53 protein-coding genes and 2 pseudogenes (1 of these 55 only partly in view) are annotated in these 56,313 nt (G+C 72.8%); 24 read left to right on the top strand and 31 right to left on the bottom strand.

The genetic code is table 11. The features are described 5' to 3' along the window. The 4 genes from ACFWVE_RS15190 to ACFWVE_RS15175 all read right to left on the bottom strand — a co-directional run. Positions 1-782 carry the 5' portion of an NHLP bacteriocin export ABC transporter permease/ATPase subunit gene (locus tag ACFWVE_RS15190; protein WP_384013338.1) on the bottom strand. It extends 2,047 nt beyond the left edge of the window, so only the first 782 of its 2,829 coding nucleotides appear in the window; its start codon is at positions 780-782; its stop codon lies off the left edge, out of view. Between the two features lies 1 nt (position 783). Then, positions 784-3,006 carry an NHLP family bacteriocin export ABC transporter peptidase/permease/ATPase subunit gene (locus ACFWVE_RS15185; RefSeq protein ID WP_384013335.1) on the bottom strand — a complete coding sequence of 741 codons (2,223 nt, stop codon included), beginning with the start codon at positions 3,004-3,006 and terminating at the stop codon, positions 784-786. Next, the gene (locus ACFWVE_RS15180; RefSeq protein WP_384013332.1) at positions 3,003-3,809 is read right to left on the bottom strand and encodes an HlyD family efflux transporter periplasmic adaptor subunit; all 807 of its coding nucleotides are present in this window, start codon (positions 3,807-3,809) and stop codon (positions 3,003-3,005) included. The genes ACFWVE_RS15185 and ACFWVE_RS15180 overlap by 4 nt, the downstream gene beginning before the upstream one ends. 151 nt (positions 3,810-3,960) lie before the next feature. Beyond that, entirely contained in the window at positions 3,961-4,176 is a 216-nt protein-coding gene (locus ACFWVE_RS15175; RefSeq protein WP_055595335.1) for a hypothetical protein, read from the bottom strand. A 636-nt stretch (positions 4,177-4,812) separates the two neighbouring features. Between ACFWVE_RS15175 and ACFWVE_RS15170 the strand changes: the two genes are divergently transcribed. The 5 genes from ACFWVE_RS15170 (at position 4,813) to ACFWVE_RS15150 (ending at position 12,266) form a co-directional block, all read left to right on the top strand. Continuing rightward, a complete protein-coding gene (locus tag ACFWVE_RS15170) occupies positions 4,813-6,126 on the top strand; it encodes a S1 family peptidase (RefSeq protein WP_384013329.1) in 1,314 nt (437 codons plus the stop codon). A gap of 410 nt (positions 6,127-6,536) precedes the next feature. Next, on the top strand, positions 6,537-8,990 hold the full coding sequence (locus ACFWVE_RS15165) for a SpoIIE family protein phosphatase (RefSeq protein ID WP_384013326.1): 2,454 nt from the start codon (positions 6,537-6,539) through the stop codon (positions 8,988-8,990). Between the two features lie 356 nt (positions 8,991-9,346). Continuing rightward, a complete protein-coding gene (locus tag ACFWVE_RS15160; protein WP_384013325.1) occupies positions 9,347-10,414 on the top strand; it encodes a glucose-1-phosphate thymidylyltransferase in 1,068 nt (355 codons plus the stop codon). Beyond that, positions 10,411-11,406: an NAD-dependent epimerase/dehydratase family protein gene (locus tag ACFWVE_RS15155; RefSeq protein WP_384013322.1), complete on the top strand. Its 996-nt coding sequence runs from the start codon at positions 10,411-10,413 to the stop codon at positions 11,404-11,406. Before ACFWVE_RS15160 ends, ACFWVE_RS15155 begins: the two co-directional genes overlap by 4 nt. 56 nt (positions 11,407-11,462) lie before the next feature. Continuing rightward, the gene (locus ACFWVE_RS15150) at positions 11,463-12,266 is read left to right on the top strand and encodes a class I SAM-dependent methyltransferase (protein ID WP_384013319.1); all 804 of its coding nucleotides are present in this window, start codon (positions 11,463-11,465) and stop codon (positions 12,264-12,266) included. Here ACFWVE_RS15150 and rfbC read toward each other — a convergent pair. The 9 genes and pseudogenes from rfbC to ACFWVE_RS15105 form a co-directional block, all read right to left on the bottom strand. Beyond that, on the bottom strand, positions 12,256-12,864 hold the full coding sequence (gene rfbC / locus ACFWVE_RS15145; protein ID WP_384013316.1) for a dTDP-4-dehydrorhamnose 3,5-epimerase: 609 nt from the start codon (positions 12,862-12,864) through the stop codon (positions 12,256-12,258). The two genes, ACFWVE_RS15150 and rfbC, sit on opposite strands and share 11 nt — an antisense overlap. 3 nt (positions 12,865-12,867) lie before the next feature. Continuing rightward, positions 12,868-14,805 carry a glycosyltransferase family 2 protein gene (locus ACFWVE_RS15140; protein WP_384013313.1) on the bottom strand — a complete coding sequence of 646 codons (1,938 nt, stop codon included), beginning with the start codon at positions 14,803-14,805 and terminating at the stop codon, positions 12,868-12,870. A gap of 368 nt (positions 14,806-15,173) precedes the next feature. Then, entirely contained in the window at positions 15,174-15,533 is a 360-nt protein-coding gene (locus ACFWVE_RS15135; protein ID WP_384013310.1) for a hypothetical protein, read from the bottom strand. A gap of 115 nt (positions 15,534-15,648) precedes the next feature. After that, on the bottom strand, positions 15,649-15,777 hold the full coding sequence (locus ACFWVE_RS15130) for a hypothetical protein (protein ID WP_384013307.1): 129 nt from the start codon (positions 15,775-15,777) through the stop codon (positions 15,649-15,651). Positions 15,778-15,819: 42 nt separating this feature from the next. After that, on the bottom strand, positions 15,820-16,929 hold the full coding sequence (locus ACFWVE_RS15125) for an XdhC family protein (RefSeq protein WP_384013304.1): 1,110 nt from the start codon (positions 16,927-16,929) through the stop codon (positions 15,820-15,822). Next, positions 16,922-17,512: a hypothetical protein gene (locus ACFWVE_RS15120; RefSeq protein WP_384013301.1), complete on the bottom strand. Its 591-nt coding sequence runs from the start codon at positions 17,510-17,512 to the stop codon at positions 16,922-16,924. Before ACFWVE_RS15120 ends, ACFWVE_RS15125 begins: the two co-directional genes overlap by 8 nt. After that, a pseudogene (locus ACFWVE_RS15115) lies at positions 17,494-17,820 on the bottom strand ((2Fe-2S)-binding protein); the annotation flags it as partial. The gene ACFWVE_RS15120 and the pseudogene ACFWVE_RS15115, both read right to left, overlap by 19 nt. A gap of 237 nt (positions 17,821-18,057) precedes the next feature. Beyond that, positions 18,058-18,423, bottom strand: a complete 366-nt coding sequence (locus ACFWVE_RS15110) for a nuclear transport factor 2 family protein (protein ID WP_384013298.1) — start codon at positions 18,421-18,423, stop codon at positions 18,058-18,060. 150 nt (positions 18,424-18,573) lie between these two features. Next, on the bottom strand, positions 18,574-20,340 hold the full coding sequence (locus ACFWVE_RS15105) for an ABC transporter ATP-binding protein (RefSeq protein ID WP_384013295.1): 1,767 nt from the start codon (positions 20,338-20,340) through the stop codon (positions 18,574-18,576). Positions 20,341-20,550: 210 nt separating this feature from the next. On the opposite strand from ACFWVE_RS15105, the gene ACFWVE_RS15100 reads away from it, so the two are divergent. The 4 genes from ACFWVE_RS15100 (at position 20,551) to ACFWVE_RS15085 (ending at position 23,744) form a co-directional block, all read left to right on the top strand. Next, on the top strand, positions 20,551-21,636 hold the full coding sequence (locus tag ACFWVE_RS15100) for an S-(hydroxymethyl)mycothiol dehydrogenase (RefSeq protein ID WP_384013292.1): 1,086 nt from the start codon (positions 20,551-20,553) through the stop codon (positions 21,634-21,636). Further along, entirely contained in the window at positions 21,636-22,265 is a 630-nt protein-coding gene (locus ACFWVE_RS15095; RefSeq protein WP_384013289.1) for an MBL fold metallo-hydrolase, read from the top strand. The genes ACFWVE_RS15100 and ACFWVE_RS15095 overlap by 1 nt, the downstream gene beginning before the upstream one ends. A 148-nt stretch (positions 22,266-22,413) precedes the next feature. Further along, positions 22,414-23,379 (top strand): SDR family oxidoreductase, encoded by a 966-nt coding sequence (locus ACFWVE_RS15090; protein WP_384013286.1) that lies wholly within the window; start codon positions 22,414-22,416, stop codon positions 23,377-23,379. A gap of 179 nt (positions 23,380-23,558) precedes the next feature. Beyond that, positions 23,559-23,744, top strand: a complete 186-nt coding sequence (locus ACFWVE_RS15085; RefSeq protein ID WP_266075646.1) for a hypothetical protein — start codon at positions 23,559-23,561, stop codon at positions 23,742-23,744. 162 nt (positions 23,745-23,906) lie between these two features. Here the strand turns inward: ACFWVE_RS15085 and ACFWVE_RS15080 are convergent, their stop codons facing one another. Next, positions 23,907-25,271, bottom strand: coding sequence for a S1 family peptidase (locus ACFWVE_RS15080; RefSeq protein ID WP_384013283.1), 1,365 nt, complete (start codon positions 25,269-25,271; stop codon positions 23,907-23,909). Positions 25,272-25,455: 184 nt separating this feature from the next. On the opposite strand from ACFWVE_RS15080, the gene ACFWVE_RS15075 reads away from it, so the two are divergent. Further along, complete coding sequence (locus ACFWVE_RS15075; RefSeq protein ID WP_384013282.1) at positions 25,456-25,842, top strand: PPOX class F420-dependent oxidoreductase; 387 nt, start codon at positions 25,456-25,458, stop codon at positions 25,840-25,842. A gap of 33 nt (positions 25,843-25,875) precedes the next feature. Here ACFWVE_RS15075 and ACFWVE_RS15070 read toward each other — a convergent pair whose 3' ends face one another. Further along, positions 25,876-26,295: a Zn-ribbon domain-containing OB-fold protein gene (locus tag ACFWVE_RS15070; protein WP_384013279.1), complete on the bottom strand. Its 420-nt coding sequence runs from the start codon at positions 26,293-26,295 to the stop codon at positions 25,876-25,878. Positions 26,296-26,523: 228 nt separating this feature from the next. Here ACFWVE_RS15070 and ACFWVE_RS15065 point away from each other — a divergent pair, with 228 nt between their 5' ends. Then, the gene (locus tag ACFWVE_RS15065) at positions 26,524-27,363 is read left to right on the top strand and encodes a hypothetical protein (RefSeq protein WP_384013276.1); all 840 of its coding nucleotides are present in this window, start codon (positions 26,524-26,526) and stop codon (positions 27,361-27,363) included. 73 nt (positions 27,364-27,436) lie between these two features. Further along, entirely contained in the window at positions 27,437-28,213 is a 777-nt protein-coding gene (locus ACFWVE_RS15060; protein ID WP_384013273.1) for a peptidoglycan-binding protein, read from the top strand. Positions 28,214-28,238: 25 nt separating this feature from the next. Here the strand turns inward: ACFWVE_RS15060 and ACFWVE_RS15055 are convergent, their stop codons facing one another. From ACFWVE_RS15055 to ACFWVE_RS15045, 3 genes are all read right to left on the bottom strand, one after another. Further along, positions 28,239-28,613: a hypothetical protein gene (locus ACFWVE_RS15055; protein WP_384013270.1), complete on the bottom strand. Its 375-nt coding sequence runs from the start codon at positions 28,611-28,613 to the stop codon at positions 28,239-28,241. Positions 28,614-28,829: 216 nt separating this feature from the next. Continuing rightward, positions 28,830-29,747 (bottom strand): MurR/RpiR family transcriptional regulator, encoded by a 918-nt coding sequence (locus ACFWVE_RS15050; RefSeq protein WP_384013267.1) that lies wholly within the window; start codon positions 29,745-29,747, stop codon positions 28,830-28,832. A 43-nt stretch (positions 29,748-29,790) separates the two neighbouring features. Then, positions 29,791-30,444: a nucleoside/nucleotide kinase family protein gene (locus tag ACFWVE_RS15045; protein WP_384013374.1), complete on the bottom strand. Its 654-nt coding sequence runs from the start codon at positions 30,442-30,444 to the stop codon at positions 29,791-29,793. Positions 30,445-30,523: 79 nt separating this feature from the next. On the opposite strand from ACFWVE_RS15045, the gene ACFWVE_RS15040 reads away from it, so the two are divergent. Next, positions 30,524-31,270: an HAD family hydrolase gene (locus tag ACFWVE_RS15040; protein WP_384013265.1), complete on the top strand. Its 747-nt coding sequence runs from the start codon at positions 30,524-30,526 to the stop codon at positions 31,268-31,270. A 107-nt stretch (positions 31,271-31,377) separates the two neighbouring features. Then, entirely contained in the window at positions 31,378-32,898 is a 1,521-nt protein-coding gene (locus ACFWVE_RS15035) for a hypothetical protein (RefSeq protein WP_384013263.1), read from the top strand. Between the two features lie 60 nt (positions 32,899-32,958). On the opposite strand, the gene ACFWVE_RS15030 is transcribed toward ACFWVE_RS15035, so the two are convergent. The 8 genes and pseudogenes from ACFWVE_RS15030 to ACFWVE_RS14995 form a co-directional block, all read right to left on the bottom strand. Next, positions 32,959-33,165, bottom strand: coding sequence for a hypothetical protein (locus tag ACFWVE_RS15030; RefSeq protein WP_384013261.1), 207 nt, complete (start codon positions 33,163-33,165; stop codon positions 32,959-32,961). Between the two features lie 267 nt (positions 33,166-33,432). Next, the gene (locus ACFWVE_RS15025; RefSeq protein WP_384013258.1) at positions 33,433-34,638 is read right to left on the bottom strand and encodes a glycoside hydrolase family 64 protein; all 1,206 of its coding nucleotides are present in this window, start codon (positions 34,636-34,638) and stop codon (positions 33,433-33,435) included. A gap of 321 nt (positions 34,639-34,959) precedes the next feature. Beyond that, a complete protein-coding gene (locus ACFWVE_RS15020) occupies positions 34,960-35,850 on the bottom strand; it encodes a Gfo/Idh/MocA family protein (RefSeq protein ID WP_384013255.1) in 891 nt (296 codons plus the stop codon). Positions 35,851-35,981: 131 nt separating this feature from the next. Beyond that, positions 35,982-36,400: pseudogene (locus ACFWVE_RS15015) on the bottom strand (VOC family protein). Between the two features lie 110 nt (positions 36,401-36,510). Next, a complete protein-coding gene (locus ACFWVE_RS15010) occupies positions 36,511-39,861 on the bottom strand; it encodes an SAV_2336 N-terminal domain-related protein (protein WP_384013253.1) in 3,351 nt (1,116 codons plus the stop codon). A gap of 2 nt (positions 39,862-39,863) precedes the next feature. Beyond that, positions 39,864-40,814, bottom strand: a complete 951-nt coding sequence (locus tag ACFWVE_RS15005; protein ID WP_384013250.1) for an AAA family ATPase — start codon at positions 40,812-40,814, stop codon at positions 39,864-39,866. Beyond that, complete coding sequence (locus ACFWVE_RS15000) at positions 40,811-42,955, bottom strand: trypsin-like peptidase domain-containing protein (RefSeq protein WP_384013247.1); 2,145 nt, start codon at positions 42,953-42,955, stop codon at positions 40,811-40,813. Before ACFWVE_RS15000 ends, ACFWVE_RS15005 begins: the two co-directional genes overlap by 4 nt. Before the next feature lie 3 nt (positions 42,956-42,958). Next, on the bottom strand, positions 42,959-43,387 hold the full coding sequence (locus ACFWVE_RS14995) for a CU044_2847 family protein (RefSeq protein WP_384013244.1): 429 nt from the start codon (positions 43,385-43,387) through the stop codon (positions 42,959-42,961). Between the two features lie 449 nt (positions 43,388-43,836). Between ACFWVE_RS14995 and ACFWVE_RS14990 the strand changes: the two genes are divergently transcribed. From ACFWVE_RS14990 to ACFWVE_RS14980, 3 genes are all read left to right on the top strand, one after another. After that, on the top strand, positions 43,837-44,694 hold the full coding sequence (locus ACFWVE_RS14990) for an aldo/keto reductase (RefSeq protein WP_384013371.1): 858 nt from the start codon (positions 43,837-43,839) through the stop codon (positions 44,692-44,694). A 153-nt stretch (positions 44,695-44,847) separates the two neighbouring features. After that, complete coding sequence (locus ACFWVE_RS14985) at positions 44,848-46,617, top strand: ABC transporter ATP-binding protein (RefSeq protein WP_384013242.1); 1,770 nt, start codon at positions 44,848-44,850, stop codon at positions 46,615-46,617. A gap of 95 nt (positions 46,618-46,712) precedes the next feature. Next, the gene (locus ACFWVE_RS14980) at positions 46,713-46,937 is read left to right on the top strand and encodes a DUF5133 domain-containing protein (RefSeq protein ID WP_384013239.1); all 225 of its coding nucleotides are present in this window, start codon (positions 46,713-46,715) and stop codon (positions 46,935-46,937) included. A 19-nt stretch (positions 46,938-46,956) separates the two neighbouring features. Here ACFWVE_RS14980 and ACFWVE_RS14975 read toward each other — a convergent pair whose 3' ends face one another. After that, complete coding sequence (locus tag ACFWVE_RS14975; protein ID WP_384013236.1) at positions 46,957-47,928, bottom strand: GlxA family transcriptional regulator; 972 nt, start codon at positions 47,926-47,928, stop codon at positions 46,957-46,959. Positions 47,929-48,125: 197 nt separating this feature from the next. Between ACFWVE_RS14975 and ACFWVE_RS14970 the strand changes: the two genes are divergently transcribed. Both ACFWVE_RS14970 and ACFWVE_RS14965 read left to right on the top strand, forming a co-directional pair. Then, a complete protein-coding gene (locus tag ACFWVE_RS14970) occupies positions 48,126-48,599 on the top strand; it encodes a DUF2269 family protein (protein WP_384013233.1) in 474 nt (157 codons plus the stop codon). A 176-nt stretch (positions 48,600-48,775) separates the two neighbouring features. Further along, positions 48,776-48,997: a hypothetical protein gene (locus ACFWVE_RS14965; RefSeq protein WP_384013230.1), complete on the top strand. Its 222-nt coding sequence runs from the start codon at positions 48,776-48,778 to the stop codon at positions 48,995-48,997. Positions 48,998-49,058: 61 nt separating this feature from the next. Here ACFWVE_RS14965 and tgmB read toward each other — a convergent pair whose 3' ends face one another. The 3 genes from tgmB to ACFWVE_RS14950 form a co-directional block, all read right to left on the bottom strand. Next, entirely contained in the window at positions 49,059-50,042 is a 984-nt protein-coding gene (gene tgmB / locus ACFWVE_RS14960) for an ATP-grasp ribosomal peptide maturase (protein WP_384013227.1), read from the bottom strand. A 16-nt stretch (positions 50,043-50,058) separates the two neighbouring features. Beyond that, a complete protein-coding gene (gene tgmA, locus ACFWVE_RS14955; protein ID WP_384013224.1) occupies positions 50,059-50,250 on the bottom strand; it encodes a putative ATP-grasp-modified RiPP in 192 nt (63 codons plus the stop codon). 120 nt (positions 50,251-50,370) lie between these two features. Further along, entirely contained in the window at positions 50,371-50,697 is a 327-nt protein-coding gene (locus tag ACFWVE_RS14950) for a YkvA family protein (RefSeq protein WP_384013221.1), read from the bottom strand. Positions 50,698-51,092: 395 nt separating this feature from the next. On the opposite strand from ACFWVE_RS14950, the gene ACFWVE_RS14945 reads away from it, so the two are divergent. Next, positions 51,093-52,238 carry a hypothetical protein gene (locus tag ACFWVE_RS14945; protein ID WP_384013219.1) on the top strand — a complete coding sequence of 382 codons (1,146 nt, stop codon included), beginning with the start codon at positions 51,093-51,095 and terminating at the stop codon, positions 52,236-52,238. A gap of 94 nt (positions 52,239-52,332) precedes the next feature. On the opposite strand, the gene ACFWVE_RS14940 is transcribed toward ACFWVE_RS14945, so the two are convergent. After that, the gene (locus ACFWVE_RS14940) at positions 52,333-53,535 is read right to left on the bottom strand and encodes a hypothetical protein (RefSeq protein WP_384013214.1); all 1,203 of its coding nucleotides are present in this window, start codon (positions 53,533-53,535) and stop codon (positions 52,333-52,335) included. A 536-nt stretch (positions 53,536-54,071) separates the two neighbouring features. On the opposite strand from ACFWVE_RS14940, the gene ACFWVE_RS14935 reads away from it, so the two are divergent. From ACFWVE_RS14935 to ACFWVE_RS14920, 4 genes are all read left to right on the top strand, one after another. Further along, on the top strand, positions 54,072-54,476 hold the full coding sequence (locus tag ACFWVE_RS14935; RefSeq protein WP_384013211.1) for a hypothetical protein: 405 nt from the start codon (positions 54,072-54,074) through the stop codon (positions 54,474-54,476). Continuing rightward, the gene (locus ACFWVE_RS14930) at positions 54,473-55,252 is read left to right on the top strand and encodes a hypothetical protein (RefSeq protein ID WP_384013208.1); all 780 of its coding nucleotides are present in this window, start codon (positions 54,473-54,475) and stop codon (positions 55,250-55,252) included. The genes ACFWVE_RS14935 and ACFWVE_RS14930 overlap by 4 nt, the downstream gene beginning before the upstream one ends. Before the next feature lie 38 nt (positions 55,253-55,290). Beyond that, complete coding sequence (locus tag ACFWVE_RS14925; RefSeq protein ID WP_384013205.1) at positions 55,291-55,803, top strand: roadblock/LC7 domain-containing protein; 513 nt, start codon at positions 55,291-55,293, stop codon at positions 55,801-55,803. An 84-nt stretch (positions 55,804-55,887) separates the two neighbouring features. Continuing rightward, a complete protein-coding gene (locus ACFWVE_RS14920) occupies positions 55,888-56,262 on the top strand; it encodes a hypothetical protein (RefSeq protein ID WP_384013203.1) in 375 nt (124 codons plus the stop codon). The last annotated feature ends 51 nt before the right edge of the window (positions 56,263-56,313 follow it).

Raw genomic sequence — 56,313 nt, 5'->3', positions numbered from 1 at the left:
GTGGCGTCCGTGTCGGCCGCGGTCGCCGACTTCGACGACCGTTTGCCGATCGACGCGAGCAGCGTCCGGTCGGCCTGGGCGCGGACCGCCTCACCGGCCCTGATGCCCTCCGCGGTCCGCGTCTCGTGGGTGTGGTCCAGCTGCTCGATCCAGCGGTCCAGCGTGGTCATCAGCCGGTACTGCTGCTCGACCAGGCTCTGCCACACCGCGGAGTCCATCAGCAGGTCGGCCGCCGCCTCGGCTCCGTACAGCGAGCCGTACTGCACACTGCCCGGCGGCACCTGCATCCAGAACACGTCGTCGTCGCTGGGCGCGGCGGCCCGCTCGGCGGCCATCGGCGCCTGGAACAGTACCGACAGACTCCGGCCGACACCGAGGGCGAGGGCGTACTCGAGCGGGCTCGTCGTCGGCGGGACGTACTGCGGGGTCCCGTACTCGTCGTACGACCAGGTCTGGGTGCCCGCGCCCTGGTACAGCCCGCGCAGGCCGATCCGGTGCACCACGCAGTCCCGCAGCGGCCGGGCCACGAGCGTGTGCCGCGGCCCCGCACCCGGGCCGAGCAGCAGCGAGCCCGCCTCCAGCCGGCCCAGATGGTGCCAGTGGCCCTGCTCCTCGGCGTCGACCGCGAACAGGTCCACCGCGCCCGACACGATCAGCCACAGTGTCTGCGGCCCCGCCAGGTCCAGCCGGCCGAACCCGGCGCAGTCCACCCGCGTGCCCAGCGACCCGAGCGCCCCCAGCACGAGGTCGTCCCCGTGTCCCTCCCGCACGGTCGTCGTCATCTCAGCGCTCCCCGACCAGCGCGGCGTACGCGCCACCGCGTGCCACCAGCTCCTCGTGCCGCCCGCGTTCCACGACCGTGCCGTGGTCGAGGACGACGATCTCGTCGCTGTCCCGGACCGTGCTCAGCCGGTGCGCGATCACCACACAGGCACAGCCGCGGCGGCGCAGGTTGTCCATCACCACCAGCTCGGTCTCGGCGTCGAGGGCACTGGTCACCTCGTCCAGGACCAGGATGCTCGGCCGCCGCACCAGCGCCCGCGCGATCTCCAGCCGCTGGCGCTGCCCGCCGGAGAAGTTCCGGCCGTCCTGCTCGACCCGGCTCCGTATGCCGCCCGGACGACGGGCGATCACGTCGTACAGGGCCGCGTCCCTGAGCGCCTCCACCACCGCCTCGTCCGGGATCGACGGGTCCCACAGCGCCACGTTGTCGCGGACGGTGCCCTCGAAGAGGAACACGTCCTGGTCGACGAAGGACACGGAGGCGGCCAGCGCCCCGCGCGCAATGTCCTCGATCCGCCGGTCGTCGATCCGGATCACCCCCTCCCAGGGCGCGTACAGCCCCGAGATCAGGCGCGACACCGTCGACTTGCCGCTGCCGGAGCCGCCGACCAGCGCCACCTGCCGGCCGGGGCCGACCGTCAGGTCGAAACCGGTCAGCAGCGGCTTGTCCAGCGGGTTGTAGCCGAAGGTGATGTTCTGCAGCTCCACATGCCCGTGCAGCCGGCGCGTCGAGCCACCGGCTCCGGGACGGTCGTGGAGCGGGTCGGCCCGGAAGTTCTCCACGTCCTTCAGCCGGGCCACGTCGGCCGCGAAGTCCTGGATACGGCCCGCGACCCCGTTCAGCCGGGTCAGCGGCGCCGTGAACCGGACGACCAGCGCCTGGAAGGCGACCAGCAGACCGACCGTGATGTGCCCCTCGACCGCCCGCATGCCGCCGATCCACAGGATCAGCGCGCTGTTCAGGGTGGCGAGCGTCGGCGCGACCACGCCGAGCCAGGCGGTCGGCACACCGAGCCGCTGCTGTTCCTCCAGCGTGGTGGCGTGCTGCCCGGCCCACTTGCGGAAGTAGCCGTCCTCACCGCCGGTCGCCTTCATCGTCTCGATCAACTGCAGACCGGTGTACGCCGTGTTGGTGAGCCGCGCGGTGTCCGCGCGCAGTTTCGCCGTACGGGTCGCGCGCAGCCGGATGACGATCCGCATCGCCAGGATGTTCAGCAGCGCCACCCCGACCCCGACGAAGGTCAGCTGCGGGTCGTACGTGTACAGCAGCGCCGCGTACAGCACGACCACCACGACGTCCACGCCGGCCGCCGAGAGGTCGCGGGACAGCGTCTCGGCCACGGCGTCGTTGGACTGCAGCCGCTGCACCAGGTCCGCCGGACTGCGCTGGCCGAAGAACGTCACCGGCAGCCGCATGAGGTGCCCCAGGAAGCGGGCGCTGGACAGCGTGGAGGAGATGATCCGGCCGCGCAGCAGATTGGCCTGCTGGAGCCAGGTCAGCACCAGGGTGAGCAGGACGCAGGCACCCATCGACGTGAACAGCACACCCAGCATCGACGTCTGTCCGCCGATCAGGAACTCGTCGATGAAGGTGCGGCTGAGCCCGGGAACCGCCGCGCCGACCGCCACCAGCAGCAGGCTCGACAGCACCACCGCGGGCATCGTCCCCGCCGTGCCGCGCAGCCGGGCCGGCATCGCGCCCAGGACGCCCGGCCTGCGGCCGCCCCGGGTGAAGTCCGGCCCGGGTTCCATGACCAGGACGACACCGGTGAAACTGCCGTCGAACTCCTCCAGCGGCACGAAGCGCCGGCCCTTGCCGGGGTCGTTGACGAACACCCCGCGCCGGCCGAACCGGCGGCCCATGCCGTCGTAGACGACGTAGTGGTTGAACTCCCAGAACAGGACGGCCGGCGCCGCCACCTCGGCGAGCGCGGCCAGATCCATCTGCATGCCCTTGGCGGTCAGCCCGTAACCACGGGCCGCCTTCAGCAGGTTGCCGGCGCGTGAGCCGTCCCGGGAGACTCCGCAGGCGATCCGCAGCTCCTCCAGCGGGACATGGCGGCCATAGTGGCCGAGCACCATCGCCAGCGACGCGGCCCCGCACTCCACGGCCTCCATCTGGAGCACCGTGGGCGTACGGACGGTCCGTGCACGCGCCTTGGGCACCTTGCGCCGGGCGGGGACGGCCCGGCGGTCGCGGGTCTCCCGGGTGGTCGTCGTCATGGCAGCAGCCAGTCGACGGGGCGTTCGTCGGACAGCCGGACGGAGCCCGAGGCCAGGGTCATCGAGGTCAGGGGGAACGGCGGACCGGCCGCCGAGGACCACGCGTAACCGCTCCTGGTGGCGGACGACTTCTCCAGCGCGACCGTGACGGCCACCGGCCTGCCCTCCTTCGTGAACTGCTCGCCCAACTGGCTGTCCCCGAGGAAGGCGGCGATCTGCCGGGCGGACTGCCCGGAGCGGTCCACCGACTTCACCCTGCCGCGCAGCACGCCGTACTCCTGGCTCGGCACCGACTGCACGGTGAGATCGACGGCCGCGCGCGCGGGAATGCCCGCGGCGCTCTCGGCGGGGACGTACACCGTCGCGTACAGCGGGTCCTCGGAGCCGGAGACCTTCTCCACGGCGGCGACGTCCGCGCCCGTCCGGATGATCTGCCCGACGTCGGCGGCGAGCGTGGTGACCCGGCCCGCGTCGAGGGTACGGACGACCGTGTCGCCCCGCCCGGTACGGACCTCGAGGACGGGGGAGTCCGCGGGCAGCCGCTCGCCCTGCTTCGCGAGGACGGCGGTGACCTGGCCGGCGACCGGGCTCTGCAGTACGTAACTGCCCTGCCCGTGCGTCAGGACGGCGGGCGCGGTCACGGTGGAGGTCACCGATCCGGTCACCGCCCACACCGAGGCGGCGGCCATGGCGACCACGGTCACGGCGAGTACCAGCCAGCCCTGCGGGCGGGCGAAGCGCACCGGGAGGTCGAGCTCCTCGGGTGACTGGAGCTTGGCGAGGGCCTGTTGGCGGAACTGCACGGTTCTTCCCTCACCTGCGTGGACTCCGCGAAGGACGAGACGGACTCGGGCGGACCGGGACGGGCCGCCGAGGACGGCGGGGCGTTACGGAAGCAACGCTGAGCCCCGGAGCCGGGGGACGGCTCCAGGGCTCAGCGGCACAACGGCGCGATCAGAGACCGGCGACCAGGTTCGTGACCGGAGCGGTGTTCAGGCCGGTCACACCCTCGACGGTGCCCACGGCCGTGTCGACCAGGCCGGAGACCGGGGCGATGCCGTCCACCGCGCCCGTGAGGGTGTTCACGGCGTTCACGGACAGACCGCCGGAGACGTTGTCGAGCTCGGCGTCGGAGATCTCGACGGTCTCGACCTGGGGGGTGGAGTTCATGGTGGAACTTCCCTTCGTATGGATATGTCACAAGGGGGAGCGGCCTTCCGGGGACAGGGCGAAGGCCGCGGCCGTGGGCCCCGGACCCCCGTCACCAGGTGTCCGAAAAGGCCCTGCGGTGCGATGGATCAAAGCACGCCCCGGGTCCGGCCCTCCACTTGAACAAACCTCTCACCAGGCAACTCGCGGCCGTGTCGCGCCCAAGCGTGCAGAGAAGGCGACGGCCCGGTGGCGGCTTCTTCACAGGGGTCACCGCATCGCCCCCTCCCACCGCTTGCGCACCTCGAGAGGGAATCCGACACATCGGCCCCAAAGGGCACGAGGGGGACGGTCGGCCTGTGGACGACTTCCGGTCGCGGTGACCGGGTTGGGCATTCGATGTGCAGATTCACCGAAGCCGGGATTCCGGACCATGAGGGTGACGGAGTGTGCGCACCCGCTCGCTGTACGTCCCTCCGGGCGGAGGTGTCCGGGCACCGGGCGGGCACGCCGGCCGACCGATTCCGTGTCGCAGACCCACTGACCGCAAACGGATTTGAACGCCCCGTCGGGCCCGTGCGTACCAACAGCCATCCAGGCGCCCCGACAGCCGCCGAACGGCGGCACGACTCCGGTCCCCCCAGGAGGTCGAGAAGTTTGAGTCACAAGCGAATTCCGAAGCGCAAGGCCGCGATAGCGGTGGGCGGTGTGGTGGCCCTCGGCGCCGCAGCGATCCTGCTCCCCAGCGCCAACGCGTCGCAGGACGGTGCGTCGAACGACGCGGCGGCCGCGCCGAGGACCCTCAAGGCGACGGATGCCTCGGACCTCGCCTCACAGCTCGCCGGGCTCCTCGGCGACGCGTTCGCCGGCTCCTACTACGACGGGGACAAGCGGCAGCTCGTCGTCAACGTCGTACCCGGCGACGACGACAACGTGATCGTGCAGGCGAAGGAGGCGGGCGCGACGGTCCGCGAGGTCGACAACAGCATGACCGAACTGGCCGCGGGCGAGCGGACGCTGAAGACCGAGGCCACCATCCCCGGCACCTCGTGGGCCGTCGACCCGCGCACCAACAGGATCCTGGTCACCGCCGACTCCACGGTGACCGGCGACAACTGGGACAGACTGGAGTCCACCGTGCAGGGCCTCGGCTCCGGCATGGCGACCATCAGGAAGTCCGCGGGCACGTTCAAGACCTTCGCCTCGGGCGGCGACGCCATCTTCTCCGGCGGGGCACGCTGCTCGCTCGGCTTCAACGTCACCGCGGACGACGGCGCGCCCGCCTTCCTGACCGCCGGTCACTGCGCGGTCGCGGCCGATCAGTGGTCGGACGCGCAGAACGGCCGGCCGGTCGCCACCGTCGACCAGGCGGTCTTCCCCGGTGAGGGCGACTTCGCACTCGTCCGGTACGACGACCCGGCCACCGACGCGCCGAGCGACGTCGACGTGGGCGGCCAGACGGTCCAGATCACCGAGGCCGCGGAGGCCACCGTCGGCCAGGAGGTGTTCCGGATGGGCAGCACCACCGGGCTCGCCGACGGCCAGGTCCTCGGACTCGACGCCACGGTGAACTACCCCGAGGGCACGGTCACCGGTCTCATCCAGACCGACGTCTGCGCGGAACCCGGCGACAGCGGCGGCTCGATGTTCACCCAGGACGGCCTCGCGATCGGCCTCACCTCGGGCGGCAGCGGCGACTGCACGGTCGGCGGCGAGACCTTCTTCCAGCCGGTCACCACCGCCCTGGCGGCGGTCGGCGCGACCCTCGGCGACGGTGACGGCGACGGCGGCGCGGGCGCCGGGGCCGGTGACCGGGCGGGCGGAGAAGAGGCCGGCGACGTCGGCGGCGAGGACGCCGGTGCGGGCGGCCAGGCCGGCGAGGTCGCCGGCGAGGAAGCGGGCCGGAACGACGGTGCCGATCAGGGCGCAGAGGACGGCGCGGCCGACGACGGCCTGACCGAGACCCACTGACCGAGACCCACTGACCGTCACTGAGCCCCCGGTCCGCCACGACACACCGTGGCGGACCGGGGGCGCCGGCACGCCGGCAGCGGGGGCCCGCACGCGTCCAGCCCGCCCGGGGGCCGAGGCCGGCTCAGCCCGCGGGCCGTGCCCGCAGCAGAAGCGGCACGTGTCGTCCAGCCTGTCCGCCCCCTCGCACGTCCCGTGCCCGGGCCGCCGGCTGTCCGTCTCCGCGCCGTTCCCCGACGGCGTGCCCGTCCGGTCCTGCGGAGCCCGTGTTCCGCCCTGTCGTGTGCTGTCCGCCCCTGTCCCGTTCACGGGTGCCGTGCCCCTGCCATGTTCCGGTCCCCCTGTCCCGGCCCCCGCCGGAGAGCGCCGGAGTGCCGCAGGGGCTGCGCAGGTGTCGTATAAGCGCTGTAATGGCCAACGTGGTCGGTGAGGGCGCTGCGGGACGCAGCACGAGAACGCTGCGCGCGGAAGGTGCCCTCACGACGATCGCCACCGAGCCGAAGTCGCCGGACCGGGTGCGCCGGGTCCTGGAGCAGGCACTGGTCTTCGCCGGCGCCGCCCTCGTCGCGGTGTACACGCCCAGCGGGGACGGCGAGCAGCTGCGTCTGGTGGAGTCGGCCGGGATCCCGCGGACCCTGTGCGGAGTGCGGGACAGCTATTCCGTCGCCGGGCACTCCCCGGCCGCCGACGCGGTACGCGGCGGGCGGCCGGTGTGGCTCGGCCCCGAGGAGCTCGCCGCCCAGGCCCAGGCACGGCGCGTCCCGGCCCGCGACTTCTTCCTCGCCGCGCTGCCCGTGCGCCACGGCTTCGGCGGCTGCCTGCTCGCCGTCAGCGAGCGCCCCGGCGGCTTCGACACCGACGACCGCGTCTGCCTCGGACTCGTCGCCGAAGCGGTCGCCCTTCCCGGGCGGCAGCCCGCGGCCGACGGTGGTGCAGACCCCGCACCGGATGCCTTCGTCCTCGCCATGGACACCGGACGGGTCCGGGTGGGCGACGACATCCTGGACCTTTTCGGCCTCGGCCCGGACGACTTCGACGGACGCGTCGAGACCCTCGTGGGCCTGACCGTGCCGGAGGACCTGCCCTCTGTGATGTCGGTCGTCGAGTCCGACCACATGACCACCGGCGAGCGCGAACTGGAGTTCCGGGTCGTGCAGCCCGCCGGCCCGCCGAGGTGGCTCAGACTGCGCGGCCGGCTGCTGCCGGGCGGGGAGGGGCGCCCGGCCCGCCTGGTGGGTTCCGTCGCCGACGCCTCCACCCTGCGCGCCGACGTCACCGACGTGGCCCGGGTGCAGCGCCTGGCCACCGCACTCACCACCGCGGTCACCGTCCGCGATGTCGGCAAGGCCGTGGTCGCGGCCCTGCGCGGGCCGCTCGGAGCCGACCGGATCGCGATCGCCGAACTGGAGAGCGACCGGCTCGTCGTCACCGTCCTCGACCCGCCACAACCGGACGCCTGGCCGGACCTGTGGCGCGCCGAGTGGCGTACCGAGTGGCCCGAGGCGCCCGTGCGCACCATGCCCACGCTCGCCGCCGTCCTGCGCGAGGGCCGGGTCCGGTTCTGGCCCGCGGGCAGCGCACTGGAGACCTCCCTCGCCGAGGTCGGACCGGGCGGCCTCGCCATGCTGCCGCTGTCCGCGGGCAACCGGACGGCCGGTGCCTGCCTCATCGGCTGGGACACCCCGCACGACTTCGGCGCCGACGAGCGCGCCCTGCTCACCGCCGCCGCCGGTCTCGCCGGACAGGCCCTCATGCGGGCGCGCGCCTTCGACGCCGAGCACGAACTGGTCGGCATGCTCCAGCGCCAGCTGCTGCCGCGCCGCCTGCCCCACCTGCCCGGCGCGGTCGCCGTCGCCCGCTACCTGCCCAGCACCGCCGGCCTCGAGCTCGGCGGCGACTGGTACGACGTGATACCACTGCCCGACAACCACGTCGCCCTGGTCATCGGCGACGTCCAGGGCCACAGCGCCGGCGCCGCCACCCTCATGGGGCAGATGCGCACCGCGCTGCGCGCCTACGCCGTCGAGGGGCACACGCCCGACGTGGTCGTGTCGCACGCCAACCGGCTGCTCGCGGACATGGAGAGCGACCTCTTCGCGACCTGCTGCTACGTCGAGGTCGACCTGGAACAGGGCTCCGCCTGGTGCGTACGCGCCGGGCATCTGCCGCCGGTGCTGCGCCATCCGGACGGCAGTACCGAGATCGCGGAGGCGGAGGGCGGTCCGCCGCTCGGCGTCATGGCGCAGGCCGACTTCCCCATGAGCCCGCTGAGGCTGCGGCCCGGCACGGTGATCGCCCTCACCACGGACGGCCTGGTCGAGACCGTCGAGGCCGACATCGACGAGGGCATGGACCACCTCGCCCGCCGGCTGGCGGCCGCCGACCCGGCCGACCTGGGACTGGTCGCCGACGGCCTGCTCGGCAGGGCCCCGCGCAGCGACGACGTCGCCCTGCTGCTGATGCGCTACGAGGGCATGACCCTGCGCCCGCTGCGGGAGACCTGGACGGTGTGGCGGGTGCCGCAGGCCGTCGGTCACGCCCGCCGCTTCACCCGGCGCACCCTGCGCTCCTGGGGCGTGGCCGAGGACCTCGACACCGCCCTGCTCGTCGTCTCCGAACTGGTCACCAACGCGCTCGTGCACACCGAGGGGCAGGTCCGCCTCGACCTCACCCTCGTCGGCGACCGGCTGCGCCTCGCGGTCGCCGACGCCTCGCCCCGCAGTCCCGCCAAGCCGAACAGCATCGGCTGGGAGGCCACCGGCGGCCGCGGCATCCTGCTCGTCGAGGCCCTGTCGGCGGCCTGGGGGACCCTGCCGGTCAGCGGCGGCAAACAGGTGTGGGCGGAACTCGGCGCGCACCGGTGAGCGGGCGCCGTCCCGGCCGTCGGCAACACTCCCGGCACCGGCCGGTGTCATCCCTTCGGGGGACAGGCCGCCAGGGCCGCGACCCGGTCCCGCCTCGGCCGTCACCGGCCCGGACCGCCTCCGCACCCGACCTGCCCGGACCACACCGCGGGAACCTCCAGCCCGCGTACGGACGTTGACGCACCGGGCCGGAACGGGCCGACGTGCCCGGCAGGCGGGTCCGACGTCCCCGCCCGGCGCGAGTCAGCGGCCGTCGGCCGGAAGCGCGGCGACTGGACGGATCTCGTCGGGGATTTCGTAATGAACCGTTAAAGCAAGTGATGTTCCGTGCGCCGCGCACCACTATGGTGAGGCAGATGAAGGCTCTCGTGCTGTCAGGCGGCGCCGGCACCCGGCTGAGGCCGATCACCCACACCTCGGCGAAACAGTTGGTCCCCGTGGCCAACAAGCCCGTGCTCTTCTACGGGCTGGAATCGATCGCGGACGCCGGCATCACCGACGTCGGAATGATCGTCGGCGACACGGCCGAGGAGATCGAGAACGCGGTGGGCGACGGATCGAAGTTCGGCCTGCGCATCACCTACATCCCCCAGGAACGGCCCCTCGGGCTGGCACACGCCGTGCTGATCGCCCGCGACTGGCTCGGCGACGACGACTTCGTGATGTACCTCGGCGACAACTTCATCGTCGGCGGCATCACCGGACTCGTCGACGAGTTCCGCCGGCACCGGCCCGACGCCCAGATCCTGCTCACCCACGTCGCCGACCCCCGCTCCTTCGGCGTCGCCGAACTCGACGCGGGCGGACAGGTGATCGGCCTCGAGGAGAAACCCGAGCGTCCCAAGAGCGACCTCGCCCTCGTCGGCGTCTACCTGTTCACCCCCGCCATCCACGACGCGGTGCGCGCCGTCAAGCCCTCCTGGCGCGGCGAACTCGAGATCACCCACGCCATCCAGCACCTGATCGACTCCCGCGCCGACGTGCGCTGCACGGTCATCCACGGCTACTGGAAGGACACGGGCAACATCGTGGACATGCTGGAGGTCAACCGGTCCGTCCTCGAAGGCATCGAGCGCCGGATCGACGGCGAAGTGGACGACGCCTCCGAGACCATCGGCCGGGTGGTCGTGGAGGAAGGGGCCCGGATCACCAAATCGCGCGTCGTCGGCCCCGCCGTCATCGCCTCCGGCACCGTCGTCAGCGACTCCTACGTCGGACCCTTCACCTCCGTCGCGGAGAACTGCCGGATCACCGACAGCGAACTCGAATTCTCCATCGTGCTGCGGGACTCCTCGATCGACGGCGTCCGCCGCATCGAGTCCTCACTGATCGGCCGCCATGTCGAGGTGACCCCGGCCCCCAGCGTCCCCAGCGCCCACCGATTCGTCCTCGGAGACCACAGCAAGGTGCAGATCCACTCATGAACCTCCTCGTCACCGGAGCCGCCGGCTTCATCGGCTCCCGCCACGTCCGCAGGCTGCTCGCGGCCGGCGCGCCGAGGACCACCGTGCTGGACGCGCTCACCTACGCCGGTACCCTCGACAACCTCGAACTCGCCCAACCCCGAGTAGAGTTCGTCCACGGCGACATCCGCGACGCCGACCTCGTCGGCACACTCACCGCAGAGGCGGACCAGGTGGTCCACTTCGCCGCGGAGTCGCAGGTCGACCGCTCCATCCTCACCGCCTCCGACTTCGTCCTCACCCACGTGCCCGGCGCCCGGGTCCTCCCCGACGCCGCCCTGCGCCGCGGCGTGGACACCTTCGTGCACGTCTTTACCGACGAGGTCCACGGGTCGATCGCGTCGGGCTCGGCGACCGAGGCGTACCCGATCGAACCCAGCTCCCCGTGTTCCGCCTCCAAGGCCTCCTCCGGCCTGCTCGCCCTCGCCCACCACCGCACCCACGGCCTGGACGTCCGCGTCACCCGCTGTCCCGAGGCCCATCCGACCGCCCCGCGCACCGCCTACGGCCGCTCCAAGCCGGCCGGAGCGCGGGCCGTGCCGGAGGAGCTGTCCGGCGCGAGCGCCGTCGTGCGCACCGCCTGGATGTACGGGGTCCACGGCACCGGCTTCGTGCGGACCATGACCGGTCTCGAGGCCCGCCGCCCTACCGTCGACGTCGTCGACGACCAGCACGGGCAGCCACCTGGAGCGCGGACGTCGCCGCTCGCACGGCCGACCTCGGCCCCCGCCTCGGCGACGACGTGCACGGCGTCCTGCATGCCACCAACTCCGGCGAGGCGACCTGGTCCGACCTGGTCCGACCTGGCCCGGGAGGTGCCGGCTGATGCGCGCCGACCCCGGCCGGGTACGGCCCACCACCCCAGCGGCCTTCCCCCGGCCCGCACCCCGCCCCGCGTACAGCGCCCCCGCGCACGACCGCCGGCAGGACATCGGCCTGCCGGCACCGGGTGACTGGCGCGTCGCCCCGCACGAAGCACTGCCCCATATCCGCAAGGAGAGTCCCCTTCGTGAAACGTCATGAATTCCTGCGCGCACTGCACAAGGCCAGCGCCAACCGCAACTACCTGGAGATCGGCGTCAACGACGGCCGCAGCCTGCACCTGTCACGCGTCCCCAGCATCGCGGTCGACCCCGCCTTCAAGGTCGTCTCGGAACTGAAGTGCGACGTCCACCTGGTCAAGGCCACCAGCGACGACTTCTTCGCCCGCGACAACCCGCTGGCCCACCTCAAGGGGGGCCGGCACCCGCTGCGCAACCTCCGCCGGGGCCGCAGCCCCGTCGGACACTGGCGGCGCACCACCCTCGACCTGTCCTTCATCGACGGCATGCACCTGTTCGAGTACGCCCTGCGCGACTTCATGAACGTCGAGAAGCACTCCGACTGGTCCAGCGTGATCGTCCTCGACGACATGCTGCCGCGCAGCGTCGACGAGGCGGCCCGGGACCGCCACACCACGGCCTGGACCGGCGACGTCTACAAGATCACCGAGGTACTGGCGCGCTACCGCCCCGATCTGGTGACGATTCTCGTCGACACCCGGCCCACCGGCCAGCTCGTGATCTTCGGTGCCGACCCGGACAACACCGTGCTGCACGACAAGTACGACGAGATCATGGCCGAGTACAAGGTGCCCGATCCGCAGAAGGTGCCCGAGACGATCCTGGAGCGGGCCGGCGCGGTGCCGCCCGAGGCGCTGATCGAGGCCGGCTTCTGGCGCCCGCTCGCCCAGGCCCGCAACCGCGGCCTGCCGCGGCGCCTGGGCTGGGAGCCCCTGCGCCGCGCACTCGACCAGGTCGGCGTCAGCCGCTGAGCCCCCTGCCGCGCAGCTCCTCGCAGCGTGCGCGGCAGGCCTCGTACGACGGCAGCAGGCCGAGGCGCTCCGCCTCGGCCAGCATCGGCGCCCGCATGTCCTTCGGCGACAGCACCGGGTCGATGCCCTGTGGCCACTCGATGCCCAGGGCCGGGTCGAGCGGGTGCACCCCGTGCTCGCGGCCCGGAGCGTAGCCCGTCGAGCACAGGTACATCACCGTCGCGTCGTCGGTGAGCGCCATGAAGGCGTGCCCCAGCCCCTCGGCGAGGAACACCGCGTGCCGGCTGTCGTCGTCCAGCCGGACGGCCTCCCAGCTCCCGTACGCCGGGGACCCCACCCGCAGGTCCACCACCACGTCGAGCACCGCGCCGCGCACACAGGTCACGTACTTGGCCTGGCCGGGCGGCACGTCCGCGAAGTGCACCCCGCGCAGCACCCCGCGGCGCGACACCGAGCAGTTGGCCTGGGCCAGTGACAGGTCGTAGCCCGTCGCCTCACGGAACTCCTCACCGCGGAACCACTCGTGAAAACTGCCCCGGTCGTCCGGGAACACCTTGGGCTCCAGTACCCAGGCACCCTCCAGGTCCAGTGCGCGCACCGGTCACCGCCTTCCCCTGATCAGCGGTGCCACCCTCGCACGGGCGACGCCGAGCACCCGCCGCGCCCTGCGCAGCAGTTTCTGTCCGGTACCGGGACGCGGAACCCGCACCACCAGCACGCCGCTCCGGCCGGCGCGGAGCGCGAACGGCAGCCCGGAGAAAAGCGGTTCGGCGGCATCCGGGTCCAGGCCGAGCGCCACCCGCCAGACACCGCGGGGGAGTTCCGAGGGCAGCGTCGCCTCCAGCCGCGCCCCCGGCAGCTGTGGCTCGGTGGTCAGCGCGCCCGGCGTGTACAGGGTCCGGCCCGCGGAGGAGAACCGGAGCCGCACCGGCGTGCCGTTTGCCGCGTGCAGCGGAATCCGGGCACGCAGCCGCGCCCCGGAGACCGTGACATCCGGCCGCCGCACCCGGCCGAGGCCGAGCCGCCTGCCCTTCACCGCGACGTCCAGGGAGAGATTGCCGTGCGGCTCGGTCCAGTACGGCAGGACCGCCCGGCCGGCGGCGACGCCCGCGTACGGCTCCCGGCGGGTGGCCCGCGGGGCCGGACCGAGACGGCACTCCTTGGTCCAGCCGCCGAGCCTGACCCGTACGACGGCGTCCCAGACCCCGTCACCCGGCAGCACGCCCGGGTCGACCGAGGCCGTCGCCCGCAGCACCAGCCGCACCTGCTCCCCGCCGTCCACCGGGGCCGTCTCCCGGGTGAACTCCACGGGCTGGAAGTACTGGGCGGAGCTGGAGCGTTCACGCAGCAGCAGATCGGCGGTCGCCTCGGTGAAGCGGGCCGCGGTCTGGGCGCCGACCCACGCCACCGCCTCCTCCACGTTCTCCGGCGTATCGGCCAGCGGGGCACGGACGGCATCGGCGGGGAACGTCATCGGCGCGCCCCCGGAGACGTATTCGGCGGTGAAACCGAGACGCAGCGAACCGCCCTCCCACTGCACGCCGGTCGGCGCCGCCGTCGCCGCGACGCCGGCCTCCCACTCGGCGAAGGCCACCACGTCGTCGTACCGGTCCGCCGCCGTCAGCGAGGCGACGACCTGCTGTGTCGGCTGCAGCCCGGCCGCGACAGCGGGCCCGAACCGCTCGACGACCACCTTGTGGATCTCGCCGAACAGCTCCTGGCGGTAGTCGTCCGGCAGCCCCAGCAGCCGCCGGGCACGCAGCCGTTCCACCATCTCCACCCGCAGCCACCGGCGGAACAGCCGGTCACGCACCGGGCCGGGCTCGGTGTACCGCTCGACCACGTCGAGCGCCTCGCGGAGGTTGGTGAAGTAGCCCACCGGATCGAAGCGCTGAAAACCGGCGTTGGAGGCGTCGTCACGCCGGATGTGGTAGTAGCAGACGTAGTCGCTGAGCACGGAGACATTGGCCGCCCGCAGGTACGCCTCGGTGACGAAGACGTGGTCCTCCAGCCGCCGCCGCCCCTCCGGGAAACGCAGCCCGATCTCGTCGAGGAACGCCCGGCGGAACATCTTGTGCGGGGTGAGGCTGTCGATCAGCGGCGCGTTCTCCACCGTGGCCCGCGGATGGTTGCGGCGGAACAACTCCACCGGCACACCGCGGTTCTTCCCGGCCATCTTGCCGACGACGACATCCGCGCCGTTGGCCACGCCGTACGCGTACATCCGCTCCAGGGCCTCGTCGCCCAGGTAGTCGTCGTTGTCGACGAACATCACGAACTCGCCGCGGGCGGCGGCGATCCCGACGTTGCGCGGCTTGCCGGACCAGCCGGAGTTCTCCTGGTGGATCACCCGCATCCGCGGGTCCTCGGCGGCCAGCCGGTCGAGCCGTGCGGGAGTCCCGTCGGTGGAACCGTCGTCGACGAAGATCGCCTCGTACTCTTCGGGAGGCAGGGACTGCCGTCGCAGTGAGGAGATGCAGTCCTCGATGTAGATTCCCGGGTTGTACACGGGGACGATGACGCTGACCTTGACCGGCATCTGGATTTGTGGCCCTTCGGGTCGCTTGCCGTCGAATGGGCGGCTTGGTACGCGTTGCCCGATCGTAACCCCGCGGCCACCCCGGTCCCGCCTTCCGGACGCTGTCGAGACCGTGCCGTGATCACCCCTCGCACACAGGGGCGATCCGCGTGCGGCGAGAGGTGCTTGACGATTGGTCAGGCGCGTGAAGGGCCGGTAGGTCAACACATGGTGGGCCGGACCGCTTCGTGTCGGTGGAAGCGGCCCGGACGCTACGAACAGATGCGCTCTTCACGGACCTCCTTCCGCGATCGGAGGTGTCATGAGGGCGACTACCCGAACCGACACGGTTCACACACCCCTTTTGTGACTGTTTGCCGCTCCCGGTGTCAGGTCCGGCGCCGCCTGCGGATCCGCGCCACCGGCAGGCCCACCACGGCCGCGCCCGCGAGCACCGCGGCGGCCCGTTTGGCGACCGGCAGGCCGGCGGTGCGCCGCAGGTCGAGGGGCTCGTCCGGCGGGGCCCCGGCACGCCGGACGGTCTGCGCCGCACCGGTCGTGACAGCCTCAGCCGTCCCCGAGGCATCGACCGTCCCGGCTGTACCGGTCGTATCAGCCGGGACGGTCTCTTCGGCCGTGCCGGGCGGCTGCGTCAGATGTTCGGACGGACAGGCGGCGAACCGGCCGACGATCCGCTCGCCGACGTCCGCCGGTACCCCGCGACCGAACCGGGCCGTCCGTCCGGGCACCGTGGGATCGGTACGCACGGACACCGCCGCGCCGCCGTCCCGTCCCGTTCCCCGAAGACGGCCGTGCCCCGGTAGGTCACGGTGACCGGGCCCACCTCGACCTTCACCGAGCCGGTCACCGTCTTGCCGTCGCACTCCTCGACGGTCGCCCCGGCAGACACGGCGCGACCCGTTCGATGTCGAGGAGCGCCCGCCAGGCGTCGTCGACCGGGACGGGAACGGCGAACTCGTGATGCAGTTCCATGGCCTTCACCTCGCGGCCCGGTTCTCGGGGAACCGGGGGCGTTCAGGGCGCGGACACGGGCGGATGGACCGCTCCCTCGGTCGCGGACAGCGGTGCGCCCGTGCCGCCCCAGCGCAGCGCGACGATCTCGGCGGCCACCGACACCGCCACCTCCTCGGGTGTACGGGCCCCGAGGTCGAGCCCGACCGGTGAGCGCAGCCGGGACATCTCGGCCCCGGTGAGCCCGGCCTCCACCAGCCGGTCCCTGCGGTCCGTGTGGGTGCGGCGGCTGCCCATCGCGCCGATGTAGGCGGCCGGCCGGCGCAGCGCCTCCTGAAGCAGCGGCACATCGAACTTCGGATCGTGGGTGAGGACACAGATCACCGTGCGCTCGTCGGTCTCCGTGCCCTGCAGATACCGGTGCGGCCGGTCCACGACGACCTCGACGCCCTCCGGGAAACGACGGGGCGTGGCGAACACCGGGCGGGCGTCGCAGACGGTGACCCGGTAGCCGAGGAAGGCACCGATCCGGGCCACGGCCGCCGCGTAGTCGATCGCCCCGAAGACCAGCATGCGCGGCGGCGGCGCGAAGGACTGCAGGAACACACCCACCGCGTCCTCCCGCCGCTGCCCCCGGGGCCCGTAGTGGCGCAGCCCCGTGGCGCCGAGGGCGAGTTCGCCGCGCGCGTCGGCGGTGACCGCCGCGTCCAGGCCGGTCGTCCCCAGCGTGCCCGCCAGCCGGTTTTGCCACACGGCCAGCGTGGCCCCGCGCGGCGCGGGACCGTCGGTCACCGTCGCCACGGTCACCGGCTCGCCCGCGGCGACCGACTCCGCGACGGCGCCGAACGCCGGGTCCCGCTCCGGCGTCACCGGGCGCACGAGCAGGGTGATCTCGCCGCCGCAGGTCAGGCCGACGGCGAAGGCGTCGTCGGCTCCGTAGCCGAAGGTCTCCAGGCGGGCCTCGCCGTCGGTGACGACCTCCCGGGCCAGCTCGAACACCGCCCCCTCGACACACCCCCCGGACACACTGCCCACCACCTCGTCGTCCGGTCCCACGGCCATCGCCGCGCCCGGGTCGCGCGGTGTGCTGCGGTCGGCACCGACCACGGTGGCGAGGCCGAACGGCCGGCCCGCGGTGTACCAGCGGGTGAGCGCCGGAAGGATGTCACGCACGATGGGCTCCTTCCCGGGTGCGGCGGGCGGGCCGGGTGGCAGCCCGGGCGGGGGAGGCAGCCTCGTCGGGCGAGGCACCCCGCACCACCGCAGCCAGGTTCTCCAGGGCGGCCAGGCGGTGGCCCTCGACGAACACGTCCACGCTCGGCAGCGCCGCCGCCGTCCCCGCGGCCGGCGGGGCGTAACCGGGGCGCGCCTCGAGCGGATCGGCCCAGGCCACCCGGTGGGCCGGCCGGTGCGGGCGGCGCGCCGTGCGCCGGACCCTGTCGCGCGGGGCCGGCGCCGCCGGCAGCCGTCGCACCTGCTCCCGCTCGGCGGCGGCCAGGTCCGCGAGGTCACGGTGGCGGAGCGTCTCGGTGGCACCGGCCCGGGCGGCCAGGGGCGGTCCCGGACGCCCCTCCTCCGTACCGGCCGTACGGCGGCCCGCGGCGTCGCGCACCACGAGCCGCCGCCGCGGCCGGGGCGCGGCCGGTGCCGGCGGTCCGCCGGTGCCGAAGCAGGCGGCGAAGACCCGGCCGTAGCGCTCCAGGTCGTTCCGGCCGGAGCACAGCGTCAGCCGCCCCGCGGGGTGCAGTGGCCGCACTGCAGCGCGTGCTGCTCGTGGAAGGCACGCTGCAGCGGTGTCCACCCGCCGTCCCGGGCCGGCCCCTGGACGGTGGTCACCTCGCCCCCGTCGGCCCGGACGGCCGGCACCGCGCGGCTCTTCACACTCGTGCCGTCCAGTTCGACCGTGCAGGCTCCGCAGCCCGAGGTGTCGCAGCCCGAGGTGTCGCAGCCGGTCGGGGTACCGGTCAGGCCGAGCCGGTCGCGCGGATGGTGGACCAGCAGCAGACGGGGTTCCACCTCGTCCTCGTACGTCGTGCCGTCCACTTCCACCGGGATACGGGTCATGTGCTCTCCAGGGACCGTGCGAACGGATACGGAGTGTCGGCGGACCTTGGAGGTGACGCAGGCCACTCCATGACCGGTCCTGCAGGACGGCGAGTGGTGCGCACGGACCTGTCGGGCGTCGAGCCCACTGCTGAGGTCCGCGGTGCGGGCACCCGCGCTCCACGACCGGAGCGCGGGTGCCCGGCCGTGTTCTCTGCTCCCTCGCGCCTTACGTCGCGCCCGGCCGGAACGGGCCGGTCATTCGTCCCAGGCCTGGATCATCGTCTGCTCGGTGATCCTGCCGTCGCGCAGCGAGACCATCGACTCCGAGTACACCCGCACCCCGTCCGGGTAGACACAGGTCTCGCTGAAGGCGGCCCGGTCGTCCTGGACGACGCACCGCTCCAGCTGGTGCGTCATGTCACGGCTGTAGACGTCGTCGAGCATGGTGGCGATCTCGTCCCGGCCGTGCAGGACCATGGGGTGGCTGGGCTGGGTGTTGCGGTCCACGATGCGCAGCTCGGCGTCGTCCGCGTAGAGCGCCGTCAGGGGCGCGGACGTCGGGGCCTCGAGACCCCGGCGCAGTGTGTCGGTACCGAAGCGGGATTCTGCCGAGGTTGTCATGATGACCTCCTTCGAGGGCCTCGGCCCGGTCCGGAGCGGGCCACGCCGGGCCTCACCTACGAGCCTCCCCCCGCCCGGTGAGTACGGCAAGCCCGGCCCGCGCTCCCCGGAGCCGTCCGCCCGGGTCCGGGACGGACCGGCCGCGAGGGCTCACCCGCTCGTCGCCAGGAACTGCGTCGCCGCCAGCTCCGCGTACAGCGGGTCGGCGGTCACCAGTTCCCGGTGCGTGCCGACCGCGCGGACCCGGCCCGCGTCCATCACCACGATCCGGTCGGCCATCGTCACCGTCGACAGCCGGTGCGCGACCACCAGAACCGTCGTCGTCCGGGCCACATCGGCGACGGTGTCGCGCAGCGCCGCCTCGTTCACCGCGTCGAGCTGCGAGGTGGCCTCGTCGAGCAGCAGCAGCCGGGGGCTGCGCAGCAGCGCGCGGGCTATGGCGACCCGCTGGCGCTCCCCGCCGGACAGTTTGGTGCCGCGATGCCCCACCAGTGTGTCGAGCCCGTCCGGGAGCCTGGCGACGAGACCGTCGAGCCGGGTCGTCTTCACCACCCGCGCCACCGCGTCGTCGTCCGCCTCCCGGTTCCCCAGCAGCAGGTTGTCGCGCAGGGAACCCGACAGGACGGGCGCGTCCTGCTCCACGTAGCCGATCGAGGACCGCAGCCGCGACAGTTCCCAGTCGGCCAGGTCCTGCCCGTCGAGGGTGATCACCCCGGAGTCCGGGTCGTAGAAGCGCTCGATGAGGGAGAAGACGGTGGTCTTGCCCGCCCCGGACGGGCCGACGAACGCGGTCATGCCCTGCGCGGGCACGGTGAACGACACCCCGTGGTGCACGTACGGCAGATCGTCCGCGTAGCGGAAGCGCACGTCGTCGAAGGCGAGCGCGGCGGGCGCGGCACCCGGCGCGGGCAGGAGCGCGGGCCCCGCGGCCGGCTCGGCGGGCAGCCGCAGTGCCTCCTGGATACGGGCCAGGGCGGCGCTGCCCGTCTGGTACTGCGTGATCGCGCCGACGACGCTCTGGATCGGCATCATGAGGTAGAAGACGAACAGCAGGAACGCCACCAGCGTGCCGATGTCGATGGTGCCCGTCGCCACCCGCGCCCCGCCGACCGCGAGCACGGTGATGAACGCGACCTGCATCGCCAGCCCGGCCGTGTTGCCCGCCGCCGCCGACCACTTGGCGGCCCGCACGCTCTGCCGCCACGACTCCTCGGCCGCCTCGTGCAGCGCGCGCTCCTCCCGCGGCTCGGCACCGGACGCCTTCACCGTGCGCAGCGCGCCCAGTACCCGTTCCAGGGATGCCCCCATCACGCCGACCGCGTCCTGCGCCTGCCGGCTGGCCCGGCTGATGTGCGGCACGATGAGCGCGAGGACCGTCCCCGCACCCGCGATCACGGCCAGGGTGACCCCCAGCAGCACCGGGTCGACGAAGCCCATCAGCGCGATGGTCGCGACCAGTGTCAGACCGCCAGTGCCGAGGCCCACCAGCGAGTCCGTGGTGACCTCCCGCAGCAGCGTGGTGTCGGAGGTGATGCGGGCCATCAGGTCGCCGGGCTCGCTGCGGTCCACGGCCGTGATCCGCAGCCGCAGCAGATACGACGACAGCGAGCGCCGCGCCCCCAGCACCACCGACTCGGCGGTACGCCGCAGCACGTACGAACCCAGTGCGCCCAGCGCGGCGTTGGCGATGACGAGGGCGGACATCAGGACCAGGGCGCCGGTGATGGCCCGGTCGTCCGACAGGTCGTCGATCAGGTCCCGGGCGACCAGCGGCAGCATCAGGCCGGTCGCCCCTGTCAGCAGGGACAGCAGGGCGCCGCCCAGGAGGGCCCACCGGTGGGGACGAACGTAGCCGAGGAGCGCCCGCCAGGCGGGCGGATCGGACTTCTGCACTACCTTCGGCGCTGCGCTGGTCACGTCGCTCCCTGGGCGTCGGGCGGAGAGTTCAGGCTACGTCGCCCCGGCTCCCCGTGACACGCCGGGCCGCCCCCGTCCACCCGGCACGGAACACGGGTGCGGAACACCGGCAGGAATGCCACGACCTGCTGTGGAGCCGACCCGCCGGGGCACGGGCAGGTCGCGTAGGGTCGACAGGACGTACCACCGGGAGACGAAGGAGTCAGCACCATGGCGCAGGAAGTACGCGGCGTGATCGCACCGGGCAAGGACGAGCCGGTACGCATCGAGACGATCGTCGTACCCGACCCGGGGCCGGGCGAGGCGGTCGTCCGCGTCCAGGCCTGCGGGGTGTGCCACACCGACCTGCACTACAAGCAGGGTGGCATCAACGACGACTTCCCCTTCCTGCTCGGCCACGAGGCCGCGGGTGTCGTGGAGTCGGTGGGCGACGACGTGACCGACGTAGTTCCCGGTGATTTCGTCGTCCTCAACTGGCGTGCGGTGTGCGGCAAGTGCCGCGCCTGTCTGCGCGGACGCCCCTGGTACTGCTTCGACACGCACAACGCGAAGCAGAGGATGACCCTCACCGACGGGACCGAGCTCTCCCCGGCGCTCGGCATCGGTGCCTTCGCCGAGAAGACGCTCGTCGCCGCCGGCCAGTGCACCAAGGTCGACCCCGCCGTCTCCCCGCAGGTCGCCGGGCTGCTCGGCTGCGGCGTGATGGCCGGCATCGGTGCCGCGATCAACACCGGCAACGTCGGCCGGGGCGACTCCGTCGCCGTCATCGGCTGCGGCGGCGTCGGTGACGCGGCCATCGCCGGCGCCCGGCTCGCCGGAGCGGCGCGGATCATCGCCGTCGACATCGAGGACCGCAAGCTGGAGACCGCCCGTTCCATGGGCGCCACCCACACCGTCAACTCTTGTACCACCGACCCGGTCGAGGCGATCCGCGAACTCACCGGCGGCTTCGGCGCCGACGTCGTCATCGAGGCCGTGGGCCGTCCCGAGACGTACGAACAGGCCTTCTACGCCCGTGACCTGGCCGGCACCGTCGTCCTCGTCGGCGTGCCCACCCCGGAGATGAAGCTCGAACTGCCGCTCGCCGACGTGTTCGGCCGCGGTGGCTCCCTGAAGTCGTCCTGGTACGGCGACTGCCTGCCCTCGCGCGACTTCCCCATGCTGATCGACCTGCACCAGCAAGGACGCCTGGACCTCGGGGCGTTCGTCACCGAGACGATCCGGCTCGACGAGGTCGAGAAGGCCTTCGGGCGGATGCACCACGGCGACGTGCTGCGCTCGGTGGTGGTGCTCTGATGACCACCCGCATCGAACACCTCGTGACCTCGGGGCAGTTCAGCCTCGACGGTGGCACCTGGGACGTCGACAACAACGTGTGGATCGTCGGCGACGACCACGAGGTGGTCGTCATCGACGCCGCCCACGACGCCGACGCCATCGCGGAGGCCGTGGGCGACCGCCGCCTGAAGGCGATCGTGTGCACCCACGCCCACAACGACCACATCGACGCCGCGCCCGCCCTCGCCGAGCGCACCGGGGCCACCATCTGGCTGCACCACGACGACCTGCCGCTGTGGAGGCAGACCCACCCGGACCGCGACCCCGACGCCTGGCTGGTCGACGGCCAGGTGATCGAGGCGGCCGGCGCCGACCTCACCGTGCTGCACACGCCGGGGCACGCGCCCGGCGCGGTCTGCCTGTACGACCCCGGGCTCGCCACCGTGTTCACCGGCGACACCCTGTTCCAGGGCGGTCCCGGTGCCACCGGCCGTTCGTTCTCCCACTTCCCGACGATCGTCGACTCGATCCGGGACCGGCTGCTCACGCTCCCGCCCCACACGACGGTCCGCACCGGCCACGGCGACTCGACCACCATCGGTGCGGAGGCCCCGCACCTGGAGGAGTGGATCGCCCGCGGTCACTGAGGCCGCTTCGGTGATTCCGCTTCGGTGACTGCGCCCCGGTCACGTCCGACCGGGCGACTCCCGGGAAAAGGGGACAGAGGATGTCCGGCTTACCCGTCACGCTCGTAACGACAGCAGATCGCTGTCGCACGTGACGGGAGGCCGGACCATGCCGGAGTCGACCACCACCGGGTCGTCGAACAGCAACGGATCGTCGAACAAGGACGGGTCGTCGCAGCACAAGGTCGCACTGGTCGCGGGAGCGACCCGGGGAGCCGGACGGGGCATCGCCGTCGAACTGGGCGCGGCCGGCGCCACCGTCTACGTCACCGGACGCAGTACTCGCGCCAAGCGCTCCGAGTACGACCGCCCGGAGACCATCGAGGACACCGCCGACCTGGTCACCGAGGCCGGCGGCCGGGGCATCGCCGTCCCCACCGACCACCTGGACCCCGCCCAGGTCAAGGCCCTCGTCGACCGCATCGCCGACGAGCAGGGCCGCCTCGACGTCCTCGTCAACGACATCTGGGGCGGCGAGAAGCTCTTCGAGTGGGAGGCCCCCGTCTGGGAGCACGACCTCGACAAGGGGCTGCGCCTGCTCCGGCTCGCGGTGGACACCCACGCCATCACCAGCCACCACGCCCTGCCCCTGCTGCTGCGCCACCCCGGCGGCCTGGTCGTCGAGGTCACCGACGGCACCGCGGACTACAACCGCGACACCTACCGCGTCTCCTTCTTCTACGACCTCGCCAAGACGTCCGTCCTGCGCATGGCCTTCGCCCTCGGCCACGAACTCGGCCCGCGCGGCGCCACGGCCCTCGCGCTCACTCCGGGCTGGCTCCGCTCGGAGATCATGCTCGACGAGTTCGGGGTGCGGGAGGACGACTGGCGGGACGCCCTGACCCGCGTCCCCCACTTCGCCATCTCGGAGACCCCGCGCTACGTGGGCCGGGCCGTCGCCGCGCTCGCCGCCGACCCACGGGTGTCCCGCTTCAACGGCACCTCTCTCTCCAGCGGCGGCCTCGCCCGCGAGTACGGCTTCACCGACCTCGACGGCAGCCGCCCGGACGCCTGGCGCTACCTCGTCGAGGTCCAGGACCCGGGCAAGCCGGCGGACGTCACGGGCTACCGCTGACAGTCCGCCCTCCCCGAAGGCGGTGCCGAAAAGGCGGGAAGGGCTGGAAAGGGCTGCGGGCGGAAGCCCGGGGATGTGAACTCGCCCACGTTCCATGGCAGATGGACGTGATCAGCGACACTGTCCGGTATGTCCGATTGGGCTGTGAATACTCACGCGGCTTTCACGCCGGTGGCTCTATGCTTCACAGCATGTCCACCACTCTTGAACCGTCATCCGAGCGATCGGCTGCCGAGGTCAACGAGGAGATCCGGGCCCTGTGGCTCCGGTCGGGCGGGACGCTGAGCGGCGAGCAGCGCGCGGAGTACCAGCGCCTCGTCCAGGAGTGGGCCGCGGCCCTCCCCGAGCGGGCCGAGGCGGCCTGAGGCGCCGCACAGGCCTCGTCGCCCTTCACCCTCGCCGGTCCTCCTTCCGCTGGTCCTGCCGCCCGCCCCGGCCTCGGCCGGGGCGCATCCGCCGTCCTCGTGACCGAAGTCGCCCGGTCACGTGCGAGCCTCCTCGCCGACGCCCGGGTGCCGGCGTCCGGCTCAGCCCCATGTCGCCGAGTAGTGCCGCTGGTACGCCTTGCGGTCCTGCTCCGACCTGATCCAGCGCGTCGCCACCAGAGCCATCAGACTGCCTCCGATGACCAGCATCCCGGGCCCCACGTTCCGCGGGTCGGCCAGGCGGGACAGCAGCGTCGACGCGTTGATCCCCGCCGCCGAGGAACCCGGCGACGCGGCGTCCGGAGCCGCTGCCGCGCCCTCCGCCGACGGGGCGGGGGTGGCCGTGTCCGCGCCGTCCCCGGCCTTCGGGGCCACGAGGAGATCCACCTTCAGCTGCGTCAGTGCCTTCGTGACCGGCTGGAAGAACGTCGTACCGCTCGCCTGCCGGCAGTCGCCGCTGCCGCCCGACGTCACACCGAGCGCGATGCCCTCGGAGAACATCGGGCCGCCGCTGTCGCCGGGTTCGGCGCACACATTGGTCTCGATGAGGCCGCTGACCGTGCCCTCCGGGTAGTTCACCGTCGCGTTGAGCGCGGTCACCTCCCCGTCGCGCAGCCCGCTGGTGCTGCCGCTGCGGAACACCCGCTGGCCGACGGTGGGGTCGCCGACCCCCGTGATACGTACGCCCTGGCCGTTGCCGACCGAGACGACACCGGCGCCCTCGCCGGCCCGGCCGCCGTCGTACTCGATCAGGGAGTAGTCGTCGCCGGGGAAGCTGCCGCCGACCGTGGTGCCGACCTTCTTCCTGCCGCCGTCGTCGGCGAACCAGACCGACCCGTCCGGCCCGCAGTGCCCGGCCGTGAGGATGAACTCACGCTTGCCGTCGGTCACGTTGAAGCCCGCGGAACAGCGCCCGGCGGTCGACAGAATGGGCTCCGCCCCGTTGATCCGTGTGGTGAAGGCACCCTCGGTGCGTTCCATACGGACGAAACCACCGACCTTCTCCGCCACTTGGGTCAGATCGGACCAGTCGTCCGCGGACACCGTGCTGTCGCCGCGTACCACCACCTCGTTCGACCGGTAGTCCATGGCCCAGGCCGTCCCGGGCACGCGCGGTGCCGAACCCAGCGTCCGAGTGGCCGACTTCAGGTCGCGCATGCTGTGGCGCACCATCTTCGGGTCCGCACCGGCCTCCCGCACCTCGGCCGCGGCCTTCTCGTCGGTGACCGCGACGACCGTCCGCCCGTCCTCGCCGAACCAGCTGCCCGCCGTGCGGGAGGAGCCGAGCCGCGACACGAGCGCGGAGCCGGGGCCGGTGTCCTCCTCGGACGCGGCGTACGGAACCGGGTCCGGCGCCGGGGGTTCGCTCGCGACGGCGCGGGTCACCATCGTCGTTCCGAGGAGGAGTCCGCCGACGGCCGCCAGCCGTGTCACTCGCCGGACGACCCGTCGTCGTGCGTGCCTCATGCGTGACTCCCGAACCAGAGAAGCGCGGTGCGAACACCGCGGGGCCTCCCCTGAGTCGAGTGCCCTCAGTCCATACGGACGCGGGCCCCGCCGTGTTCACCGCCGGAGCGATCCGATGCCGGGAGGCGTCGACCGGCCTGCGCACCGACCGCAGGAGGCGATGACCGGATCTAGACTGCCGGGTATGGACAACGCGTTGCTCGAGCGGCTCGGAGCGGGAAAGTATCTGCTGGTCACCAGCTACCGGCGGAACGGCACGCCGGTGGCCACCCCGGTGTGGGTGGTGCGGAACGGGGACGCGCTCGGGGTCTGGACCGCCGCCGACTCCTGGAAGGTGAAGCGGATCCGGGCTCGCGCCGATGTCCTGGTCGGCCCCTGTGACGTGCGCGGCCGTCCGAGCGGTGACCAGGTACCGGCCACCGCGGAGATCTGCGATGCGGCCACCACCGTCCACTACCGCGAGCTGATCGCCCGCAAGTACGGCCTGTCCGGCCGGCTGACGCTGCTCGGCAGCCGGCTGCGCCGGGGCCGGGACGGCACCGTCGGCATCCGCATCACACTCGCCCACTGAACTCCCGCCGTCCGAAGGGTGCCGGGCGGACGGTCAGGTCCAGGCGCGGTAGGGCTCGTCGACGAGCTGGAAGACCGGTTCCCCGCGCACCGGGTCCTTGGCCGTGGACAGCCGCACCCGGTCCCCGCTGTGGATGCCGATCGGCGGACCCATGACCCTGCCGCGGACGACGAAGCCCTCGGCCATCTCGATCAGGGACACGTTCCGGGCGGCCGGCGTATTGCGGTGCAGCGTCGTGGAGTGACGGACCGTGCCGACGCCCGCGCTGTGCTCCGTACACAGGTCGCTGCCCTGGCAGACGGGGCACAGCAGCCGGTGGTACATCGCGGTGCCGCACCAGGTGCACCGCTGGAAGGCCATGGCCTCCGCTCTGTTCGCGCCCCGGGGCTCGAGCAGACCCGTCGTCGTGGTGCCGGCTGCCTGCTGAGCCACGCTTCCTGAGTGGTGGTACACGCTGGTCGACTCCCTGCACTCGGCCGCCATCCCGCGTGCACGGTGCCCCGGCACGCACGTGCCCGGCGTGTCTTGTGCCACCGTGCACAGCGACAGGGTATGGCACTCAGTGCCACCCGTAAAGGCACTCCGTACCCCTCCGTTGCGTCCACCGCGTTCCTGTGCCGTTTCGATGCCCATGAATCATTCATATGATCAGGTTGCTGTCGTCCCCCCGAGGAGCCCCGCATGGCGCCCGCCCGCCCCCGTCCCCGCCTCCTGTACGTCACCGATCCGACGTACCCGGCCCGCGGGCGCAGCTACGGCGACGAGGACGTCCGGCTCACCTCCCGGCTGCGCGCCGACTTCGACCTGGAGCTCTGTCATCCGCGGGACGCCGCCGCGCTGCTGGACGGCTTCGACGCCGTGGTCGTCCGCAACAGCGGCCCGGTCATGACGTACCCGGACGCACACGACGCCTTCCGCGAGCGGGCCACAAAGACCGGAAAGCCGGTCTACAACCCGCTCACCGGCCGGGGCGACATGGCCGGCAAGCAGTACCTGCTCGAACTGAGCGCGGCCGGGTGGCCGGTGATCCCCACCGTCGACCGCGCGGAGGACCTGCACCTGCTGCCCGTGGCGGACCGGTACGTGGTCAAACCCGGGCTCGGCGCGGACTCGATGGGGCTGCGTGTCGTCGCCGCGGACGCCGTGCGGGAGCTCATCGACGGCAGCGTGCTGGTGCAGCCGCACATCGACTTCGCGTACGAGGTCTCCTTCTACTTCGTCGACCACGACATCCAGTACGCCCTGTACACCCCGGACCCCGGCCGGCGCTGGCAGCTGGAGCCGTACGAAACCACCCCGCGCGACCTGGAGTTCGCCCGGGGCTTCGTCGACTGGAACACCCTCGACCACGGCATCCAGCGGGTCGACGCCTGTCGTGCCCCGGACGGCGAACTGCTGCTGGTCGAGCTGGAGGACCTGAACCCGTACCTGTCCCTCGACGCCCTGGACGAGGAGCCCCGCGAGTCCTTCGTGTCCGCCATGACGGCTTCCCTGCACCGCTTTCTGCGCGCCGCCGGCTGAACCTCCGCCGCCCCCGGCGCGTATCTCCTCCCGTGGGCGGACCCGCCCTCGTGCGCAGCGGAAGGAGAGCAGCGTGCCGACGCCGTCCGAACCCGGGCAGCCGCACGACGGCCCGCCCCTCGAGCCCGTCCGCGTCCTGCGCCCCCGCCGCACGGACGCGCTCGCCGAACTGTTCAGGGAGTTCGAACGGGGGGAGCGCGAGGGTTACGAGTCCGTCACCCTGCCCCGGCCCGCGGCCGGGGCACAGGACGAGACGCAGGAGTTCCCGTCGGTCGCCCCCGAACCGCCCACCCGGCCGCCGACGGCCGTGCCCGGCCCGGCGCACGAGAGCTTCACGCACCGCACTCCCGCATCCGGCCGCACGGCCCCCCAGCACCGTTCGGCCCGCGGCCCTTCGCCCGACGGCACCGCGCCCGGCCGGCCCCCGCACGCCTCCCCGCACAGCCCCGCGACGCGGCGGGCAGCCGTGGCGATCGCCGTGGCCGCGGCGGCGGTACTCGGCTTCGGCGGCGCGGTCCTGCTCCTGGGGCAGAACTCCGACGCCCGCGCCACGCCCGACCCCCGGCCCTCCGCGAGCCCGTCGGCGCCCGCGCCCACCGCGCCGCCCGCGCGGGTCCCGGCCGCCCCCGGGTTCCTCGGTGAGGGCGACTCGGGCCCCGAGGTGGCCGAACTCCAGGAACGGCTCCTGCGCATCCCGGACGTCTACCGCGACGGCGCCGCCAGCGGCCGCTACGACGCCACCCTGGCGGCGGCCGTCGCCCGGTTCCAGCTCTGGTACGGCGTCCAGGGCGACGAGACCGGGGTCTACGGCGACGACACCCGCCGCGCGCTGGAGTCCCGTACGGGATGACGCCCGACCGGCGTGCCCGCCCCGGTCAGCGGCCCGATTCCACCAGTGCCCGGGTGACCGCGCGCACGCTGCGGGCGATGTGCTGCAACTGCATGACCTCGGCCGCGTACAGCTTGATCGTGTGCTCGATGACCCCTTCGTGCAGGCCCAGCCGGGGCAGGTCGGCCCGTGCCGTCTGCAGGGCGGTGCGCGCCACCCGGATCTCGTGCTCGACCTGGATCTGGGCGTGCCGCGCCAGCAGGACGGGGTGCCGGATGAACGCGGGGTAGCTCGCGTAGCGCGCCGGTACCAGCTCGCGCAGCCACTTGGCCGCCGAGCGCTCCCAGTCGTAGCTGCCGGGTGCCTTGACCTGGCAGGGCCAGTCCGGACTGAGGCGCGTGGACGTCACGGTCATGATCATCGCTTCCGGGTGTGCGGCGTCGCTGGGGTGGGCGACGGGTGGGGCTGCCCCGGTCCGGTGCGGCGGCCCCGGTCCAGGGGGCGGTCCGACGGTCTTGGGCGTTCGCGCAGGACATGTCGTGATCCGCCAGCAGTATTTATATATGCCATCCGGTTTTCAAGGCGTATGAAAACATTCATGTGAGCTTTGCAGTGGAAGGTCCACTTGATGACGCCGTCAGTCCCGGAGGAAGAACTGGTGCTGGTCGGCGACCTGCTCGTACTCGTCGAGCCGTGCCTGCGTCCGCTCCGGGTCCGCGTCCGTCATGGCCTGGAGCAGCGCCGCGCACATCACGCCCGCGGTGGCGTACGAGTCGAACACCAGACGTGACCCGGTGCCGGTCGCGAAGGTGACGTCCGCCTCGTCCGCGAGGGGCCCCAGCGCCAGGTCGGTGATCAGTGCGACCTTCAGCCCGGCGTCCCGGGCGCCCCGCACTGCCGTCAGGGTCTCCTGGGCGTGCCGCGGCATGGAGAACGCCAGCACCCACGAGCCGCCGGCCTCCCGTGACTGCAGCAGCGCGTCGTAGGCGACGCTGCCGCCCCGGGTCACCAGCCGGACGTCCGGGTGGATGCGGCGGGCGGCGTAACCGAAGTACTCGGCAAGGGACACGGAGATGCGCAGCCCGAGGACGGTCAGCGGCACGGACGCCGCCAGCACGCGGCCGGTTTCGACGACCCGGCCGGGATCGGCGAAGTCCCGCCGCAGGTTCTCCAGGTTCTCGATCTCGGCGTCCACCGCCGCCTGCAGCTCGTTGCCCCGGTGCTCCTCCGCGGGCCCGCCGGGGAGCGTGCCGAGGGCGATCGCCTGGAGCTTCTCCCGCAGCGCGGGGTAGCCGCTGAAGCCGACCACCGAGGCGAACCGGGTCACCGAGGGCTGGCTCACCCCGGCCCGCTCGGCGAGGTCCGTGATCGACAGGAACGCGGCCTCCGTGAGGTGCCCGATCAGATACTGGGCGATGCGCCGCTGCCCGGGGGAGAGCCGGGGCCGGTCGAACAGCGTGCGGAGCTGGGACGTCGGGGACACCTCCGTCTCCCGGCCCGCCTTCCCCGAGGTGATCGCGGATACCTGTGCGCGTGCCTGCTGCGGCGATGGCACCGGGGTGCCTCCTTCGTCTCCCACGAAGGTTGAATTTAGCCGGTCACCGGCACACACGCGGCACCGCCGCCGCCGGAACCACGAGGTCCGCGCGGTGCCGGGTGTGCGCCACCAGTTCGGCGTTGGGCCCGTCCGAGCGCGCGACCCAGGCCACTGCCTCGTCCTGGGGCTTGCCGAACTCCACGTGCCGGGCCACCAGCCGCCGGACCCGCTCCTTCTCGTCCAGCTCGCAGAACCACACCTCGTCGAGCAGCGGCCGCACCCGCGCCCACGCACCGGTGTCCAGCAGCAGGTAGTTCCCCTCCGTCACCACCAGCCGGGCCGTCGGCGGCACCGGAACGGCCCCCGCGACCGGCTGCTCCAGCACCCGTTCGAAACCGGGCGCGTACACGACGTCCCCGTACGTCTCCTCGCGCAGCCGCCGCAGCAGGGCCGCGTACCCGGCCGCGTCGAAGGTGTCCGGGGCGCCCTTGCGGTCCCGGCGGCCGAGCCGGTCCAGTTCGGCGTCGGCGAGGTGGAAGCCGTCCATCGGGACGTGCGCGACCCACGGTTCCCCGGCGCCGTTCAGCGTCCGCACCAGTTCCCCGGCGAGCGTGGACTTTCCGGCCCCGGGGCTGCCCGTGATGCCGAGTACCGCGCGCCGGCCGTCCCGGCCGAGGGCCCGGGCCCGGTGGAGGAGATCGTCGAAGGTCGGCACCACACGGGAAAGTGTGCCACCCCTGCCCACCCCGCCCGCCGCCGGGTGCTGTCCACCGGTACGCGGGACCATGTCCTCCATGACGGATCTGGGTCTGCCCGAGAACATCCTGGCCTGCCTCTTCGACCTCGACGGTGTCATCACCAGGACCGCCGCCGTTCACGCGTCGGCCTGGAAGCAGGCGTTCGACACCTTCCTGCGCGAGCGGGACGGCACGGACTTTTGGCCGTTCACCGACGCCGACTACGCCGAGTACGTCGACGGCCGCCCGCGGTCCGACGGGGTACGCACCTTCCTCGCCTCCCGCGGTGTCGACCTGCCCGAGGGCATGCCGGACGATCCCCCGGGGGCCGCGACCGTGCACGGGCTCGCCCGCCGCAAGAACGAGCTGTTCCTGGAACGGATCCGCGCCGGCGGAGTGGATGCCTACGAGGGCACCCTGCGCTACATCCGGGCGGCCCGCGCCGACGGCCTGCGCACCGCCGTCGTCTCCGCCAGCGCCAACTGCCGGGACGTGCTGCGCGCCATCGACGCCGAGCACCTCTTCGACGTCCGTGTGGACGGGGTGGTCGCCGCCGGGCGCGGCCTTTCCGGCAAACCGCGCCCCGACACCTTCCTCGCCGCCGCCCGGGATCTCGGCGTCCCGCCCGGCCGGGCCGCCGTGTTCGAGGACGCGCTGGCCGGCATGGACGCGGGCCGCGCCGGTCGTTTCGGATACGTCGTCGGCGTGGACCGCGTCGGCCGGCCGGACGCGCTCTACGCCCATGGCGCCCACCGGGTCGTGACGGACCTCTCCGAACTCGCCGGAGACCCCGGAAAACGGTGACCGCATCCGCCGCCCCGCCTGCCTCGGCGCGCCCCGCGGGTTAATTTGTTCCTGTCTGCACGCAAATGATCGGCTGGATCGGCGGCATACGGGACAAAGGACGGACGATGGCCGACGGCAAGAGTGCCCTTCTCGCCGGAGGACGGCGACGCGCACGTACGTCCTTGCCGGGCGCACTCCGTCCCGCGAGCGGCACCGCGCCGCTCGCGGTCCTGGCCGCCGTCTTCACCGTCGCCCAGCTCGTCCTCGTCCGCCCCGCGCTGGGACTCGGCTGGGACGAGATCGTCTACGTCAGCCAGGTCGCCTCCCACCATCCGGCCGCCTTCTTCAGCGCCCCGCGCTCCCGGGGCGTCCCCCTCCTGGTGGCGCCCGTCGCCTCCTGGTCGGAGTCCACCGCACTGCTGCGCGTCTACCTCGCCGTCCTGTCCGGCCTGGGCCTGTACCTGGCGCTGCGCGCCTGGCACGGCCTGTTCCCCACCCGGGTCCTGGTCACCGGCGGCGCCTTCTTCACGTCCTTGTGGGTGACCCTCTTCTACGGCCCCCAGGCCATGCCCAACCAGTGGGTCGCACTCGGCGCCCTGACCGCCGTCGGCTGCTTCCTGCGCCACCACGCGGACCGTTCGGCACGCGGGGCGCTGTGGGGCGTCGCGGCGGGAGCCGCGCTGATGGCGCTGATGAGGCCCACCGACGCCGTATGGGTGACGGTCCCCCTGCTGCTCCTCGCCCTGGCCGGCCGGCACGTGCGCCTCCTGACCGCACTCGCGGCGGGCCTCGCGGTGGGCGCGGCCGAGTGGGTGGCCGAGGCCTACGCCTGGTACGGCGGCCCGGGGGAGCGGCTGGCCGAGGCCTCCCGCGTCCAGGGCGGGCTCGGCCTGTACATGGCCGTCGACGACCAACTGCGCAGCCTGGGCGGACGAGGTCTGTGCCGCCCGTGCACCGGGGCGATGCCCCATCCGGTGATCGTCCTGTGGTGGTTCGCCCTGCCGCTCCTGGCCGCCCTCGCGCTGGTCGTCGCCGTACGGGCCCGGCGGGCCCTGCGCACCGTGCTGCCGCTGGCCTGCGCCGCCACGGCCGCTTTCCCGTACCTCTTCATGATCGGTTACGCGGCGCCCCGCTTCCTCCAGCCTGCCTACGCCCTGCTCGCGATCCCCGTGGCCGACGCGCTGTGGCATCCGGTCAGAACACCGGCCGGGACATGGCGGCCGGTCGTGACGTCACTGGCCGCGCTCGCGCTGGCCGGGCATCTGACCGTGCAACTGGCCGTCCTGGTGCACACCGTGGACCGCACCACCGACAGTCGCCGGAACTGGGCCCGCACCGCCGGCGAACTGCACCGGCTCGGCGTCCGCCCGCCCTGCCTGATCACCGGTCACGAAGCCATCCCCGTTGCCTACTACACCGGCTGCTCCTCCGGCGGGACGGGCGGGAACAACGAGAACACCACGGTGGCGGAGATCCTGAGCGCCGCGGACCGTGTGCCCGTCGCCGCGCTCACCGGCCCCGGCGGAACCCCGCCCGGCTACGCCCGCGCCTGGCCCGCGCACACGATCGGTGACCTCCAGGCCAGGATCGCGCCGGCACCGGTGCAGGCCGCCCCACGGGCCGCGGCCACGGACGGGCCGGGGTGACGGACGGGGGCCGGAAAGGGGCGAGGCCCCGGGCAGAGGCCGGGGGTCAGGGGTCAGGGGTCAGGGGAGGATCTTGTCCAGCGCGGCGGGCCCTTCCTCCTCGAGCTTGCGCCTGGCCCATGCGAGATTCTGCGGAGTGAGATCCTTGCCGGAGGCAAGGACGAGGTCCTCCGGTGACACATCGGTGCCGGTGCGGGCGTGGAGCAGGCCGTCCGGGGTGGTGCGGTCCTCGGGCGGCCGGGACTCCTCGGGCTGGGACGTCGACATCTCTGACTCCTCGGGTCCGGATGGCTGTAGCGGCCCCGGTGCGGTCATCGGGTCCGGTATCACCATTCAACGCGGGAGCCCGCTGTGCATCCGGAACACGGGGGCGCCGCCTCGAAGGGGCCGCTCCTCGTGTGCAGGAGTACCTTTCCCGGCCCGCGGAAAACCTCCCCGCGCCGGCGGCGCACCCCGTTCGGACCGCCGCGGACGCGAGGCGGGGCGCCGCCCGTCCTTCGGCCCTCCGGCCCTCCGGTGCTTCGGCCCTCCGGACTAGAAGGGCGACAGCGTCAGGCGTATGCCCGTGGGAGCCGTGTCCTGGATGTACGAGGCGAAGTCGGCGACGTCGTCGAAGGCGAAGCCGTACGCCTTGCCGTCCTCCGTGGCCGTGTGCACGGCCTTGGAATAGTGGTTGGTGAGCTCGGTCCGGTAGAAGACCGAGGCGTCGGTGGTCGGCTGTTCGGGGTGGCTGAGCAGCGTGGAACGGTTGAAGCCGGCACCGAGTACGGCGGCGACCGGGCCGGTCGTGCCGTCGTTCGGGGCGGCGAGCGCCCCGTCGCAGAAGAGGACGTCCCGGGTGGACGGCCTGGCGAAGGAGACCTGGGCGGGCCCGTCGAAGGTGAACCGGTCGCCGCGCACCCGGCCGGTGAAGGTACCGGCGTTCGTGGTCACCTTGAGGTCACGTCCGGTGTAGGTGCTCCACACCTCGTCGATGTACGGGGCGAGGTAGTCCTCGGCGAACAGGCCCGCGTCCAGACCGTGTCCCGGCGCGATGATCCGGGTGTCGTCCACGACGAGCCGCGAGAACGCCTCCGCCTGCCTGAGCGCGTCGAACGCGGCACCGCGGCCCCCGTCCCGGAACACGCCGACGGACTGGTCCTTGGAACCGGTGAGCCGGATGTTCATCGGCACGCTGAACATGTCGACCATGGTGGTGTTGCAGAACATGCCGGCGGAGTTGTAGGTGAACTCCGCACAGTCGTGCAGCACACCGTAGTTGGGGTCCGAGGTGACCCAGCCTGCCGGGTACTGCAACGCCGCGTTGCCGTTTCCGTCCGTGACGGCCTTGAACCTGAGCTTCGCGCCGAGGGACACATAGATCCGCCCGGACATGTACGGCAGGGACAGCTTGGTCTCGCCGCCGGCGGCCAGGCCGATCGCGTAGTCGGTGAAGCCGTCGGGGCCGTTGTCCGACGCGGCGACCGGGGCGATGGTGCCCTCGGGGGTGACCCGGACCTGACGGCCGTCCGCGTTGCCCACGATGTAGAGGTGCACGTTCCCGTTGCCGAAGGAACCACTGTTGTTGACGATCGTCAGGGGCAGGGCCCCCGCCGCTGCCGCCTTGGCCTTCTGCTCGCCGGACTGGTCCGCGAGGGCGTGCGGAGCGATCGCCGCCGCCGCGGGCAGGGCCACGGCGGCTCCGCCGAGGGCGAAGAGGACCTTGCGGCGGCCGAGGGTGCGCTGATGGCGAGGAGTCATGTGGGGGATCTCCCTGGAGTGCTCGTGCGGGTGGCTGACCGCGTCGACCGGGCGACGTGGGGAGGCGCTTGAGAGAGCGCTCTCAGGCGGTGCGTCGGGACCGGCGCGCGGGATTGATGCTAGGGACCGCGGCGGCCCCCGCCAACGGTCCGACTTGTCCTTTACTCCGCGCTGACCTGCGCATACTCGAAGGAACGACGAGGACCCCACGATCACTTAACCGGTCTTTAAGGACCCCTTAAGCCGGTCGGGCCCGGGCGTCACGGAGCGCACTGAAAGCACTCCGTTCCGCGGTCGGCCAGGGCGCCGTGAAGGCCGTGGTCAGCGCGTTCCGCTGTGCAGCAGCGTTTCCGCCACGGCCAGGGTCTCCGTGATCCGGAGGGCGAACGCCGCGTCACAGGGGTGGGGAGTACCGGTGCCGGCCGCGGCGAGGAGGGCGTCCGCGGCCCGGGTGAGGGCCGGGACCGCGCCTTCGGTGGCCTCCGGGAGGAGAGTGACCCCCGCCTCACCGCGCAGCTCGACCATGGCTCCGGCCGCGGCCGGGGGAGCCGTCAGGCTCAACGTGAGGCTGCTCGACGCGCCGCTCGCATGGTCGAGGACGAGATGGACGGTGTCCCCGGGACCGTACGCCGCAGCGGTGACCCGCCGTGGGTCGCCGAGCACCGGAAGCAGGACGGACAGGGCGTGCGGGCCGACGTCCCACAGGGCGCCCTTCTCCCGCCGCCACTGAGAGGCGGCGAAGGGATTTCCGTCGGAGGTGAACACCGCCCCGAGCCACTGCGCCCGCCCGGTGAACCAGCCGCCCGCGCGCGCCTGTTCGGTGATCCATGCCTCCGGCCCGGGCTGGAAACGGGTGGTGAAGAAGACCACGGAGGCGACCTGGGCCTCCTCGGCCGCCTCGACGACCGCCCGCCCCTGCGCGACGGTCGGCGCGAGCGGCTTGTCGAGCAGCAGATGGCACCCGGCCCGCGCCGCGCGCGCCGCCAGCTCCGCCTGTACCGCGGGCGGCAGCGCCACGGCGACGGCGTCCACGTCGGTGAACAGCGCCTCGACGTCGTCGTAGGCCCGGGTGCCGTGCAGATCGGCCAGCTCCTTCGCGGCGTCGGGCCGGCGGCCCCACACACCGGCGAAGTCGAGGTCCGGGTGCCCACTCAGCGCGGGGGCGTGTGCCACCTGCGCCCAGGGGCCGGTACCGAGCAGTCCGATCCGCATGCCGCCGCCTCTCCCGGGGCCGGCGACCGCCGCCGGACCGCTGTCCTGTCGCGCTCCGCCGGCGCGCTGCAGGTCACGGTGGTCCCTGCCGAAAGGTCATGTCAACGGCCGGGCACCGGAAGACACGGGGCTCAGTCCTCGGACCGGCTGATGTCGACCGTCCACGGGACGCCGAAGCGGTCCGTGCACCTCCCGAACGCATCCCCCCACAGCTGCTTCTCCAGCGGTACGGACACCGGGCCGCCGCTGGACGGTTTGTCCCAGCAGCCGCGCGGCCCGGGCTCGTCCTCGCCGCTGAGGCTCACGGGGAAGTTGTTGCCCGGGGCGTGTCCCGCGCCCGGCGGCGTGCCGGCGCCCATGAACATGAAGGTGAAGCCGGCGGGACTCTCCAGCACGCCGTGCATGATCTTGCCGGCGTTCCCGGAGCCGGGCTGTCCGAAGTCGCCACAGGTGTTGAGGCGCAGCTCACCGCCGAAGACCTCCTTGTGAACCCCCATGCCTGCCGTGCGTCCCCGTCGGACCTCGGGTACGGGCTGAGGAGCGAGGCCATGAGCACCTCCCGAGACTCTGTGACAGGGTCGGCTGCGCGCAGCGTGACGCCGGGTGCCGGCACCCACATGTCCGGCCGGCCCGCACCACGGGCCGCGGGCGGCGTGGGGATCACTGTGCGGTGCCGGGGCCCGCCACCAGCTCCGCCAGTCGCAGGAAGGCGTTCGTGGTGGCCGCGCGCAACTGGTTCAGCTTCCAGCCGGAGGACTGCAGCGCGGCGTCGAAGGGAACGTGCACCACCTGCGCGGGATCGACGGCCAGGGCCCGGACGGAGGCCGCCGGCAACGCCCGCCCCGAGGGACCGCCCAGTTCGGTGGCGACCACGATCGCGTCCCGGGCCAACCACTCACGCCCCCCCTGCCGCAGCTCGTCGAGGATGCGTGCCGCCGCCTCCAGGAACCAGTGCGACGTACCGCAGCACAGGATCAGCCGGTCCGTGCAGTCGAGTACGGCATGGGCCGTTCCGTCCAGCCGCAGGGGGGCCCAGTCGGTGAGCACGAACGGGTAGTGGGGAGCGGTATGCCTCAGCACGCGTGCGTATTCGCGCGCGTGCGCCGGGTTGGGGCTGTAGTGGCCCTTGCGGTGTGCGACCACCTCCAGCCCGGACGGCAGACCGGTGGTGAGGGCGCGGATCTCCTCGTACGACGGGGTGTCCGGCAGGGCCACCAGATCCCGTACCACCGCCTGGTTGCGCCGGGTCAGGAAGGCGTCCAGTGCTCCCTCGGAAGCCGCGCCGTCGAGGGCGAGGACGGGTTGGCCGCGCACGGAGGCGAGCAGCGAGCCGAGCACCATCGTCGTGGTGGCCCGTCCGCTGTAGTGGTAGGCGCCGATCAGGGCCAGCCGCCTGCTGTGCGTCAGCGGCACACGCACCTGCCGCAGGCGCCCCTCCATCTCCCGGCGGACGGTCCCGAAGCGGGGCAGGCGCAGTCCGTTCCGGCCGGCGGCGGGGACTTCGGCGGCCGACGGCGGAGTCAGCGGTACGGGCGTCAGGGTCTGCGGGGCGGCCGGCGCGGGCGACGACACGACCCCCGTCTGGTGGAGGCGGGCCCGGGCGACGTAGCGGGCGAGGAGCTCGGCGACCTCGCTCGCCGTGGGACGCTGCGCCGGATCCGCGTCGAGGCAGCGCAGCACGAGCTGCCGCAACGGTCCCCAGGTGTCGCCCTGCCACAGATGCATCCCCTCCGGCATGCTCGGCATGTCCCAGCCCGCCTTGCTGCTGATGAGCTGGAGCAACTCGCCGAGGGAGCGCATGTTGTCCTCGCGGGTGGGGACCGGTCCCGAGCCCGCGTACTCCCCGTCCACGGCGCAGTCCGACAGGTCGCCGAGGACCACGGTGCGCCGCAGGACGTAGACGCTGTCGGCGCTGAGATCGGCGGGCACGAGTCCGTTGACGTGGCAGAGGGCGAGGGCGTTCGCGAGGTAGCAGCCGACCAGGAGTCCCCTGAGCAGGTCGAAGGGCGCGGTCCCCCCGTGCAGGGAGCCGGTGCAGATCTTGCCGAGCCTCGGCGGTTGGGCGTCGGGGGCGTTCGTGTCCGCGATCGGGGTCATCGCCAGCCAGGGCGGGGAATCCTCGAGCCCGGTGCCGAGCAGCCGGGGGGCGTACTGCCCCTGGAGGCGGGCGAGCGCCTCGGCCTCCACCTCGATCAGCCTGGCGTTGCCGGCGGAACGGCCGAGGCGGGGGACCCGCAGGACGGCGTTCCGCCCCCGCGTGTCGACGCCCCGGTAGACCGTCGTCCGGTGCCCGCGGCGGCGGCCCCGCAGGACATAACCGCCGAGTCTGGGGGGATCGTCGTCGGTGAGGGGTCCCCAGTCGTCCGTACCGGAGGAATCCCGCGGGTGCGGCCGGCTCGGAGGCAGTGTGGTGCTGCGTGTGAGGGAGACGCCGAAACGGGTCAGCAACCGGCGTTCGACGCTGGTGAATGCCCGGCGTGAGCCCGGGACGTCGGCGGGACCGTCGGGATGGGCCAGCCAGGCGGGGAAGTCCGGTGAGTTTCCGGCGAGTTCTTCGAGCCGGCGGCCGAGCCGGCGGCTGGTGTGCAGCAGTTCGGCCTGGGGAACCGCGTCGAGCAGTACCGTCTTGGACTCGTCGGTGAAGTCGAAGACCCGGTGCTTGGCGGGCAGCGGTCCCGGCACCGGGGCGGGAGACGGCCGCACCAGGCCACCGAGGAAGACCTCGGCGAGGTGGGACGTGGTGGCGGACCACGGCACCGCCTTCTGCACCAGGCGCATGACCGGAACCGACAGAGGGGAGACCGCCGCCAGATGAGCGGCGAGACGGTACGCCTCCGGAGTCGCCGCGTCCCGGAAGTGCTGGGTGCTGCTGGAGTCACGCAAGGGGGCCGCGGTTTCGTACCGGCCGGGGTACGCCATGAACGGCAGTTCCACGGTGGTTCCGGGGGAGGCGAGCAGGCGTGCCCAGCCGCGCAGCGAGGCCGGTGTCGGCTCCAGTACCGGCACCGGCACCCCGTCGAAGTCGGCGATCCCCGGCGGCAGCACCGGGTCGGTGATCTCCCAGGAGGTGTTGGCGCCGCCGACCCGCCGGGTGGTGGCCTGCCAGCGTTCGGCGAAGATGCCGGAGGCCTCCCACATGTCGGGCGGCAGGGTGTGCAGGACCGCGACAGGGCCGCGGTCCGCCTGCCGGGTCAGCAGGTCGTGCATGGTGCCGGCCCGCCAGGCTGCTCCCATGCCGTCGCTGACGACCAGCAGGAGGGTGCGGCCGGAAGGATCGTTGACGGTGCTCAGCGGCAGTTTCGCGCTGTCGGGCCGGAACGGGCGCGCGTGCAGGACCGGGTGGCGTGCGTCGCGGGTGTCCAGACCGAGGACCCGGCTGGTGGCGAAGGCCCCCAAACGCTCCAGCAGCGTGCGCAGCTCGGTGCCGAGGCGGTGCCACAGCAGCATGGACAGGCCGTCGTCGATGACCAGCGCCAAATTGAGCCAGCGCTCGCGCACGGGCCGCTCCACCACGTCGGCCAGCCCCGTCTCGGCGAGCGCGGCGGCCGTGCGCTCCTCGTCGATCTCCGTGCGGTGGCGGCTTTCGTGGCGGCGGCGCAGCGGCCGCAGTACCCGGCCGAGCTCGAGTTCACGGGTGAGGGCCTTGTCCTCGGGGACGCGCACCGGCATGGCCCGGCGGGATTCCTGCCCCGCCGGAGCGCGGGTGGCACCGGGGGGCGGGGCCGGGTCCTGGCGGGCCGCCGCGTACAGCTCGGGGGAGGTGAGGTCGGGCAGATCGGGGTCGTCCGCCTCCGGCGGTGACGGCTGGGACGCGGTCGGGTCCGGGCCGGGTGGCGGGGGCGCCTCGGGGTGCGCGGCGGCCGGCGGGTCCTGGCGGAGCGGCGCGAGGGGGCCGGCGGGGAACCGGCGGGCCAGCCACAGCACGTCGAGAACCTGGTCCGCGTCCAGGTCGACACCACAGGCCGACAGCACCCTCAGGGCCTCGGTGAACCGCGCACCACTGCCCGCCATGGTCACATGGCCCCGGTGAGCTGGTGCAGCACGGCGTCCAGCAAACCCTCGGCGTCCAGATCGACACCGCAGACGCGCAGGAACACGGCATTGAGCAACTGGTCGGTGGCGAGTTCGCCCGGTGCGCGACGGCGCAGGAACGCCTCGATCAGGTCGTCGGCCTCCCGCAGAGCCTCTTCACCGAGGTGCGCGGCGACGATGTCACGCAGCCGCTCCTCGTCGGGGACCGGCAGGTCGAGACGGACGCAGCGGCGCAGGAACGCGGGCGGGAAGTCGCGCTCGCCGTTGCTGGTGATGACGACGACGGGAAACTCGACGCACTGGACGAGCCCCTGCTGGACGACGACGGTTCCCCTGTGGTCGTGGGTCTGGACCGCCACCTCGGACATCTCCTCCGGCAGCCGGGTCAGCTCCGGGATGTCGAACACGCCCTCCTCGAAGACGGTCAGCAGGTCGTTGGGCAGGTCGACGTCGCCCTTGTCCATCTCGTCGATGAGCAGCACGCGCGAAACGGCGGACGGCACCAGTGCCGTACCGAGCGGGCCGAGCCGCACGAACGTACCGATGGACGGTTCGCGTTCGCCGCGGTCCCGGCTGAGGGTGGTCTCGCGCAGCCTGCCGATCGCGTCGTACTGGTAGAGGGCGTCCTTGACGGTGGAGCGGCTGTTGACGGGCCAGCGCAGCAGCTCGCCCAGGCGTAACTCGTGCGCGACCGCGCGGGCGAGGGACGATTTGCCGGTGCCGGCCGGGCCGGTCACCAGCAGGGGCCGGCGCAGATGCAGCGCGGCGTTGACGACGTCGGCGTGCTGCCGCTCGATCAGGTAGGGCAGCTCGGGGCGCATCGACCGGATGGACGTGAAGCGCCGCCAGGGCGGGGCCTGCGGGAGCGTGACGGCGCGGGGCGTGCCGTCGCCGCGGAACAGACGCCACTCGGCTTCAGGAGTGGTTGTCATGCGCTCTCCTGTGGTTCGGTCAGGTGCAGTCGGGGGACGGGGCGGTCGGCGTCGGCCCAGGCGAGAACCGGACGGCCGGGGAACTCGGGTGGACTGGCCTTGGCGTTCGCGCGGTAGGCGCGTACTCCGTCGGGCAGTTCGGGGGTGGCGACCTCCGCCATGCAGGTGACGACGTCGGACGCGGTGTCCCGGACCCGGTCCCAGACCACGACCGGTATGCCCAGAGCCAGGCAGACCTGCACGATGTGGTCCCGCGGGCCGGGTGGTACATCCACGGAGACGCGGACCGTGTCGAGCTGGTTGACAAGCCGGGCGTAGAGGGTCTCCCGGTCCATCGGCTCGGAGACGACGAAGGTCTTGCCCGACTCCAGTCGGCTCCACCGGCTGCGCCAGTGGGACTGGAAGCGCCGGTTCCGGCGCAGGAGTTCCGGACAGTGCACGACCAGGGGGAATTCCACGCCGAGCGTGCCGGGCAGGATCTCGTCCGGGCCCCCCGCCTCCCATTCGTCGACCGGCAGGTCGAGGTTCGCGCGGTCCACGAGCACCTCGACCAGCGGCGGTCGTTCCTCCCCGTCCGCCGGGGTCAGGGAGTCGAGGACGCGCAGCACCTCACGGGCGGCGGCCGACGCCGAGTACAACACGACACTGTCCGCCGACACCTGCCGTGGCCCCGCTCCCTCGTCGCACCAGGTGCGCAGCCGGTAGCGGCCCTGCTCGGCCTGCGTCACCTGCACCAGGACACGGACGCGTGCGGAGCGGTCGCGCACCGCGCGAGACCACTCCTGTGCGTCGGACCGGCGCTCGGCGAGCGCCTCCCGCGCGATGCCGAGCCGCTGGGCCACTCCGTCCGCCCACAGGCGCAGTTCCGCCCGCCGGGGCGCCGGAAGGAGCGCCCCGGCGTACTCCATGACGCGCAGCAGCGCCGGAACCCTCGGCTCTCCCCGGGCGGAACCGCCGTCCCCGGGCAGCGATTCCAGCTGCTCGAGGAGTGCTTCCAGGGTGTCCGCCCCGGGGAGGACGGCACGGCGTGGCAGGGCGGCGCGCACCACTTCGGGAAACCTGCCGAGCACCCCGCGGTCCATGGCCTCCAGGTGCTTGCGCAGCCCGGTGTATTCCTGGGGTGACAGCAGTTTGGGGACGGGGGAGAGGGATCCGGCGGCCAGGACACGGTCGGCGCCGGACGGATCGTCCCGGCGCAGGATCCCGCAGAGCGCCGCGACGGCGCGCGGATGGGTGAGGAGGAAGGTCGCGAACTCCTCGGCGGTGGGCGGAACGATGTCACTGCCGTGGCCGACGCCGCACAGGCGGGCCAGTCGGCGGGCGCAGAGACCACGCCCGTGCGGGGAGGGCAGGATGTCGTCGATCGCCTCGGCCAGCAACAGGAAGGCGGGGCCCTCGGTGTCCATGGGAGCGGGTGTCACCGCGTCCAGAGCACCCAGGGGCCGCAGCTCGGCCTCGACGCGCTGCCAGGGGACGGCCCAGCTGCGCCGGATCAGGTGCTGAGGGCTGTACGGCAGGGCGGTCCCGGTGGCATCCCTCAAAGGCATGAAGTGCGCGACGACGAGGCCGACCACGGCCTGTTCCTGCCGGCACCACACCGGCCCGCCGCTGTAGCCGGGTCCGACGGCCATGCCCGTGGCCTCGCCGTCCAGGTAGGCCAGGGAATCGTGGAGGGAGGCGACGACGAGGCGGGCGAAGGTGGACGCGTGACCACCGCCGTGCCAGGCCCTCACCTTCTGGCCGACCGCCATGGCGGCCCTGCCGGGAGCCGTGGGCAGCGCCCCGGACCGTCCCCCGAGGCGCAGTACCGCCAGATCCCCGAACCACGCCCCGTCCCCCTCGCGGACCGGACCGCCGTCCCTGCCCCGGGGCGGAACCCAGTGCGAGACGCGCACGAGATGGCGTTGCGGCTCGCGGCCGTTGTCGTGCAGTTCCACGCAGATCTGGCTCACTCCGGGAGAACGGGCGTCGAACATGGTTCGCCCCAGAGCGTCATTGATGACGTGGGCGCAGGTCAGCGCAGTCTCGGGGCCGAGTACGACGCCCCCTCCCGCGATCTTTCCGTCGTCGGCCCGCCGGACGGACACCACTCTCGGGGACGGGTCGTCGTCCGGGGCGTCGGCAACCGTGAACCACCCCACGCGTCACTCCGCGGCAGGCGGCGCGGCAGGAGTGGCGGGCGCCGCGGCGTCGGCCGGTTTCCAGCAGGCGGTGACGGTCAGGTGCGCCTGGCCCGTGCTGCCCACGATCCCGAACTTGAGGTCCTGGCCGACCTGGACGCCGAAGCTGACACTGATCTCCGTGGGTGGGTCGGGCACGGCGGTGACGGCGTCGTGCACCTCCTGCAGCAGCGGGCCGAGGGGCTTGAGTGTGCCGCGCAGGGCTCCGGCGGCGAAGCCGGCGACGGTTCGTCCGCCGGCGGCCACCGGAACCGCCGTTCCCATGCCGTCCGGAAGGTCCCCGCCACCGGCGGAGGCCACCGGCCCCGGTACGGGAGCCGGTGCCAGCAGGAACCGGATGGGTGTGCCGTCATCGAGCTCGACGTCGGGTGAAGGTGAAGGCGAAGTGGACACGGTGGGATTGTCCCCGAACGACGGCACCTCACATGCGAACTCGCACCACTCGGTTACCGGATCGATGCAATGACCATCCTGGCCGTTCGAGCCGGACGGCCGGACGGTGCACGACACCGGCCGCGTGCCGCTTCGGCGGGCATCCGGGCACCCTGCGTCCGTCCACCGAACGGGGTGGGCGCCGCGCGCACCGCACGTGAGAGTCGGTAGGTCCCCTCGGGCTGTCCACCCTGCCCCAGGCCGGGCGATTCTGCGCCGACACCTCGGCACGCCGCTCGACCCCCGGGACGAGGGGTGGCGGCGGCCGTGGAGAATCGGGCGGGCCCGATTCAGTGCCCCGCCTGCTGAATGCGTTCGCTTTCTTCTATTGGATTTCGGGCCGTACGGCGACCAGGCTGGTACGCGCTTTCCACCACCGTGAGACGACAGCCGGAAGAGGTCCCGTGCCCATGCACACCCGCCGTATCGGTGATGTCGAGGTCGGTGCCATCGGACTGGGCGCCATGCCCATGTCGATCGAGGGGCGCCCGGACGAGGCCCGCTCCCTGGCCACCCTGCACGCCGCGCTGGACGCCGGTGTCACGCTGATCGACACCGCGGACGCCTACCACCTGGGCGCCGACGAGGTCGGCCACAACGAGACCCTGATCGCCAAGGCCCTCGCCTCCCACGGCCGGGGCGGCGACGTCCTGGTCGCCACCAAGGGCGGTCATCTGCGGCCCGGCGACGGCAGCTGGACGCAGGACGGCAGCCCCGCACACCTGAAGAGGGCGTGCGAGGCCTCGCTGCGCCGGCTGGGCGTGGAGGCCATCGGGCTCTACCAGTTCCACCGGCCCGACCCCCGTGTCCCGTACGCCGAGTCCGTCGGCGCGCTGCGCGAACTGCTGGACGAGGGGAAGATCCGCATGGCCGGTGTCTCCAACGCCGACCCGGAGCAGATCCGGCAGGCCGACGAGATCCTCGACGGCCGGCTGGTCTCCGTGCAGAACAAGTTCTCCCCGGCCTTTCGCTCCAGCGAGCCGGAGCTGCGCCTGTGCGACGAGCTCGGCATCGCGTTCCTGCCCTACAGCCCGTTCGGCGGCATCGCCCGGGCCGGTGAACTTGCCTCGGCCCACGCTCCGTTCGCACGGATCGGCCGCGCGTACGGGGTGAGCGCGTATCAGGTCTGCCTGGCGTGGATGCTCGCCAGGTCGCCGGTCGTCGTACCCATCCCGGGGGCGAGCCGGCCGGAGTCGGTCCGTGACTCGGCGGGCGCCGCCGGCCTCGTCCTGACGGCCGAGGACATCGCGGAGCTGGCCGCCGTCTAGGCGGACGGGAGTTTGACGACAGGGCCTGCACCCACCCCGCCCGTCTCAGGCGCCGGGCGCCACCGACGGAACACCTCACGCGCTGGTGTACTCCTGGCACACAAGGGGAGAAAGCGTTTTCTGAAGAAGGCTCACAGGGGAGGACCACCACCCATGGCGTCGTCGCCGGCAAGACCGCTCGACCACCGCTACCGGGGCGAGCACCCGATCCGCACCCTCGCCTATCTGCTCCGTCCCGACCGCGGCCGGCTCGCCGCCGCGGTCGGTGTCTTCACGGTCAAGCACAGCCCCATCTGGCTGCTGCCGCTGATCACCGCGTCCATCATCGACACCGTGGTGCAGCACCGGCCGATCTCGCAGCTCTGGACCAGCACCGGCGTCATCATGTTCATCCTGCTGGTCAACTACCCCCTGCACCTGCTCTACGTGCGCCTCCTGTACGGCAGCGTCCGCCGCATGGGCACCGCCCTGCGCTCCGCCCTGTGCACGCGGATGCAGCAGCTCTCCATCGGCTACCACTCCCGAGTGAGCGCCGGCGTGCTCCAGGCCAAGGTCGTGCGGGACGTGGAGACCGTCGAACAGATGGTGCAGCAGACCGCGGAGATGGGGCTCGGCGCGACCACCGTACTCATCGGCGGACTGGTCATCATCGGCATCCGCACGCCCGAGTTCCTTCCCGTCTTCCTGGTCGTCGTGCCCACCGCAGCCCTGCTCGTGGCCCGGCTGCGGTCCCGGCTGCGGACCCACAACGAGCACTTCCGGCACGAGGTGGAGACCCTGTCGTCCCGGGTCACGGAGATGACCCGGCTCATCCCGGTCACCCGCGCCCACGGCCTGGAGGGCAAGGCCCTGCGCCGGATGGACGGCACCCTGAACCGGCTGCTCACCTCCGGCATGCGCCTGGACCTGGTCAACGGCCGGTTCGGCTCACTGGCCTGGGTCGTGCTCAACGTGGTGGGCGTCCTCGTGCTGGCCGGCGCTGCGCTGATCTCGTACTACGACGTCTGGGGCGTCACCGCCGGCGACATCGTGATGCTGAGCGCCTTCCTGACCACGCTCACCAACTCCACGACGACGCTGGCGAGCCTGGCCCCGGTCATCACCAAGGGCCTCGAGTCCGTCCGGTCGGTCGGCGAGGTCCTCCAGGCGCCCGAACTGGAGGACAACGAGGGCAAGACGGAGGTCACCGCCCTGCGCGGCGCGGTCACGTTCGAAGGCGTGGGCCACGCCTACCAGCGGGACGAGAGCCCTGCCGTGCGCGACTTCACCCTCGATGTCGCCCCCGGCGAGACCGTCGCCTTCGTGGGCGCCTCGGGCGCGGGCAAGTCCACCGTGCTGAACCTCGTCATCGGCTTCATCCGCCCGACCTCTGGCCGCCTGCTGCTGGACGGCGCCGACATGAACGGCCTCGACCTGCGCACCTACCGGCGTTTCCTGTCGGTCGTGCCCCAGGAGTCGATCCTCTTCGACGGCACGATCCGGGAGAACGTCGCCTACGGCATGGACGACGCCGACGACGAGTCGGTGCGGTCCGCGCTGCGCGACGCCAACGCGCTGGAGTTCGTCGACCGGCTGCCCCGGGGCCTCGACACCCTCGTCGGGGAGCGCGGGGCACGCCTGTCCGGCGGACAGCGCCAGCGCCTCGCCATCGCCCGCGCCCTGATCAGGGACCCCAAGGTGCTCGTCCTCGACGAGGCGACCTCGGCACTGGACACCCGCTCCGAGGCGCTGGTCCAGGAGGCGCTCGCCCGGCTGTTGCGCGGACGGACCACATTCGTCGTGGCGCACCGGCTGTCCACCGTGCGCGGTGCCGACCGGATCGTGGTGATGGCGGACGGCCGGATCCAGGAGGTCGGTACCCACGAGGAACTGCTGCGCCGGGGAGGGGTGTACACCGCGCTGCACAGCGGGCAGGTGGCCTGACGGAATGTTTGCACGCGATGCGGGTAGGCGCAGCCACACACCCAGAGAGAGGCGCCTTCGTGCTGGTACCGGACCTGAAGACCCTTAGGCAGCTGTTGACGCGTTACGCGACACTGCGGATCGCGCAGGCGGAGCGGCCCTCGCCCGTCGCGGCGCGCGAGCTGGAGGACATCACGTACACGCTCTGCGTGATGACGGGAACGGCCGGTATCCGCGAGGCCGTCACCCGCGCGGACGCGCTGCTCGTCCGGGAGCGGACCGCGCCCGACGGCCGGGCCGCGGACCCGGACGGCGAGAACGGCCGCTGCCTGGCCGTGTGACCGGCCGCCGCCCGGTCCGCTACGAGCCGGTGCCCGCGACGGCCCGCCGCCCGTGGAACGCCGACCGGTACGCGTACGGCGTGGTGCCCACCACCTTGCGGAACCGCTCGCGGAACGCCGTGGGCGAGCCGAACCCGGACTGCTGAGCGATGCGCTCGACCGTGCAGTCGCTGTTCTCCAGCAGATACTGGGCGCGCCGCACCCGAGCCCGCAGCAGCCACTGCACCGGCGTGGTGCCCGTCTGCTCGCGGAAACGGCGGCCGAAGGTGCGCTCGCTCATCCCGGCACGCGCCGCCATCGTCCCCAGGGTGACCTCGTGCGCCAGGTTGTCCTCGAGCCACTCGAACAGCGGCTCGAAAGCCGACCCCCGGGGCACGGGCGGCTGCTCGTGCACGATGAACTGGGCCTGCCCGCCCTCCCGTTCCAGCGGCATGACGGACATCCGGGCCGCGTTCGCGGCCACGGCCGAGCCGAGGTCCCGACGGATCATGTGCAGGCACATGTCCAGCGCGGCGGCTGCACCGGCCGAGGTGAGGATCTGCCCGTTGTCGACGTAGAGCACGCCCGGCTCCACCTCGACGTGCGGAAAGGCGCGGGCCAGCCGGTCCGCGGCCACCCAGTGCGTGGTGGCGCGCAGCCCGTCCAGCAGCCCCGCCTCCGCCAGAACGAACGCGCCCACGCACACCGAGGCGATCCGGGCGCCTGCCCCGGCCGCCCGGCGCAGCGCCGCCACGACGGCGGGGGAGAGCGGAGCGGCGCCCTCGGCGCGGCCCGGGACGATGATCGTGTCGGCGTCCGCCAGCGCCTCCAGCCCGCGCTCGACGCGAAGGAACAGCCCGCCGTCCGCCGCCACCTCGGGCGTCTCGGCGCACGGCCGCACCCGGTAGGCGGGCCGGCCGTCGGGCAGCCGCGTCCAGTCGAAGGTCTGCATGGGGGCGGCCATGTCGAAGGGGATGACCCGGTCGAGCAGCAGAATCGCCACGGAGTGCATGAACGCCACGGTAAACGGATTCCCGCCACCCGTGAAAACCGAGGCGGCGGCAGCACTGTGGTGCGGCGGCCGGAGGAAGAGCAGACGGTCGGGCTGGCGGGAATCCGTCGGAAGCTGTCGATCCAGCCCCTGGGGTGAGGTCCGTAGGGCCCCTAGCGTGAGCCCTCACCGCTGATCACGCCAAGGAAAGAGCCCCGGTGACCAAGTTCCTGCTGTCCCTCCACGTCCTCGCCGCCATCCTCGCCGTCGGCCCCGTGACCGTCGCGGCGAGCATGTTTCCGCCGGCCGCGCGCCGCGCCGCCCCCGCCGGGGGCGACGGGCCCGTCGCGACGGCGGTGACCACCGTCGAGGTGCTGCACCGCATCTGCGGGGTCTACGCCCGCATCGGCATCGCGGTACCCGTGCTCGGGCTGGCCACGGCGCTCGCCATGGGCGTCCTGGGCGACGGCTGGCTCGTCACCTCCATCGGCCTGACGGCGGCGGCCGCGGCCGTCCTGATCGCGTTCGTGCTGCCCCGCCAGGACGAACTCGTCGAACAGTTGGCCCAGCACCGGTCCGTCGACCGGCGGGAGACAGTGCAACTGGCCATGTTCACCGGCGTGTTCAACCTGCTGTGGGCAACCGTCACGGTCCTCATGATCGTCCGTCCCGGTTCGACCACGGGCGCCTGACCGGGAGCCGGCACCGGCCCGTGCGTTCCGCCCTCCGGGGGCGCGGTGACCGCCTCTCGTGTGCCGGTCTGCGTCAAGCCGTATGGGTGAATTCCCCCTGAACGATGTCCGGGCGCATACACTCGTCAGTCGCGTCCCCGCCCCGGGGCCGACGAAACAGAGAGGCACGTTGCCGGGTGTTCAAGGAATCCCCCATCTATGACCGACTCGTCACGGAGCGCGGTGATGTGCCCGCACAGGTCCGCAGTGAAGCCGAACGAGTGAACAGGGAACTGGAGCAGGTCATGCGTCCCCTGCAGTCCCCCGGGTACTCCCGGGGCGGCCTCGACCGGCCGCACTCCCCGGGCAACGGCTGGCAGCGCACCGCAGCCCTGCTGCCCGGCCCCAGGCCGCACTGATCCGGGTACCGAACCGGAGGACGTGCCCGTGCCACCACGCCCCCCGCGTGGTGAGGGCCCTTCAGCATGCCCCGGTGCGCGCCTTGTCGTCCTCCGTCGTCTCCTCGGAAACGGGCCGGGCCAGCCACTGGGCGACGGTGTGCGCGATCGGCTGTCCCGTCTCCACCTCGACGAATCCGAACTGCCCCGACTGGTTGCACTCCAGGAACCACCACGTCCCGTCGGCATCCTCGACGAAGTCGAAGGCCCCGTAAGCCAGTTCGGCCTTGCGTAGGTAGGCGCGGACGGAGTCGGCGACGCGCGGCGGTACGTCGACCGGCTCCCAAGGGGCCCCGGGCGGCGCGAAACGCACATCCACCTCCGCCGGCTCGGCGCCAGGGTCGGCGGCCTTGCGGGCGGCCAGCAGTCGCTCGCCCACGGCGGTGAGCCGGATGTCGGCGCGCTTCGCGATTCGCCGCTGGAGCAGTGTCGGTCCGAACGCCACCGCGGCGAAGTCGGTGTCCGGTGCCACCCGGCTGGTCGGTACGGCCCGCGGCGGATCCTGCGGATGCGCTCCGGAGACCGGTTTGACCACCAGGTCCGGGAACCGCTCCGCGAACTCCCGGGCGGCACGCGGGAAGGTCGTGATCACCGTGGCCGGCACGGGCAGACCGCAGCGCTGCGCCAGCCGGAGCTGCCACGGCTTGTGGCGTGCCTGCCGGGCCGCGTCCGGATGGTTCATCCAGCGGGCGTCCGAGCCGCGCAGCATCCCGTAGAGGGCTTGAGCGGCCTCCTCGGTGAGCCAGGGTGACGGCTGGGCCGCCCGCCCGGCCGGGGTGCCCGGCCTGCGCACCCACACGGACCGCAGCCCGCCGATGCTCACCAGTCGCCCACCGGCGGAGAGATGGCCGCGAAAACGGCCGTGGACGTATTCCCCCGAGAGCGAGACGCCGCCGGTCAGATCGGCAGGGTCGAGGCGTACCACCGGAACCCCTGAGCCGTGCAGGTGCACGACCACCATGTCGGCGGTCACATCCTCCTCGCAGGTGAGGATCAGTATGGTCATCGTCCGTAGCCCACGGTCAGTCGTCGAAGTGGGTCTTGGAGCCCGCCGTGGACGTCGTGGTGCCCACCTCTCGCAACAGTGCGTGATCACAGGCTGCCACCCGTCCGTCGGCGAGAACGTTCAACTGCAGTCCGGAGTCGTACACATACGGAGTGGTTACGGCCAACTCCAGTGCCGGACGTGCGTAGTTGAGCGCGAACGGTTGCATCGTCTCTCCCTCGTCGGTGCTGCGCCGACCAGGCGACGGCCCGCTGTGCGCAGCCGCTTGGTCCGCCGACTTGTTTTGGCTTCCAGAGACTTATACGAATCGAACGGGTGGTTGGTTTCCTCACGGAGCGTAGTCGTCGGCGGGTTCGCGATCCGGTCGCCGGGACGTCACTTTGGGTGAACTCGCGCCGAGGGAGCCGCGCATCGAGCGCAACGCGAGCAGCAGCACCCCGATGTCGTCCAGATACACCGGGTCGGGCAACAGGTCGGCCGGCAGGACGAGATAGAGAACCGCGCCCCAGAACGCCCAGCGCGGGCCCGTGGGCAGACCGGCGCGCCGCAGCTCGCGGCGGGTGCGCACCAGCCGCACCGCGACGGCCACGGCGCAGGCGAGCATGGCGGCCGCGGCGACGGCGGCCACGACGAGTACCACGGTGGTGGTGTCCACGGGCTGTCCTCCTCAAGGTGCGGCGGGACACGGTCCCTCCCTCTGGATGCCCGGGAACGGCTCCGGTATGGCACCTGCGGGAGTCGACAAAGTGGCGCAGGTCATACCGGTGGCCCAGCCGAGTGGCCGTGCCGGGCGCGGGCGTCTAGTAATGGTCCACGTAACGTCGCTCACCGTACGTCCGGGGGCGGGGAGCGGCCTGAGTCTTCTTCATGGAGCCGAGCATGACCACCTGCTCATCGACACCCCCGTCGAGTACTTCGGGTCCCTCGAACAACTCGACCGTTTCGACTGCCTCCGAGATACCCGGCGGGACGGACGTGGTCCTCCCGCCGGAGCCACCGCCGCCGCCCCCTCCGACCGCCGGGACGGTTCACGGCACCGGCGGGCTGCGTGTGGACAGCGATTCGGCCCGATCCCTGCGCCCCGACGAGGGGCAGGGCCGGCAGCAGTACGGAGACCCCGTGGGCAACCTGGTGTACGCGGCGGTGTCGGACCGCCCCCTGGACGAGGTCGCCGACCTCATCACGTCGCTGGCCCGCTCACCCGAACACACGCGGGCCGTGGTCGACGTCCTACGGGCCATCGGGGTGAGCCGCTCCGTGGAGGACGTGGCCCGCCTGGTCGCCCTGCTGACCCGTCCGCCCCGCGACGCCGACAGCGCGGACGAGGTGATCCGGGCCGCGGCGGCACACCGTCCGGTGGAGGACGTGACCCGGCTGGTGGCACTGCTGCACAGTGAGCAGCTGGCACCCCACTGCCGTGAGGAGGCACTGCGGGCCGCCGCCTCCGGCCGCTCCGTCGAGGAACTGATCGAGCTGATAGACCGTCTGGCCGCGCAGCCCTCGGCGGACCCCACCGGCCACCCCACGCCCGAACCGTCCCGGCACCAGGACGAGCACGGGAACCCGGCCGGCGTGCACGGAACCCGGAACGGGGCCGGGAACGCCGACGGGAACCGGGACCGGCGCGGGGAGGGGCGTGGGGACGACCGGGAGGACGAGCGCCGGGCGCTGCCGGGGGCGGGCCTCCCGCCCCTGTGCCGCGGCGCACGGGGCGCGGCGGCCCTGCACTCGAGACGGCGGATCCGGCGCCCCCGGGCGCACGCGCAGGTCGTCCGGTCCGTGACCTGGTCGAGCTGGTCCGCCGTGGTGGCCCTCGCCGTGTGCGCGGTGGTCCACTTCCCGCTCCGCGGTGACGGTTCCCCCCTGGTCCCGCACGCCCTCGCGGTCGGCCTGCCGGTGCTCTGCACGGTGCTGGCCCTGATCCTGGTCGTACGCCCCGGAGTGCTCGTCCTGGCGGCGGCGGTCGTGCTGCCGGCCGCCCTGGCCGGGGCCCATGCCTACGGCGGTTCCTTCCCGTCCGCCGCCCTGTCCCGGGCCGTCGGCCTCGCGCTCGCCCCGCAGTGGCTCGCCGGCGCGGCGGCCGTCGTCGCCGCGCTCCTGGCGCTGACGGCCCTGGTCGTCCGGGTGGCGTCCCCGTTCCCCGGCAGGCACTGGGCGGTGTGGCCGGAACCCGGCACACCCCGGATGCCGGACTGACCGCCGTACGGTCCGGGCGCGTTGCCCCGACGCGCGGCCGGCTCCCGGCTGTCCGGCCCTTGCCCGTCCGGCACGGTCCGCCGGGCAGGCCCCCCTACGGACCGGAAGGCGCCGACCGCGCGTCGCCGGCGGGCGGAGCCTGGCGCTCCTTTCCGGCGGATGACGGACGGCGTGCCCTCGGGCCGAACCTCAGGCGCTCGAACGTGCGGGTCAGCTGCTGCACCGGGGACGCAGCCGGCGTGCCGGGCGGCAGAGCCCGGACGCCCGGGCCCTCGGCGGCCTCCCGGTACGCGGCCAGCGCCTCGTGGGCGCTCTCGGCGGCCTCCCGGTACAGGTCGCGGGACTTGGTCATGGCCTCCAGCGCGTCGGTGTACAGGGCGACCAGCCGGCGCTCACGGGCGAGCTCCTCCTCCAGGTTCAGCAGACGCCAGTCCTCCCGCAGCGCGGTCAGCGCCGCCTCGGCGCCGTCCGGCAGCGGACGCGGCAGGACCGCGAACCGGGTCACCACATCGACGAGGTCGGCCGGCCGGGTGCCGTCCAGGAAGACCGCGCGCACCGAGAACTCACCGGCGTCGTAGCCGTCCGGGACCGGGCTGCCGGGCAGGACCACCGCGCCACCGCGCGGCACCTCGACGCCACAGTCGCGCAGCGCCCAGTTCACGACCCGCAGCTGGTGCGGCGCGGCCCGGTGCTCCACCACACGGTGCCGCAGGCCCGGCGGCAGCCAGTGCGCGAGCGGCACCCGGCCACGGTCGTCCGTGGTCATCGCCTCGTGGACGACGACGTGGATGTTCCACCCGCTCCCGTTCGCGCTCCGCGCGCAGTCGCGCATCAACCGCCTCACGGCCTTGTCGTCCTCGGGGAGCGGACTGATCTCTCCCAGCCGCAGCCCCGTGGCGGCGTCGTGGTTCCAGCCCGTGCCCGGTTCGTCCATGGGCCAGAACATGCCGGTGGGGGAGGGCCACATGTGGTCCCACCGCTGTTCGGCCTCGGCGACCAGGATCCACGGCTGACCCTCGCCGATATCGGGTCCGATGCTCAGCCGGGCGCGCACGGTCACCGTGCCGCCGACCCGGACACGGGCCTGGAACACCAGGTCCGGCGCGTCGCCCCGCGGCTCAGGCCCTGCTTCGGGCGGCTCTCCGGGCAGTTCCAGGAACGAGTCGATGTCCCCGCCGTCCTCCAGCCGGCGCAGGGTGCGCCGGAGTACGTCGTGGGCGGCGTTCCCGGTGTGCCGGCCGGCGGTCAGCCAGACGGAGGGCGGGATCACGGGGCGGGCTGTGCGTGAGGTCGGCATGGGTCCAGGGGTGAACGGGGGCACGTACTTCCTGCCATTGTCGTCGCTGTCGGACGGCGGGACCGACACGGGTGGTCCGCCGGGCGGCGTTTCTCGTCCCCGCCACCCGTGTGGCGGGGACCTCATGTGTCACGTGTCAGCCCGTACGTGTCATCCCCGTACGTGTCATCCCGCAGTGTTCTGCGCGCAGGTGTGTGCCGCGCACGGGGTGTGCGCGGCACACACGGGGTGGAGGGCCGTCACTCGTGGTTGCGACAGTACCCCGCGACCACCACGGGTCCGCGCGAGCAGGGCCGGCCCACCATCCGCCGGGGAAAGGCCCTGCCGCGCCCCGCCCCTCCGGAACCCCCCGACGCGACTGCGGGGCCCTTCCGGCGGTCGTGCCGGATCTCAAAAAGCGCCGACCCTACCAGCGCCGAGGGGGGGCATGTCGCATATTCCAAAGGAAAACACCAAAGCCCTCACCTCGATCGAGCACGCAGCGTAGCTTCGACGTCACGTTCGCGGTACAGCCGTGCGATGGAGGGGGATCCGGCGTGCCCGGAATAGACGAGAGTCTGCTGGAAGCCATGCGACTGCCCGGTGCGCGAGGAGCGCTGGTGATCGACTGGATCAGTGGACTCGCGCTGGGTGCGGTGGGCGAGGCGCCGGGAGACGACCCGGAGGCCACGGCGGCGGAGACCGCCGAACTCGCCCGCCTCGCCATGGAGAGCGGCACACTCGCACCGGCCGGCGGCGGGGCGTCCGTCCTGTCGGGCAGGGAACCACCGGTCCAGGACCTGATCCTCACCACCGTCGACGCCTACCACCTGCTCCGGTTCGTGATCACGACCTTCGACAGCACCGTGTTCCTGTACCTGTGGCTCGACCGCAGTGAAGGCAACCTGGCCCTGGCCCGCATCCGGCTGGCCGAGATGGCGGACCGGCTGGTGCTCGGATGACCACCGCGGCAGCCACCGACGGATCGGCGCCCGCCATGCTCGGCAGCCTCGCGGCCGACCGCGCCACCGGCGCTCTCTCCACCGAGTCCGGGGTTTTCTACCTGGCCGCGGGACACGTCGTCCACGTCGAATCCGCGTACAGTCCCGACCTCGGCGATCTGCTCACCCGCAGCGGCGCGCTCCCCGCCGACGGCTGGTGGGAGGCGGTCGAGCGGGCCGGTGCCCGCAACCGCGTCGGCCGCCAGCTCGTGGACAGCGGCCGGCTCACCGCCGGCGCGCTGGAGCTGTGCCACCTGGGCGCGCTCTTCGACGCCGCGTACTTCGCGCTCGCCCAGGACACCGCAGCGCTCCGCTTCAGACCCGAGGCCGCCCACTGGTTCGGAGCGGTCCGTCCCGTCCCGGTGGCCGGCGTGCTGCGCGAGTCGCGGCGCCGCCGTGACCTGCTGGACCGCATCTGGCCCGACCCCGCCGTCGACACCGCCCCGCTCACCCGGGCACCCGGCGCCGACCGGACGGACCTGCCGCCCCGCCGCGGCCGGACTCTCGCCCGGGTCGACGGTGTCAGCACCGCCGCGCAGATCGCCTCGGCCCTCGCGTGCCGCACCTTCCACACCCTCGTCGAGCTGCGCCGCCTGGCCGCCGACGGACTGATCACCCCCGCGCCGCCCCCGCCGGTCGCCTCCGTCCGTCCGGACACCGGCGCATCCGGCGACGCGTGGGACGAGCCCGACACAGCACTGCTGCGACGGCTCCTGGACGCCTTGGAGGCCCTGTGATCCGCGCGCGTCGACAGCGTGCCGAAAGGAGACTGTTCATGGCCGTCGAGACCGACGTGCTGGACGAACTGCGTCGGCTCCGTACCCGAATCCCCCGGCTGGCGGGATCGCTCGCGGCCACCGTCGACGGACTCGTCCTCGCACACGACGTGCCCGACACCGAACCGGAGGGACTGGCCGCGCTCACCGCCGCCGCGCTCGGGGTCGCGTACCGCATGACGGATGCCGCCGCCCGCGGCGAGTTCCGCGAACTGCTGGTGCGCGGCACCCGGGGGTACGTGGCGACCTACGCCGCCGGAAGCACCGCCGTGCTCACCCTGCTCGCCGACGACCGGGTCAACGTGGGCCGGCTGCATCTGGAGGGCAGGCGCAGCGGTGCACGGATCGCGGAGCTGATCGACACCCGGGTCGGTCCGGGCGGGGGCCGGCACGCGGAGCGTGCGGCGCTCGACGCGCACGCCCCGCCGCACCCGGACGCCGACCGCCGGATCGGCACCCTCCCGGTGCGCGCCCCGCAGCGGCCCGCACACCAGCCCCGGCCCGGCGGCTGAACACCGGCTTTTCTCCAGGCCGGCCACCGCGACACGACCTGGCGACCGGCCGGAACAACCATCACGACCGAAAGGACACCTCTCATGGCCAACACCGAGACCTCGCTCAAGGACTGCCTCAGCTCCATCGACGGCGCCACGGCCGCCGCCCTCGTCGACTACACCAGCGGCATGGCGCTCGGCACGATCGGAGGCGGCAAGGACTTCAACCTGGAGGTCGCCGCCGCGGGCAACACCGATGTCGTGCGCTCGAAACTGCGCACCATGGAACTGCTGGGGCTGAAGGAGGAGATCGAGGACATCCTGATCACCCTGGGAAGCCAGTACCACCTGATCCGCCTGCTCAAGGGGCGCGGCGGCAACGGACTGTTCCTGTACCTCGTGCTGGACTCGAACCGTGCCAACATGGCGATGGCCCGCCACCAGCTGCGCCGGATCGAGAACGATCTGGAGGTCTGAGCCAGGACCTGCCCGGGCAGGACGCAGGACGGGCGTGGGCCCTTCGCGCAC

The sequence above is a fragment of the Streptomyces sp. NPDC058632 genome (assembly GCF_042717095.1).
Classification (GTDB): domain Bacteria; phylum Actinomycetota; class Actinomycetes; order Streptomycetales; family Streptomycetaceae; genus Streptomyces.
This window is presented reverse-complemented; position numbering and strand designations above follow the sequence as displayed.

Excerpts from the sequence above, each read along its gene's own strand:
- ACFWVE_RS15005 (WP_384013250.1), bottom strand. The coding sequence starts at position 40,814 with ATGACAACCACTCCTGAAGCCGAGTGGCGTCTGTTCCGCGGCGACGGC.
- tgmB (WP_384013227.1), bottom strand. The coding sequence starts at position 50,042 with ATGACCATACTGATCCTCACCTGCGAGGAGGATGTGACCGCCGACATG.
- ACFWVE_RS15160 (WP_384013325.1), top strand. The coding sequence starts at position 9,347 with ATGAAGGCTCTCGTGCTGTCAGGCGGCGCCGGCACCCGGCTGAGGCCG.
- ACFWVE_RS15055 (WP_384013270.1), bottom strand. The coding sequence starts at position 28,613 with ATGATCATGACCGTGACGTCCACGCGCCTCAGTCCGGACTGGCCCTGC.
- ACFWVE_RS15010 (WP_384013253.1), bottom strand. The coding sequence starts at position 39,861 with ATGGCGGGCAGTGGTGCGCGGTTCACCGAGGCCCTGAGGGTGCTGTCG.
- ACFWVE_RS14920 (WP_384013203.1), top strand. The coding sequence starts at position 55,888 with ATGGCCAACACCGAGACCTCGCTCAAGGACTGCCTCAGCTCCATCGAC.
- ACFWVE_RS15035 (WP_384013263.1), top strand. The coding sequence starts at position 31,378 with ATGGCCGACGGCAAGAGTGCCCTTCTCGCCGGAGGACGGCGACGCGCA.
- ACFWVE_RS15095 (WP_384013289.1), top strand. The coding sequence starts at position 21,636 with ATGACCACCCGCATCGAACACCTCGTGACCTCGGGGCAGTTCAGCCTC.
- ACFWVE_RS15040 (WP_384013265.1), top strand. The coding sequence starts at position 30,524 with ATGACGGATCTGGGTCTGCCCGAGAACATCCTGGCCTGCCTCTTCGAC.
- ACFWVE_RS14985 (WP_384013242.1), top strand. The coding sequence starts at position 44,848 with ATGGCGTCGTCGCCGGCAAGACCGCTCGACCACCGCTACCGGGGCGAG.
- ACFWVE_RS15085 (WP_266075646.1), top strand. The coding sequence starts at position 23,559 with ATGCTTCACAGCATGTCCACCACTCTTGAACCGTCATCCGAGCGATCG.
- ACFWVE_RS15065 (WP_384013276.1), top strand. The coding sequence starts at position 26,524 with ATGGCGCCCGCCCGCCCCCGTCCCCGCCTCCTGTACGTCACCGATCCG.
- ACFWVE_RS15185 (WP_384013335.1), bottom strand. The coding sequence starts at position 3,006 with ATGACGACGACCACCCGGGAGACCCGCGACCGCCGGGCCGTCCCCGCC.
- ACFWVE_RS15110 (WP_384013298.1), bottom strand. The coding sequence starts at position 18,423 with ATGACAACCTCGGCAGAATCCCGCTTCGGTACCGACACACTGCGCCGG.
- ACFWVE_RS14930 (WP_384013208.1), top strand. The coding sequence starts at position 54,473 with ATGACCACCGCGGCAGCCACCGACGGATCGGCGCCCGCCATGCTCGGC.
- ACFWVE_RS15020 (WP_384013255.1), bottom strand. The coding sequence starts at position 35,850 with ATGCGGATCGGACTGCTCGGTACCGGCCCCTGGGCGCAGGTGGCACAC.
- ACFWVE_RS15100 (WP_384013292.1), top strand. The coding sequence starts at position 20,551 with ATGGCGCAGGAAGTACGCGGCGTGATCGCACCGGGCAAGGACGAGCCG.
- ACFWVE_RS14925 (WP_384013205.1), top strand. The coding sequence starts at position 55,291 with ATGGCCGTCGAGACCGACGTGCTGGACGAACTGCGTCGGCTCCGTACC.
- ACFWVE_RS15175 (WP_055595335.1), bottom strand. The coding sequence starts at position 4,176 with ATGAACTCCACCCCCCAGGTCGAGACCGTCGAGATCTCCGACGCCGAG.
- ACFWVE_RS15090 (WP_384013286.1), top strand. The coding sequence starts at position 22,414 with ATGCCGGAGTCGACCACCACCGGGTCGTCGAACAGCAACGGATCGTCG.
- ACFWVE_RS14975 (WP_384013236.1), bottom strand. The coding sequence starts at position 47,928 with ATGCACTCCGTGGCGATTCTGCTGCTCGACCGGGTCATCCCCTTCGAC.
- tgmA (WP_384013224.1), bottom strand. The coding sequence starts at position 50,250 with ATGCAACCGTTCGCGCTCAACTACGCACGTCCGGCACTGGAGTTGGCC.
- ACFWVE_RS14990 (WP_384013371.1), top strand. The coding sequence starts at position 43,837 with ATGCACACCCGCCGTATCGGTGATGTCGAGGTCGGTGCCATCGGACTG.
- ACFWVE_RS14940 (WP_384013214.1), bottom strand. The coding sequence starts at position 53,535 with ATGCCGACCTCACGCACAGCCCGCCCCGTGATCCCGCCCTCCGTCTGG.
- ACFWVE_RS15030 (WP_384013261.1), bottom strand. The coding sequence starts at position 33,165 with ATGTCGACGTCCCAGCCCGAGGAGTCCCGGCCGCCCGAGGACCGCACC.
- ACFWVE_RS15080 (WP_384013283.1), bottom strand. The coding sequence starts at position 25,271 with ATGAGGCACGCACGACGACGGGTCGTCCGGCGAGTGACACGGCTGGCG.
- ACFWVE_RS15155 (WP_384013322.1), top strand. The coding sequence starts at position 10,411 with ATGAACCTCCTCGTCACCGGAGCCGCCGGCTTCATCGGCTCCCGCCAC.
- ACFWVE_RS15025 (WP_384013258.1), bottom strand. The coding sequence starts at position 34,638 with ATGACTCCTCGCCATCAGCGCACCCTCGGCCGCCGCAAGGTCCTCTTC.
- ACFWVE_RS15130 (WP_384013307.1), bottom strand. The coding sequence starts at position 15,777 with ATGGAACTGCATCACGAGTTCGCCGTTCCCGTCCCGGTCGACGACGCC.
- ACFWVE_RS15165 (WP_384013326.1), top strand. The coding sequence starts at position 6,537 with ATGGCCAACGTGGTCGGTGAGGGCGCTGCGGGACGCAGCACGAGAACG.
- ACFWVE_RS15075 (WP_384013282.1), top strand. The coding sequence starts at position 25,456 with ATGGACAACGCGTTGCTCGAGCGGCTCGGAGCGGGAAAGTATCTGCTG.
- ACFWVE_RS15140 (WP_384013313.1), bottom strand. The coding sequence starts at position 14,805 with ATGCCGGTCAAGGTCAGCGTCATCGTCCCCGTGTACAACCCGGGAATC.